The following is a 54,730-nucleotide window of genomic DNA, read 5'->3' on the forward strand; positions in this document are numbered from 1 at the left end:
CCCCCAACCCCTCCCGCCTGCGGGAGGGGAGACTTGTTGGGATGGCCTTCCGGTGGCGGGGTGGGGCGGGGTGCTCGGTTGATAGTGCCCCTCCACCATCCTGCGGATGGTCCCCCTCCCCCGGTGGGGGGAGGAACTTGCGCCGACTCATGGGAGCGCGAGGGTTTTGACCCTCGCACTTTTTGCTTCTGCTTGACCCTTCCCAGTTTTCGCTTTCCTACATTTAACCGTATGGGTTAATTGTGGGGGATGGATGAGAATTTGCGAGATAAGCAGGCGCTGATCGGCGGGTGCCCCTCCACCACCTGCGGTGGTCCCCCTCCCCCGGTGGGGGAGGAACGGCGTCGGACTTCGCGGGTGCGGCGGGTGGATGTGGTGGATGACTCGGCGCTGGCGTTTGTGCCGTTTGTGCATGTGGCGCCGCGGCGGAATTCGATCACGCCGGAGAAGCAGCGGCGGTTCATTGCCACGCTCGCGGCGACGGGGATTGTCAGCCAGGCGGCGCTGCGCATCGGGGCTTCGGTCGAGGCGCTTTACAAGTTGCGGCATCGGGTGGGCGCGGAGGACTTTGCGCGGGCGTGGGATGCGGCGGTGGAGCGGGGCTATTCGCGGCTGGAGGACTGTGCGCTGGAGCGGGCGATTGCCGGCGAGGAGCGGCCGGTGGTCTCGCGCGGGAAGGTCGTCGCCACGTGGACGCATCACAATACCGGGCTGCTGATGTTCCTGCTGCGCGCGCGGCGGCCGGAAAAGTATGGCGCGGTCAGGGTCGGCGACCTGCGCGAGGGGCATCCGGTCTATGAGGCGCTGAAGGTGCGCTGGGAAGCCGAGCGGGCGGCGGCGGATGCGGCGAGTGCACAGGGCGCGCGGGCTTCGCTGCGGGCAAAGCTGCTGGGGATGCGGGAGGCGGTGTTGCGGGAGGGGGTGCCGGGCGGCGCTGGCCCCTCCTCCGCTGGCCCCTCCTTCGCTGGTGATACCCTTCCTCCCCCTGACGGGGAGGAATGAGCGTTCAGTCTTCGGCGGTTGGCGTGAGGATCTTGTCGGCGATGTCCTCCATGCGCTGGCACATCAGGGCGAGCGTGGCGTCCATGGCGGCGAGCCCGGCGGGGCTGAGGTGGACGAAAGTGCGGCGGCCATCGCGGCCATCGTCCTCGCGCTCTACCAGGCCGCGCGCCTCGAGGATGCGCAGCCAGCGCAGCGCGGTCGTCGGCGGGACGTGGGCGCCGATGCAGGCGCTGGTGGTCGGCACGCGGCGGTTCTCGCGCCCGGCGACGTATAGATCGAGCAGGATGTCCCAGGTCGGCTCGCCGAAGAGATCGGCGGGCAGGTGCTTGTGGCGGCGGCGGCGGGCGGCGTAGAACTCGCGCGCGGCGACGGTGTGGCGGGCGATGGTCGCCTCATCAAGCGCCGGGGCGGCGGGCGCGGCGAAGGCGGGCGCGGCCGGAGCGGACGGGGCGCCGACGATGGTGAGACCGGCCCGGCGGCCGACGGAATCGCGCCGGGGGGGCGCACTGCGCATGGAACGTACGGTCATGTCTGTGGCTCCCGTGAAATGGGATGGATGGTAAGGCGGCGATGTCTTGCGGTGTCCGGCGGCGGGCCGGGGTGCCTAGGGCGTCAGGTGAGGCGCCAGGCGTGGTAGCGGCCGATGCGGTCGGTCCGCTGGAGATGCGCGGTGGTGCCGAGGAGAAGCGCGGCGCTCTGGATGGCGATGGGCAGCTGGCTCATCGCGAAGTAGCCGTAGCGGACGAGCGAGAGGTCTATCATCTTGGCGAGGTGGGCGAGGATCAGGATCACTTGCCCCGAACAGGCCCAGAGCGGCCAGGCGCGGTTGGCGCGCAAGGCTACCCACAGCAGCGCGGCCAGGGCCCAGCTGTCGATGACCAGGTGCCCCGGGTCGATCGCGAAGAAGGCGGGACTGCCGAACAGGGCATGGTTGGCGAGATCGAGCAGGATGGTCGCGATAAGGATGGCCGCGACCATGCGCTCCGGCTCCCCGCCCTTGCGCAAGGCAAAGACGAGGATGCCGACAAAGGCGATGCGAGCGGCCCAGATCATGAGCATTGCTTCAACCCCTGCCTGCTGCCGTACCTGTCAGCACTCGGGGCTCAGGCCGCATCGACCAGCGCGACCGGGTGGGCGGCGTCGCCGAGCGAGCCCTTTGGCGGGCAGTCGTCGACCAGGCCAGAGCCCATTTCGCGGCCGACGTCGGCCAGCTTGCCATGGACGCGGGCGAGTTCGCCGCTGGCATCGAGCACCGCCTTCTGGCTGGCGGCGAGGCGGAGCAGCGCTTCCTGGCCGGTGAACGGGCCGACCGGGGCTTCACGCCGGGCACGGACCATGGTGGCGAGCAGGTTGGCCTGGCGGATCAGCGCTTCATCGAGCGCGGCCTCGGCTTCGTGCAGATCGCGGGTGATGCGCAGGCCATGAACGGCCGTGGCATTGCCGGCAGCGGCGGCGCGCCGCTTGTCCTGCCCGCCCTTGGTTTGCCCGAAAGTCATCGCGATCGTGTTGTCAGTAGCTTTCATCTTCACACCCTGTCCCGCCCCATTGCCAGGACGGACCCCTTCATGTGGACGCCGACGCCCCCGCGCCGGAAATCCGGTTCATGGAAGGAGATGGTCGGTGAAGGACCTTGCCCTACCGATCGAGCATGGCGGACAGTTGCATGAACATGCTCAGCCCACCCAGCACGATCAGGATCAGAAACACCGTTATGCCGCCAATATACCCCAGCCGCAGAAGAGTGCCGTTCGGCCCGTCGAACATCTCCGGGAGGACATGATGATAGACCATCCCGTCAGCCTCGGCCGGCGCCTGGCGCCTGCGTTCGACCTGAGCATCGGCCCGACCCTCGATCCCTGGTGCATCTTGCACCGGAAGCCTGGCCTCTGCTCCTGACGGTCCGACATCCGTGTCATCCCGAGAGCTGGTTTCGACCGGAAGCGGCGGAAAACGTATATGGGAATCTTCATATACGGGTTGTTCGTATGTCTCCACCAATCGGCGATAGGCTTGCGCGACCTCACCCCGGGTGGCCACGCCAAGCTTGGCCCGGGCCAGCATGATGCGTTGATCGACGGTATGAGGCGAAATCCCGAGCTGACGCGAGATCTCCTTCGATGTCATATGCTGAATCAACAGATCGAGAACCTCTCTCTGCTTTGCCGTCAGCTCGACCAGCGGATTGTCGCAAAGTTCGCCCGTCACAATCATTGCAGTGATGAATCCCGACTATTCCCGGCCTTCGAAAAAGGTAAACATCCGGTACTGTCAATTCTGCACGAACGCCCCGAATTTGCCAAATATTCTTTCATTCATCGCACCATGAAGGTGATCAGCCAGTTAAAACGCGCTTAACTTGGGGCGGCGCAAACCCGGCGTGTCCAAATCGCTGTTCACGGCGCGTATGGCGTGCAAAAATGATGCGGGGAGTCCGAATCAGGACAGGACGGGTAGGAAATGCGCAGGCGTAACACGGGGCGAGTCGTTGCGACCGGACGGGCCATCCTTGCGCTTGCGTTTCTGCTCGCCCTGGTGCTTGATCCGACCGTACCGGTGCGGGACAGCGCCTTGGGCTACAGCCTGCTTTCGGCATACACGCTGTGGACGGCAGCGCTTATGGTCCTCGCGTGGCGAAGCTGGTGGTTCGATTTTCGGCTTGCTCCAGCCGCGCAGGCCATCGACATCGCAATCTTCATCGCGGCAGTCTATTTCACCGAAAGCCGCTACACCGAGTTCCAGAGCCCGTTCCTCGCACTGGCCGCGTTCCTGCTTGTTGTCGCCATGGTTCGTTGGAACTGGCGCGCCACGGTCGTCACCGCCATCGTTTTGCTGTTCACGAACCTGCTGTTCGGAATGATCCTGTACTCCTGGGGCGTCGACATCGATCCCTACCGCTTCGTACGGCGCACGATCTACATGATCCTGCTTGCCTCGATGCTGATCTGGTTGAGCATGTCACGCTCGACCGGGCGCCTGGCAGTGTTGCCAGAGCCGACGGGGATTCCGGGCAAACGGCGCGACCTCGTGTTCGATGGAGCGCTCAATCTGCTGGTCCAGTCCTTCGGAGCGCGCAACGTCGCCTTCGCCTTCGCCAGCAGCGAGGAACCGTGGATCGATCTGCGCCGCATGGACGATGGGGTTCCGGACAGACAGCGCCTTTCGCCTGAAACATTCGCGGAGGAGCTCCTTGCCCCCCTGCCGACGATGCTCATAGACATGAAGCGAAGCAGGCAACTGATCGAAACCCCTGCCGACGACGCGATCGAAGTCCGCGCCGAGCAGCTGGATTCGCGGCTTGCGACCTACCTCGGTGTCGAGACCGGGATGATCGCTTCGGTGCGCAGCGTGATGGGGTCCGGCCATCTCGTTGTGTGGAATGCCCACGCCCTCAGTTTTGACGATATCGGCCTGATGTCTGCCATCGCCCGGGAGGTCGGACAGGCGCTGGACCGGGAAGAAATGGCCCTGCTTGCCCGAACAGCAGCCGAAACCGGCATCAGGCACGCGGTCGCGCGCGACCTGCACGATAGTGTCGCCCAGTTCCTGGCGGGCACGCTGTTCCGTCTCGAAGCGCTGCGACGCTGGATCCGCGAAGGCAATGACCCGGAAGGCGAGATCGATTCGATCAAGAACGCATTGCGCCGCGAACAGGGGCAGCTGCGCCTGCTGATCGAACGACTGAGGCGGGGACAGGACAGCGACCGCCGGACCGATATTGCCGAGGAGCTGCGCGATCTTCTGGCTGAGGCAGGTGCGCACTGGCACATCTCGACCGAGCTTGTGCTGACAGGTGCGCCCGAGCCGGTGTCCGTGCAGCTTTCCCACGAAATCCGCCAACTGGTGCGCGAAGCAATTGCCAACGCGGCCCGTCACGGCAAGTGCAGCAAGGTGCTTGTCAGCCTGACCGAAGATGTCGGCGAACTGCGCCTGAGCATCACCGATGATGGCGTCGGATTCCCCACCCTCGGCAATGCCGCGCGGCCACGCTCGATTTCGGAACGTGTCGAAGCGCTGGGGGGGAGCTTCAGGCTTGATTCCAGCAGAGGCGGCGCTCGTCTCGAAATTGCCTTACGATCCGGAGAACTTGCATGATTCCAGTCCTAGTGGCCGATGACCACGGCTTCATCCGCGCAGGCGTGGAAGCGGTGTTGCGCGGCACCCGGTTCTCGGTAGTAGCGGCCACCGCAAGTGGCGAGGAAACGCTGGACGCGATCAAGACCCACGATCCGGCCATTGTCCTGCTTGATATCAACATGCCCGGCATGAACGGCGTGCAGACGCTGGAAGTCTTGCGCGATCGTGGCGACAAGCGCCCTGTCGTGCTGCTGACCGCCGAGATCAATGATCGCCAGCTGATTTCGGTGATGCGTGCAGGGGTAGAGGGCATCGTCTCGAAAGACGGGGCGGAGGACGGCCTGGTCGACGTGCTGGAAAAGGTTCACGGCGGCCAGAAGGCCATCGAGCCGATCTTCCTGCAGCGGGCCATCGATCTTTCGCTGCGCCCCGATGCGCAGGGGCCGCTGGCCAAGCTCAACCCGCGCGAGCGCAAGATCGCCGGGCTGGTGGCACGTGGCCTGCGCAACCGCGACATCGGAGCGGAACTGGGCATCGGCGAAGGCACGGTGAAAGTCTATTTGCACACGATGTACCAGAAGCTGGGCATCGATAACCGCACCGAACTAGCGCTGCTGGCGGTGAACGAACAGGACAACTGATCGGTCGTTCGAGCCTGAAAAGCGGGACCCCCGGGTCGAGCCCGGGGTGACGGCAGGGAGGTTGGAGGCGAGTTTGAACGACCCGCAACGGTATCGTCCTGACGGGCTTCTCTTGCCCTCTCAATAACTCCTTGGCAGCCCGAGCACGTGTTCGGCCAGGAACGACAGGATCAGGTTCGTGCTGATCGGCGCAACTTGATAGAGGCGCGTTTCGCGCAGCTTGCGCTCCACGTCGTATTCCTCGGCAAAGCCGAAGCCGCCGTGGGTCTGGACGCAGGCGTTGCCCGCTTCCCATGAGGCATCGGCGGCGAGCATCTTGGCCATGTTGGCCTCTGCCCCCATCGGCAGGCCAGCTTCGTACATTCGCGCCGCCTCGCGCACCATCAGTTCCGCCGCGCGCATCTGCGCATAGGCCTTGGCAATGGGAAAGGCGACACCCTGATTGGCGCCGATCGCCCGCCCGAACACCTGCCGCTCCTTGGCGTACTCCACCGACCGCTGCGTGAACCACTTGGCATCGCCAACGCATTCCGCGGCAATCAGCACCCGCTCGGCGTTCATGCCGGAGAGGATGTAGCGGAAGCCCTTGCCCTCCTCGCCCAGCAGGTTCGCGGCCGGGATGCGCATGTTGTCGAAGAACACCTCAGTGGTGGCATGGTTCATCATCGTGCGGATCGGGCGGATGGTCAGCGATCTGCCCACCACTTCGCGCATGTCGACGATGAACACTGAAAGCCCATCGGTCTTCTTCGCCAGCTCCTCGCGCGGGGTGGTCCGCGCCAGCAACAGCATCAGGTCGGAATGCTCGGCCCGGCTGGTCCAGATCTTCTGGCCGTTGACGACGTATTCGTCGCCCTCGCGACGGGCGAAGGTGCGCAAGCTGGTGGTGTCGGTCCCGCTCGTCGGTTCGGTCACGCCAAAGGCCTGCAGGCGCAACTCGCCGCTGGCGATCTTTGGCAGATACTGGCACTTCTGCTCTTCCGAGCCGTGGCGCAGGATCGTGCCCATGATATACATCTGCGCGTGGCACGCCCCGCCATTGCCGCCCTCGGCCTGGATTGTCTCGAGGATCGCCGCCGCCGCGCCGAGGCCAAGCCCCGATCCGCCGTACTCCTCGGGGATCAGCACCGAAAGCCAGCCCGCTTGCGTCAGCGCGTTGACGAATTCTGTAGGGTACTGGCGCTTCTCGTCCAGCTTGCGCCAGTATTCGCCCGGAAATTGCGCACAGAGCTTGCGCACGCCCTCGCGGATTTCGCCGTGGTCCTCGGAGTCATAAGGCGAGAGGATCATCAGGCGGCCTCGAATACGGCTGCTATGCCTTGCCCGCCGCCGATGCACATCGTCTCAAGCCCATAGCGCCCGCCGCGCCGTTGCAGTTCGCGCGTGAGGTTGGCGAGGATGCGGCCGCCGGTCGCGCCGATGGGGTGGCCGAGGCTGATGCCCGAGCCATTGACGTTGAGCATGTCGTGGCGGCTGTCATCGTCCGACCAGCCCCAGCCCTTGAGGCAGGCGAGGACTTGCGGCGCGAAGGCCTCGTTCAGCTCGATCAGGTCGATGTCGGCCCACGACAGGCCATTGCGGGCAAACAGCCGCTCGGTTGCGGGGACCGGGCCATAGCCCATGCGCGAGGGATCGCAGCCCGCCGCCGCCCACGAATGGAACCAGGCGATCGGCTCCAGCCCAAGCTCTTCCAGCTTGTCCTCGGCCACGACCAGACACGCCGCCGCCGCATCGTTCTGCTGGCTGGCATTGCCTGCGGTGACCACACCCTTTTCAAGCGGCTTGAGCTTGCCGAGCGATTCCATGGTCGCGTCGGCGCGATAGCCCTCGTCGTGTGCGAAGGTCACCGGGTCGCCCTTCCTCTGCGGGATGGTCACCGGCACCAGTTCATCATCAAACAGGCCCTTGGCCCAGGCGGCTGCGGCGCGCTGGTGGCTGCGCACGGCGTAGGCATCGCAGGCTTCGCGGCTGATGCCGAAGTCCTTCGCAAGATTCTCCGCCGTCTCGATCATGCCCGAGATCACGCCATAGCGCTCGATCGGCTGGCTCATCACCCGCCCCCGCGTCAGGCGGTCATGCAGCGTCAGCGAGCCTGCGCGCACGCCCTTGCGCACATCGGTGGTGTAGTGCTCGACGTTGGACATCGATTCCACGCCGCCCGCCACCACGACATCGGACACGCCCGTCTGCACCATCATCGCGGCATTGACGATGGCCTGCAGGCCGGAACCGCAGCGCCGGTCGAGCTGATAGCCCGGCACTTCCTCGGGCAGTCCGGCCAGCAGCCAGGACCAGTGCGAGATGCACGGCGCCTCGCCATTGCCATAGCCTTGCGCGAAGATCACGTCGTCCACCCGGGCGGGATCGATCTTCGTCCGCTCCATCAGCGCGGTGAGGATCGTCGCGCCAAGCTGCCCGGCGGTGAGCGAGGAAATGCTGCCACCAAACTTGCCGACGGCAGTGCGGATCGGGGCGACGATGGCGGCTCTACGAAGGGTCATGGTCATTCCTTGTCTGAAGTGGCGACGACGCCCTTGTCGATCAGTGCGGCGATCTCGCCCGAGGACATGCCCAGCCGATCAGCCAGGACCTCCTCGCTGTGCTGGCCAAGATAGGGCGCGGGCAACGGATTTCCCGCTTCACGGTCGGGGATGTTGGCGAAGCTGCGCGGGGCGGGGTATTCGAAGCCGCTCGGGTTGGCGGGCGATGGGCCGAACAGCGGATTGTGGGTGACGAGGTCCGGATCGCGCGCCATCTCGTGCATCGTTCGATAACGCTCGAACGTAGCCCCGGTCCTGGTCAGCCGCGCGGCGAGATCGGCGTAGCTGAACCGCTCCGCCGCTTCCTGGAACATCGAGAACAGGCGGTGGCGGTGGACGAAGCGGTGATGATCGCTGGCGGCAAAACTCACCCCCAGTTCCGCTTCAACCGCGGCCACATCATCGGTCAGCCCGAACGCCTCGACCGTCGCCTTCCACTGCTTGGGCGTCAGCGCGGCGACCATGAAGCGATGGCCATCGCCACTGCGGAAATCGCGTCCGAACGCGCCCCAGATGGCATTGCCGATGCGTTCGCGGTCGCCTCCGCGATAGAGCATTTCCGCTGCCGCCCCTGCATTGAAGGCCGTGCCGATGGCGACGTCGCCGAGCGGCACGCGCAGTTCGCTGCCTTCGCCGGTGGCGTCGCGATGGCGCAATCCCGCCAGCAGCGCAAAGGCGCAATAGGCCCCGGTGATGAAGTCCCAGGCCGGCAGTATCTGGTTGACCGGCGGCGCGGTGCCTGCGTCCCACTCCTCGGGCCCGGTCATCAGCGGATAGCCCGAGGCGGCGTTGACGGTGAAGTCCATTGCCTGCCGCCCGTCATGCCAGCCCATGATACGCACCGAGACGAGATCGGGCCGCCCTCCCGCAATCCGCTCATGCGCCATGAAGCTTTCCACCGGCAGGTTGGTGATGACCTGCCCCGTCTTGCGCGCCAGCTCCACCGCCAGTTCGCGCCCTTCACCGGTCTGCAGGTCGAGCGCCACGCTCTTCTTCGCGCGGTTGAGGTTCTCCCACGACAACGAGCGCCCCTCGCGCGTCATCATGTAGCGCTTGTAGTCCAGGCCGCCGCGCCGATCGTCGATGCGGATCACCTCTGCCCCCATCTGCGCGCAATAGAGGCCCGCCGTCGGCGAGGCGACGAAGGACGAGACCTCGACGATCGAAAGCCCGGAGAGCAGCTGGTACATGACTTACCAGACGGTCCCTTCGCTGGCGAACTCACGCAACAGGTGCTTGGCAATCTGCAACTGCATGATCTGGCTGGTGCCTTCGTAGATGCGCAGGATGCGCGCATCGCGGAAGAAGCGCTCCGCCGGATATTCGGCAAGGTAGCCGGCACCGCCGAACACCTGCACGCAGCGGTCGACCACGCGCCCGCAGGCCTCGGACGAAAACAGCTTTGCCGCTGCCGCCTTGCGCTGGATGTTCTCGCCGCGGTCGGCGCGGGCGCAGGCATCGGCGACCATGCATTCGGCGGCGTAGAGGTCCGCTTCGCTGTCGGCCAGCATCGCCTGGATCAGCTGGAAATTGGCGATGGGTTCGCCAAAGGCCTTGCGTTCGTTGGCGTAGCGGATCGCGGTATCAAGCGCGCGGCGCCCCATGCCCACCCCCATGCCGGCCACCGAAAGGCGTCCGTTATCAAGGCTCTGCATCGCGATCTGGAAGCCGCGCCCTTCCTCGCCACCGACCAGTGCCGAGCCCGGAATGTGGACGTCCTCCATGATGACATCGGCAATGTGCGCGCCCGATTGCCCCATCTTCTTGTCGGGCTTGCCCACGGTGATGCCGGGTGTGCTCATATCGACGATGAAGGCCGAGACGTGCGCGTTCTTGGGCAGCGCTTCCTTCGACGTACGCGCCATGATCAGGCCGATCCTGGCGCTTGGGCTGTTGGTGATGTAGCGCTTGGTGCCGTTGAGCCGGTAGCCGTTGCCGTCGCGCACGGCGGTGGTCTGCATCGCCGCGCTGTCCGATCCCGATCCCGGCTCGGTCAGGCCGAAGCAGGCAATCTCGCCACTGGCGATACGCGGCAGCCATTCGGCCTTCTGTTCAGGCGTGCCATGGTTCTTGATCGCGCTGCCGGTCATGCCGATGTTGATCGACACGGTGGAACGGTACGCGGGAGAGGCATAGGCCATGTGCATCACCGTGGTGATGTATTGGCTGATGTTCATGCCCGCGCCGCCGTATTCCTCCGGGATGGTGATGCCGAACAGGCCCATCTCGCGCATTTCGTCGAGGATATCATCGGGGATGCGGTCATTGGCAATCACGTCGTCCTCGGCGGGGATCAGCCGCTCGCGCACATAGCGGCGCAGCTGTTCGAGGAACTGTTCGAAGATTTCCGGGTCCATGCCGGGGTTGACGTTGGCCATGTCAGGGTTCCTCAGACGGGGTCGTAGGGAAAGACGTGTGCCGAAACCTCGTCGGCGCGCGCAAAACTCGGGCGGAATGCGGGGATCAGCTCCTCGGCAATGGCCGTGGGCGTCCAGCCCTCCAGCTTGACCATCGAGCGCACCGGGCGTGGCTTGTCGAACAGCAGGATCTCGTTCTTGCGCACCGAGAAGATCTGGTTGGTAACGTCCACGGAAAGGTCCGAAGCGAGATAGGCCACCAGCGGCGCAATCTTGTCCGCACTCATCGTCTGCATCCGCTCCACGCGCAGCTTCTGCTCGGGCGTCTCGGCCGGGATCGAGGCGGTCATGCGGCTCCACGCAAACGGCGCGATGCAGTTCGACCGCACGCCCCAGCGCGCCATGTCGAGCGCGATCGACTGCGACATCGCCACCAGCCCCAGCTTCGCCGCCGAATAGTTGGCCTGTCCGATGTTGCCGATCAGGCCCGAGGTCGAGGTGAAGTGGATGAAGCTGCCGGAAGACTGTTCGCGGAAGTAGGGCGTCGCCGCCTTCGAGACATTGAACGCGCCGGTGAGGTTCACGTCGATGACGCTCGTCCAGTCCTCGTAGGACATCTTGTGCCAGATCGTGTCGCGCAGGATGCCGGCGTTGTTCACCACCGCGTCGATCCGCCCGAACCGCTGCACGGCATCTTCCACGATGCTGGCTGCGCCCGCCGGATCGGCCACGCTGGCAAGATTGGCGTGAGCCTTGCCTCCCGCTGCCACGATATCGTTGACCGTGGTCTGCGCGGGGCCTGCATCTCCACCATCCCCGCCTTGCGCCACGCCCGGATCGTTGACCACCACCGCAGCACCTTCACGGGCGCAGAGCAGCGCGATCTCGCGCCCGATCCCGCGCCCGGCGCCGGTCACGGCAACGACCTTTCCATCCAGCACGCCGGCCATCCGAATCTCCCAACGGTGTCTTGTTGACACTCTTGTTAAGCGACCGATTAAACCATTTCAAGCGCTGCCACCACCACCTTCGGCAGCGCCTTTGGGAGAGGACTTCACAATCACCAAGAATTGTGGTTTGGAAGCTCAACCAATCACCTTGTGATTGAACCAAAGGTGGCTTCCGATGCGCTTCAAGGGCCTCGATCTCAACCTGCTCGTCGTGTTCGACGCGCTGATGGAAACGCGCAGCGTGACCCGCGCGGCAGAGCGGATCGGCCTGACCCAGCCTGCGACAAGCGCGGCCCTGCGCCGGTTACGCGACTACTTCCATGACGAGATCGTCGTCGCCGTAGGCAAGCGCATGCACCCCACGCCGTTCGCCGAGGGGCTCCACCCGCAGATTCAGCTCGCCCTGCGCGGGGTCGAGCGTGCGATCACCACGCCCACCGCGTTCGATCCGACGACCTCGACCCGCCGCTTTCGCATCGTCAGTTCGGACTACATCATGGTTGCCGTACTGGTCCCCCTGATCGAGCGCTTTGCCGTAACGGCGCCGGGCGTGCGCGTGGAGATTATCCAGCCGACCGAACAGGCCGTGTCCGAACTGGAATCGGGCAAGGCCGACCTCCTCGTCACGCCCGAGCCGTTCCTTGCTGCCTGGCATCCCCATGAAATCCTGTTCGAAGAGGAACAGGTCGTGGTCGGCTGGGCAGAAAATCCGGTGCTCAAGCGGGGGCTTACCGAGGAAGACTTCTACGCCGCAGGTCACGTCACCGTCGCCTTCGGGGCCACGCGCACTCCAGCCTTTGCCGATTCCACGCTATCGCGCATGGGGCGCGAACGGCTGGTTGAAGTTACCGTGTCCAGCTTTGCCTCGGCGCCGTGGTTCATCGAGGGCACCGCGCGCCTTGCGGTTCTGCACGAGCGCCTTGTCCGCCAGATCGCCCGCCGCTTCAATCTGGCCTGGGCGCCAATGCCGTTCCCGTTTCCCAAGATGCACGAGATGATGCAATTCCATGAATCGCGCGCCGACGACGCCGGGCTCAACTGGTTGCGCCAGCAGATGCGCGAGGTTGCCGCAGAGGCGGCTTGAGCGAAATTGCGCCGCAAACCTTCCCCCTTGATGGGGGAAGGATACCGTAGCTTGCGGGCTTGCCCGCTAGCGGAGGTTGGATGGGGGTGAAATTGCGCCGAGTTCGCGGGCAATGACAAGCGCAACTCCCCCGCGGTTGCCCAATACCTCGTTGTTCCAGAACCGCAGGACCGGGTATCCCTCTCTTGCCATCATTGCATCGCGACGCGCATCGTCTTTTCCACCGTGCTGACCACCATCGATCTCGATTACCAAACGTGCTTGGTGGCTTGCGAAATCACAGATTGCGCGAGCGAGCGGGACCTGTCGGCGAAAACGCCAACAGCCGAATTGCTCCTTGAGCAGGCGCCACATCACCGCTTCGGCTTCGGTGGGTTCACGCCGCATCTTTCGTGCGCGCTGAATTGCCAGAGGAGGTGGAGGCTTCTTCACGTGCGAATTTCACCCCCATCCAACTCCGCCTAGGCAGCAAGCTGCCAAGCCTTCGTATCCTTCCCCCATCAAGGGGGAAGGGAAAGCGGGTTTGCTACCAATTCTGCAGGACGGTCATTGGCAAATCATAGCCATCATCCGGATGCCGCCACTCGTTGCCAGACATCCAGCCACCACCCCTAGTGCGAGGTGCGTCGCGCCCGCTTGATCGTGCCGGAAAAGCTCAGCACGGCTTCCTCCTGTCCATTCGCGCCGGTGCGCAGGATCGTGCCGCGGGCAAAGACCAGGCTGCCCCCTGCGCGCACGCATTCTCCGCGCGCGGTCAGCATCTCGCCCGCCTGTGCGCCGCTGACGAATTCGCAGTTCATCGTCACGGTCACGCCACTCACTTCGTCGCCGTTCGAGGCCGCGACCATGAACAGCGAGAAGTCGGCGAAGGTCATCAGCGATCCGCCATGAACGATGCCATGGCCATTGAGGTTCTTGGCTTCGGGAATGAACCCGGTGACGATGCCGCGCTCGTCGCGCTTCACGAAGAACGGACCGGTGCCGTCCTCGAACGGGTCCTTGCCGGACCATTTCCACCAGCCGGCCCAGGGACCGTCCTTGACCTGTTCGAAATTGCCCCTGATCGGCGAAGTCTCTGACGTGCTCATGGCCGCCTTCTTAAGCGGACGTTTGAAGGGCTGTCGATAGGGTCAGGCCACTTCCTCGCGTTCGCGGGCCATCATGCGGGTTGCCAGTGTCCTTCCCGATATCCACGCGTTCTCCACGCGCGGGCCCAGCAGCCAGTCACCGCATACGCCGATTTTCGACTGTGCGCTCCACAGCGCGCCAAGGTTGCTGCCGGTCGACATCGCATAGCGCCAGCGATGGGCCGAGGCCGTGACCGGTTCCGGAAGGGTTTCCTCCAGCGCCTCGCTTAAGGCGGCAAGCAGGGCAGCCGTGACCTGCTCCACCGTGTCTTCGATGTGCTGGGTCGACCAGTGGGGGCTGGCCTGCACCACCCATGTTTCCGGGCCTTTCCGGCCCGGCTTGGCACCATTGCGCGCGGCCCAGCTTATCAGGCCCGCCTCGCGTACCGTGTCCTGTCGGCTCGGCAGCCGCTCGGCAAAGGCGAACATGCCGGTCCAGCACGGTTGCGACCGGGCGGCGAGCGCGGTTGCCGCCAGCGAAAGATCGTGCAGCGCCACGATGGCGGATGCCTGCTCGGGCGGGAGGGATACGACAACGGCGTCGAACGGCCCGGCCTGCAGCCGCTCTCCCGCAGCGGTCTCGCCGGTCAGGAACCAGCGATCCTCGCGGCGGACAAGGCCGCGCACGTGCCAGCCGAAGGTCACGTCGTGCTGGTCGGCCATGTCCTTGATGACGGCGTTCATTGTCGGCACGCCGACCCACGCGCCGGTTCCGGCGGCGGGCCATGGCGCAGCGACGCCGCTCGCCGACCAGCGCGCGACTTGCGCCATGAACGCCGGATCGCGGACGGTGAAGTATTGCGCGCCATGGTCGAAATGGGCATCGCCCAGCGGCGTGGCCATGCGGCGCGTCGACATGCGCCCGCCGGGGCCGCGCCCCTTGTCGTAAAGCGCTACGGTGTGGCCCGAGCGAACGAGCTGGGAAGCGCAGGAAAGACCGGACATTCCTGCGCCAACAATGGCAACATGCATCTTCATCGGTGTTTTCGCGGGCTCAACCACGTCCCATCAACGCCAGGACTTCCTTGCGGCTGCTGGCATCGTCGAGGAAGCAACCGAGCATCCGGCTCGTCACCATCCCCACGCCATGCGTCCTGACCCCCCGTCCTGTCATGCAGCCATGCTGCGCCTCGATCACCACCGCGACCCCTTGCGGCTGGAGATTGTCCCAGATGCACTTGGCGACTTCCGCCGTCAGCCGCTCCTGCACCTGCAACCGGCTGGCATAGCCGTGGAGCACGCGCGCCAGCTTGGAAATGCCGACCACGCGGTCCTTGGGCAGGTAGGCAATCGAGGCGGTGCCGATGATCGGCGCCATGTGATGTTCGCAGTGGCTCTGGAACGGGATGTCGCGCAGAAGCACGACTTCGTCGTAGCCGCCCACTTCCTCGAACGTGCGCGAAAGGTGCAGGCCCGGATCCTCGGCATAGCCGCGGCAGTATTCGCGCCAGGCCCGTGCCACGCGCTTGGGCGTATCGAGCAGGCCCTCGCGCTCGGGTTCGTCGCCCGACCAGCGGATCAGCGTGCGGATCGCCTCCTCGACCTCGGCGGGGACGACGATCTTGCCGTCCTCGCCGATCACGTCAGCCATGCCCGATGAGGCGGCGAGGGAGGGTGACAGGACGTTCATCGGCAAAGGCTCCGATCCGGCACGAAAAAAGGTTGCGGAATGATGTCCGGATGCGCCCCGGCCCTGTCAGGAACAACACGGACCAAAGGGCACGGGCTGGAAATGCGCGGAAAGGCGCGTATATCTGTCCGCATGTCCATAGCCGAGATGATCGCCTCCAGCCCGACGGCCGCCGTCATCAGCAATCCGCGTTTGCCGGACAACCCGATCATTGCCTGCAATGACGCGTTCGTCGAACTGACCGGATACCCGCGAGAGGAGATCATCGGCCGCAACTGCCGCTTCCTCCGCGGGCCCACGACGGAGGACGACAAGGCGAGGGTCCTGCGTGAAGGCATTCACCGCAAGCAACCGGTGATGGTCGAGATCATCAACTACAAGAAGGACGGCACCCGCTTCCGCAACGCGGTGATGGTCGCGCCGATCTTCGATGCCGAAGGCGAAGTTGAATACTTCCTTGGCTCCCAGGTCGAACTGCCCGAAGAACAGGGCGCAGCCAACGACGTGCGCCGCAATGGCGCTGCCGAACGCGTCGAACGCCTCAGCCGTCGCCAGAAGGAAATCCTCGTGCTCATGGCGGCCGGAAAGCTCAACAAGCAGATCGCCTACGAACTGGGCCTTAGCGAACGCACCGTGAAGATGCACCGCTCCGCCGTGCTCAAGGGGCTGGACGTGAAGACCAGCGCCGATGCCATCCGCGTGGCGATCGAAGCCGGGTTCTGACGCCCGTCAGCGGTTCAGGAGCTCAGCGCTCTAGCGGCCGCACGCCCTCGATGCGCATTTCGCACCACACGCCAGCCGGATCGAAGTTCAACTCCAGTCCTTCGATCCCCGGCTGCGGCACCAGCAGCCGCGAACCTATGCCCGGGCGCTCGGGGCTGATAACGCGCGGGCCGCCTTTCTCCGCCCACAAGATATAGAGCGTCGAACCCGACGGGCCGATGAACCAGCTCAGCTCCACATGGCCCCGCCCGCCCGACAGTGCGCCGTACTTTACCGCATTGGTGCACAACTCGTGCAAAGCCATGATCAGCGGAATGCAGCTTCCAGCCGGCAGCACGCACGGTTCTCCCGTCATGCGGATGCGGTCGTCGTGTTCGAACGGGGCGACCGTGTCGCGCACGAGTTGCGGCAGCCGTCCTTCCGCCTCTGCGCCGATCTGCAAGAGATCGCTCGCAGCGGCAAGCCCTTCGATCCGCAGGCTGAACTCCTTGTAGAAATCCATCGCCGATGCCGCCTTGGGCCCGCGCGAGGCGAGCGCCTGGATCAGCGTCAGCATGTTGCGCACGCGGTGGCGCAGCTCGCGATTGTAGCGCTCCTGCTCGGCATTGACGACCGCGATCCGCCGCATCGCCCCGCGCAGGATGCTGCCGATCAGGACTGTCAGCCCGCCCGAGAACACGAACAGCATGAAGAGCAGGCTGCGCACGACGCTCATCTGCGAGAACCAGGGTTCGCCCCCGAAAAGCCGCTGTGCCAGCAGGGAAGCAACAACCAGGTAGGTCAGGGCGTAGCGCAGTTCGAGTGCGAGCGATGCAATCAGCAAGGCGGGCCAATAGGTCACGAACGGCCGCCCGAGCGCACCCATGTCGAGCGAGGCGCGCAATATCGTGGGCACGAAAAGCAGCACCGCAATCCACGCCAGCGATTCCGCAGGGGTGCGATCAGGATTGACCAGCGCACGCACGACACGTGCCTGACGTGTCTCGCCATTTGCCAAGCTTGCACCCCCATTTTCGATTGGACCGGCTCTTTTTTCGACGGCTTGGTCCAATTCGGACCATACTAGCGTCGCCGGATTTACAAGTGCAAGAATTTTCGGGTTTTTTATGTACCGCGCGTCACATCAATCCACGGGAGCCAGCGCGGCGAAATCCACCCGCGTCGGCGCCGCTAGGCGCAGCACGTCGGCCATGGCGATAACCTCGGCTATCGCTGTCGCTTCTTGCACCGTCAGGCCCGAGAAATCGGGCAGGAATGCCCGGCAGGTCTGCAGCAGATTGGCAGGCGAACGCTCCAGTTCGGAACGATAGGCTTCCAGAGTCCGGCAACCGTCGATCTCGCTCCACGCAATGCCGCTGGGAGAGGGGCGTTCGTGATAGGCCCAGAGCGCATGGATCGCGCGCTCCACCGCCATCTGCACCTGCTCGACCACCAGCGCGCCCGAGGCGCGAGCCTTAAGGCGTTGGCGGTAGCGGCGCTGACGTTCGGCGTTGGTAAGGGGCATGAACTTGATTTTACACGTGAACCCGCCCCGTTCAAACTCCGTTACGTTACTTATGCCGCTGGCCGAAGTTTGACCTGCATCAAGGCCGAGATTGTATGTGTTGCATATGATCTTGGCAGGCGCCGCATCGAAGGCCTGTTCGATTCGGCGACAAGATCGCTTGGGAGACCAGATGCATGGAACACCATCAGACCCCGTCCGCCGCTGCCCGCGAACAGACCTTGCGCCGTGCCATCCCCCTGTTCGACGGCGCCCCGGCCTCGCGCGGCTATGAACTCAATGCCATGTGCTTTTCGTTCAACGAGAAAGCCAACCGCGATGCCTTCCTTGCCGATGAGGAAGCCTATTGCGCCCGCTTCGACCTGACGCCGCAACAGCGCAAGGCCGTCGCCGAGCGCGACGTGCTGGCCATGCTCGAGGCTGGCGGCAACGTCTATTACCTTGCCAAGCTTGCCGGCATCTTCGGCCTTGGCGTGCAGGACCTCGGCGCCCTCCAGACCGGCATGTCCGTCGACCAGTTCAAGGCCATGCTCGTCGAATGGGCAGCCAAGATCCCCACCAAGGAGAATGCATGATGGCACAAGTCATCGGCGGCTATTTCACCAGCCACGTCCCCGGCATTGGCGGCGCGATCATGCGCGGCGATCAGGACACGCCCTACTGGAAGCCGTTCTTCCAGGGCTTCCCACCGATCCGCGAATGGCTGGCGCAAGCGAAGCCAGACGTCGCCGTGGTCTTCTCCAACGATCATGGCCTGAACTTCTTCCTCGACAAGATGCCGACCTTCGCGGTTGGCGCAGCGCCTTCGTACGACAACGCCGACGAAGGCTGGGGCCTGCCGGTCTACAAGAGCTTCGAGGGCCACCCGGCGCTTTCCTGGCACCTGATCGACAGCCTGGTGCGCGACGAGTTCGACATCACCACCTGCCAGAAGATGCTGGTCGACCACGCCGTGTCGATCCCGTTCGAACTAGCCTATCCCGGTGTCGAGACATGGCCGATCAAGCTTGTGCCGATATCGATCAACACCGTGCAGTATCCGTTGCCTAGCCCGAAGCGGTGTCTGGCGCTGGGCCGTGCGGTCCACCGCGCCCTGCAATCGTGGGGCGGGGACGAGCGCGTGCTGATATGCGGCACAGGGGGCCTGTCGCACCAGCTCGACGGTCCGCGCGCCGGCTTCATGAACCCGGACTACGACCTGTTCTGTCTGGATAACCTGGCGAGCAACCCGGAAGCACTGACCGGCCACACTGCCGAGGAAGTGGCCGAGCTTGCCGGCACCCAAGGTGTCGAGATCCTCAACTGGATCGCTGCACGCGGCGCCATGGGCGAACAGGGGATGAGCGAAGTCAGCCGCAACTACCACATCCCGATCAGCAATACCGCCGCCGCGAGCCTGCTGCTGGAACCGGCTTAAAGCCAGGAGCCCATGGTCGGGAGCCTAGCTCCTGCGGCGGGTCTTGCGCGTCGTCTTCGCCGGAGCCTTGCGCTTCGGCGGAGGCGCGACCTTTGGCTGGATGTCCGGCCAGGCATCGGCAATCGCTGCCTGCACCACCATGCGGCCCTGCAGGGTCTGCGCTTCGTCATGGCTGGCGAGATAGGTTGCCACCACATCGCGCACCTGCCCCGCACTCACGTCGTCCGGCACCTTGGGCGGGCGCTCCATGCTGCGAAACCCGTCGAGCACGCCGATCACGTAGGACAGGCACATGGCCCTGTCGACCGGCGCCTTGGCCGAGCACGCCTCGTTCAGCTGCGCGCCGCTCATCCACTCGGCGCGCGCAGGTGTGGCAAGCAGGGTCAACACGGCAAGAGCGGGAAAACAGCGCAACACGATCAAGGCAACTCCGGGCAATCGACCATCCACAACCCGCGTCAGGCGGTTTTGATCCTCGCTCTTGCCCCGGTGGCGCGACCATCGGCGATAGCGATGGCCGGATTGGCTGCTACTTGCACGCCCGAGTGAAAAGCGGACTTTCCGGATGCGACGCCTAACCAGACTCTGGCTCAATCCCATGATCCCCCATTCGGGGCACGACCCATCCGAGTATCACCGGCACTAAGCTGATCATTAATCCGCCGATGTTGAAAGTTATATGATCCGAAAGACGCCACGTTGGCCCGATGCCGAACTGGAGGATCATCAAAAGCAACCATGCAGTGGATAGGTTCGCATTGCGAAGGCGATGATAAGTCATCATCGTAAGAGTAATCGCGGCAGAAACCCCGACAAGAAAAACAAGCCAAGCGGGGATGCCGATATTTACAGAAGCCAAAGCAACACAAATGATCGCTAAAAGCGTTGCCGATCCAATCCGGTAGCGCGGCCTCTCTGCGTAGCGTTTGATATTCATCTGCATCAATAGCGGCTTAAGATACGAACCATCCGTTTTCCACCCCATTCCTGCTGTTCGGAGCAAAGGTCGACAGCCCCGAAAGCTGCCGTGATCCCCGGTATGAACCAGCGATCACGCCTTCTGTTGCAGGCACTGGACAAGAACGACCCATGGCGCCGGATCAGGTCAGGGGCCATTCGCTTCAGCAGAGCGCGGAAGCGTCAGTTCAGCCTAACCCCTCCACCACCCCCAGGGTCAGGATCAGAACTTGTTGTCCCTCGGAAAGCCGTTGGGTGGCAGGCGGCCTGCAGCGCCGCGGGCGACCTTCCATGGCAGGAGGTCCTTCTCGACGCGGGTGCGGCCGGATTCGCCGCCCATCGTCCATGACAGGCCGTCTTCCAGCTTCAGCGTGATCACGTCCGACATCTCGCCATCCTTGTAGCGCTGCAGGGTCACGCCCTGCCCCTTGGCGAGGAGCGGCACCTCAGACAGGGCGAAGATCACCAGCTTGCGGTTTTCGCCGATCACCGCGACATGATCGTGCTCGGGCGCAATCTCGCGCACCACGGCCAGCTTCACGCCGGGCTTTGTGGAAACGACGCCGCGACCTTTTCGGGTTTCGGCGAGCAGTTCGTCCATCTCGGCGGCGAAGCCCCGGCCGGTGTTGGCGGCGAGCAGAAGCTGCCCCTTGGGCTTGTAGACGGTGACGCTGACGATCTGCGCTTCCGGGTCGATATCGACCATGGTGCGGATCGGTTCGCCGAAGCCGCGCGCGCCGGGGAGCTTGTCGGCCCCCACGGTGTAGAAGCGGCCGTTGTCGACCGCGACGAGCAGCTTGTCGGTGGTCTGGCAGTGGAAGGCGAAGGCGGGGCCATCGCCTTCCTTGAACTTGAAGTCGCCATCTAGCGGAACGTGGCCCTTGGCCGCCCTGATCCAGCCCCTGGCGGAGAGGATCACCGTGACCGGCTCCTTCTCGATCATCGCGTCCATGCTGAATTCGCGCGTCGGCGCGGCTTCGGCGATGGTGGTGCGGCGGCGGCCGAGCGGGGTGTCCTCGGCGTAGTCCTTGCGCAGGGCGCCCAAGTCGCGCTTGAGGCGGGTGCGCTGGCGGGCCGGGCTGTCGAGCAGCTTCTGCAGCTCCTCCTGCTCGGCCAGCAGTTCGTCACGCTCCTTGCGCAGCTCCATTTCCTCGAGCTTGCGGAGCGAGCGAAGGCGCATGTTGAGGATGGCTTCGGCCTGGCGGTCAGTCAGTTCGAACTCGGCCATCATCACCGGCTTGGGCTCATCCTCGGTGCGGATGATCTCGATGATCCGGTCGAGGTTGAGGTAGGCGATGATATAGCCGCCGAGCAGTTCCAGGCGGCTCGCGATCTTGTCCAGGCGGTGCTGCGAGCGGCGCAGCAGGATGTCGATCTGGCTGATCACCCATTCCTGCAGCACCAGCTTCAGGCCCAGAACCCCCGGCGTGCGGTGCGAATCCAGCACGTTGAGGTTGAGGCCGAAGCGGTTTTCGAGATCGGTCAGCTTGTAGAGCGATTCCTTGAGCAACTCTGGATCGACGTTGCGGCTCTTCGGGATCAGGACGAGGCGGATCTGCTCGTCGGATTCGTCGCGGATATCCTCGAGGATCGGCAGCTTCTTGTCGGCAATGAGCTGGGCGATCTGTTCGATCAGCTTGCTCTTCTGCACCATGTAGGGGATTTCGGAGACGACCAGCTGCCACTGCCCGCCGCCCAGTTTTTCGACGCCGGTTTCTTCCCAGTTTCCCGCCTCGTCACGGCCTGTGGAAAAGCGCCCGCGCACGCGGATCGCGCCGCGCCCGGTTTCATAGGCGTGGGAGATGACGGCGGGACTATCGACGATGACGCCGCCGGTCGGCAGGTCCGGGCCGTGGAACACTTCCATCAGCTGGCTGTGTTCGGCGTGGGGATTGTCGATCAGCAGCAATGCGGCGTCGATGATCTCGGCGACATTGTGGCTGGGGATGTTGGTCGCCATGCCCACGGCGATGCCGCTGGAGCCGTTGGCGAGCAGATTGGGGAACAGGCCGGGGAAGATTTCCGGCTCCTCGTCCTCACCGTTGTAGGTGGGGACGAAATTGACGGTGCCTTCGTCGAGCCCGGCCATCAGCTGCATCGCCGTGCGCGTCAGGCGAGCTTCGGTGTAGCGGTAGGCGGCGGCGTTATCGCCATCGACGTTGCCGAAGTTGCCCTGCCCCTCGACCAGCGGATAGCGCAGCGACCAGTCCTGCGCGAGGCGGACCATGGCATCGTAGACCGAGGCATCGCCATGGGGGTGATACTTGCCGATCACATCGCCCACCACGCGCGCCGACTTCTTGAAGGCGTCGGTGGGGTTGAGCTTCAGCTGGCGCATCGCCCAGAGCAGGCGGCGGTGGACCGGCTTCAGTCCATCGCGCAGATCGGGGAGCGAACGCGCGGTGATCGTGGAGAGCGCGTAGACGAGGTAGCGCTCCGACAGTGCGGAATCGAACGGGGCATCGACGATTGCGTCGAAAGGATCGGGCTCGGTCGTGTCTGTCGCCATGGTTGGAACGCCTTAGCAACACGTCCGTCCGTGCGGAAGTCACGGAACAACCGCAGTCCCCGGCAATTCTTGGGGGGAACGGGCAAATGCCGCCCCGAATTCCCCCAAAGGAGATTTTCATGAGCAAGCGCGTGCTGATCGTCGCGACCGACGGATTCGAACAGTCGGAACTCGAAGGCCCCAAGAAGGCGTTGGAAGACGCCGGAATCGAAACCGTGGTTGCCAGCCTCAAGGCAGGTTCGATCACCGGCTGGAAGGACAAGAACTGGGGCGATGCCGTCGCGGTCAACATCACGCTCGATGAAGTGGACGCCAACGAATACGACGCGCTGCTGCTTCCCGGCGGCCAGATGAACCCGGACATCCTGCGCATGGACGACCGCGCGGTCGACATCGTCAATGAGTTCGACGATCTCGACAAGCCGATCGCCGCGATCTGCCACGGCCCTTGGCTTCTCGTGGAGGCTGACATCGTCGACGGCCGCACCGTCACCGGGTGGCCCTCGATCATGACTGACCTTGCCAACGCCGGTGCCGACGTCGTGGACGAGGAAGTCGCCGTGGACGGCAACCTGATCACCAGCCGCAAGCCTGACGACATTCCCGCGTTCTCGAAGGCGCTGATCGAGATGCTGGCTGACGACTGATACCACTTCTGGCGGTTTCCGGGGGTTCACCCCGCCCTCGGGAACCGCTAGGGTCGTATCAGATGAAACAGCTTGATCACACAGAACACAAACTGATCGAGGGGATGGATGCCGCCGCCATGCTGGCGCAGGTGGAGGCATGGTGCACGGTCAATACCGGCACCGGCAACCTTCCGGGGCTCGAAGCGCAGTGGAATCTGCTGGCCGACGCCTTCGCCGCATTGCCCGGAGACATTCGCAAGGTCGAGCCGGCCCCGGTCACCGCGATGGCCGCCGACGGGCACGAGGTGCAGACAGCAAACGGCGCGCATTTCGTGCTGTCGGTCAGGCCGGAGGCGCAGCGGCGCTATCTGCTGACCGGCCACATGGACACGGTGTTCCCCCCTGCCCATCCTTTCCAGACCCTGCGCTGGCTCGACGCGGAAACGCTGAATGGCCCGGGCGTTGCCGACATGAAGGGCGGCATCGCGGTGATCCTCGCTGCGCTCAAGGCATTCGAGCAGAGCCCTGCTGCGGCCGGGGTTGGCTATGAGGTGATGATCAATTCGGACGAGGAGACCGGCAGCCTGTCTTCCGCCCCGCTGATCGCGCAGCTGGCACAAGGCAAGGCGGCGGCGCTGACCTACGAACCGTCCGCCCTGCCAGATGGCACGCTGGCTGGAGAGCGTCCGGGAAGCGGGAACTACAGCGCTGTGATCAAGGGCCGATCGGCCCACGCCGGGCGCAATCCGCAGGACGGACGCAACGCGGTGATCGCGGCGGCCGACATGGCGCTGAAGCTGAAGGGTCTGGAGCGTCCCGGCCTCTCCATCAACCCTGCCAGGATCGATGGCGGGAGCGCCAACAACGTCGTGCCCGACCATGCGATCCTGCGCTTCAATGTCCGGCCTCGGCTGCCGGGAGTTGCCGTGGAGTTCACCGAGAGTCTGCGAGAGTTGGTGCAGAGTCTCGAAGCGTTGCACGAGGTTGCAATCCACCTCCATGGCGGGGTGTCACGGCCACCCAAGCCGCTGACCCAAGAGGCCGAGGCGCTGTTCGGACTGGTGCGCGAGTGCGGCGAATCTCTTGGCCAGACGATCCGTTGGCAGGCCTCGGGCGGGGTCTGCGACGGTAACAACATTGCCGCCTGCGGCGTGCCGGTGGTCGATACCATGGGCGTGCGCGGCGGGGCGATCCATTCCGATCAGGAGTACCTGATCGTGCCATCGCTGGCTGAGCGCGCCGCCTTGTCCGCGCTTGTCCTGCATCGACTGTCCGGGGGACACCAATGACATTTCGCATCCGCGCCGCGCGCGCGAACGATCTCCAACCGCTCTACGAGATGGCAAAGCTGACCGGCGGCGGCTTCACCAACCTGCCACCCGACCGCAAGGCCCTGACGGCGAAGCTGGCGCGGGCGTCGGAGGCCTATGGCAATAGCGAGGAGGGCGATCCGAAAAATCCGAAGGACGAGCTGTTCGTCCTGGTTCTGGAGGATACGACCACCGGCGAAGTGCGCGGCACGGCGCAGATCTTCACCTCGGTGGGGCGCCAATGGCCGTTCTATTCCTATCGCATGGCCACGCTGACCCAGCACTCGAAGGAGCTGAACCGCACCTTCCGCGCCGAGATGCTCAACCTTGTCACCGACCTTGAAGGATCGAGCGAAGTGGGCGGGCTGTTCCTGCATCCTTCCGAACGCGCAGGCGGGCTTGGCATGCTGCTCGCGCGCAGCCGCTATCTGTTCATCGCGATGCACCGGAAGCGCTTTGGCGACAAGATTCTGGCGGAGCTGCGCGGGGTGATCGACGAACGCGGCGGATCGCCGTTCTGGGACGGCGTGGCCGGTCGCTTCTTCGGCATGAGCTTTCAGGAAGCAGACTATTTCAACGCGATCAACGGCAATCAGTTCATTGCCGACCTGATGCCCAAGCACCCGGTCTATATCGCCATGCTGCCCGAGACCGCGCGCTCTGCCATCGGTCTGCCCCACCCTTCGGGCCGCGCCGCGATGCGGATGCTGGAAGAGGAAGGCTTTGCCTACGAAGGCTACGTCGACATCTTCGATGGCGGCCCGACGATGACCGCGCGGACCGACCGCGTGCGCTCGATCTGCGAGGCGAAAGAGGTGCCGGTGGCGCACATCCGCGCGCCCGAGGGTAGCGGCAACGTGACCAAGGCTCTGGTGGCGACGGGCAAGCTGGCCGAATACCGCTGCACTTTCGCCGAGATAGCCGAGGCGGACGATGGCCTGACGCTCGACCCCGTAGCCGCCACCGCTCTCGGCGTAAGCGTGGGTGACATGGTCTGGTTTGTCGGTCGCTAAGGAAAAGACATGCCTCTGGTGGAAATCAACTTCGACGGTCTGGTCGGACCGAGCCACAATTATGCAGGCCTCAGCCTTGGCAACCTGGCCTCGGCCAGCAACGCGGGCGAGGTGTCCTACCCGCGCGCGGCAGCGCTTCAGGGCTTAAGCAAGATGCGGCACAATCTGGGCCTCGGGCTGGCCCAAGGGCTGTTCACGCCCCTGCCCCGCCCCAACCCGGTACTGCTCCGCGCGCTCGGGCTTGAAAGCATCGACGAAAGCGATGCGGCGCAGCGGCGGTTGCGGGCGGCGGCGTGGTCTGCGTCATCAATGTGGACGGCCAATGCGGCGACGGTGAGCCCCGCCCCTGACACCGCGGACGGGCGCTGCCACCTGACTGCGGCGAATCTGGTGACGATGCCCCACCGCTCGCAGGAATGGCCCGATACGGTGCGCCAGTTGCGCCTCGCCTTTGCCGACAGCACCGCCTTTGCCGTGCACGATGCGGTGCCGCCGTGCTTCGGCGACGAGGGCGCGGCAAACCACATGCGCATGTGCGCGAGCCACGATGCGCCGGGGATCGAGATCTTCGTCTACGGGACGACTGGCGGCGCCTTCCCCGCACGCCAGCACGAGCAGGCGAGCCGCGCCGTGGCACGGCTGCATGGCCTCGATCCCGAGCGCTGCCTGTTCGTGGAACAGGCGAGCGAGGCGATTGCGGCAGGCGCGTTCCACAACGACGTGGTGGCCGTGGCCAACGAGCGGGTGCTGTTCACGCACGAACAGGCCTTTGCTGACCCCGAAGCCACTTATGCCGCGATCCGCGAGAAGTTGCCCGAGGCCGAGATCGTGGTGGTGCCGGCCAGCGTGGTGAGCCTTGGCGATGCGATCAGGAGCTACCTGTTCAACGCACAGTTGCTGACGCTTCCAGGGGGCGAGATGGGCCTGGTGATCCCGCTCGAGGCGTGGGAGACGCCATCGGTGCGCGGCTGGCTGGAAGGGCACGTTGCCTCGAACGGCCCGATCCGCAAGGTGCTTCCAGTGGACGTGCGCCAGTCGATGGCCAATGGCGGCGGACCTGCATGCCTGCGCCTGCGGGTTGTCGCCGATCCTGCCACTGTCGACCCGCGCTTTTTGCTGGACGAGGCAAAGATCGCGCGGATCGAGAGGGTGGTGGAGGCGCACTGGCCCGAGCAGATCGATCCTGCTGATCTGGGGGCGGAATCCCTGGGCCGCGCAGTGGTCAGCGCCCGGCAGGCACTGCTCGAATTGCTGGAGGTGCAGGAACTGGCCTGAGCCTTGCGGCGTATCTTCCGAAAGAGCCGCTCCGCAGGTTGTCGCTTCGCTTTACAGTGAAGATTGGATTAACCAGACTATTGCCAGCGTTTCATGATCTGGCACGATGCTTGCGGAGAGACTCGCCGACGAGGGGCGCCTCGTCAAAAGAGGATATTGCTTCGGATGTTTCGCAAGATCGGTCGCCTGTTTGTCATCAAGACCCGCTTCGAAGCGTTCGCGGTGATCTACGCGCTCGCGCTGGGCGCGGTGGAGCGCGGGCACGCCTATCTCGGCCAGTATCCGGGCTTTGCCGGCAAGTTGCTGTTCGTCGCAGCCACCGGCGCGGTGTTCATCGCCGGGGCGAAGATCCTCGACTCCCTGCGGATGGAGCGGCGGCTGCAGGAGCTTGAGGCGAAGGCCGAGGGGTAGTGCCAGCGTCCTTCGACAAGCTCAGGACGAGCGGGACTTGGGACTACCTTTTGAAAGCCGCTCATCCTGAGCTTGTCGAAGGATCGCAGCAAAGCAAGTGGGGCGATTCTGTTGCTAGGCTCGCCCCCAGCCCCCGGTTTCCGATTCTGTTACCCGGTTCGGTCCGAACCGTGCTTTCGCTTTATAACTTCAGGGCGTTAGCCCTTAGAATTATGCGGCGAGAGCAAGTGCTTCGTTGTCGTTGGCACTTGTGAGTTTTGAGCCTTGAACGGGTTACTCAGCCCGGGCAAAAACAGCGCTTTTCAACACACGTCGATCCTAGTTCGGCCCCATCAACACCCTTGCGACAACAAGGCCCGCATCCCGAAAGACACGGTAGTGATGGTGGAGCCGCCGGGTACCGCCCCCGGGTCCGCTGTGCCTATTGCACGCCGCAGTTTATCACCATAGCCGGCCGAAACCGGCAGGGACCCATATAGGGATGCGGGCGCAAATGAAAAGGGGCGGGATTGCGCCCGCCCCTTTGAAGTTGTTCTGGCAAGGCGCTTCAGCCCTTGGCCCTCAGCGCATCGCGGATTTCGGCGAGGAGTTCGACCTCGGTCGGGCCGGCGGGCGCGGCGGGTGCTTCCTCGGCGGGCTTTTCGAAGGCCTTGTTGATCGCCTTGACCAGCAGGAAGATGATGAAGGCGACGATCACGAAATTTACCGCCTGGGTGATGAAATCACCGTAGCCGATCATCGGCACCCCGGCGGCCTTCAATTCGGCATAGCTGGACACATCGCCCTTGAAGTCTGCCGGGACCGGGCCGAGGCGCACGAAATAACGGCTGAAATCGACGCCGCCGGTGATGAAGCCGACGACCGGCATGATCACGCTTTCGGTGAGCGAGGTGACGATCTTGCCGAATGCGCCACCGATGATCACGCCGACCGCCAGATCGAGCACATTGCCCCGGGCGATGAATTTCTTGAACTCTGCGAACATGCCGACCACTTCCCCCTTCACGTCCTGATTAACCATGATCCCTTTTCCGTTGGTTGCCATCGTGCGCGGAACGCCACAAGTGGCAATCGGTTGCAGCATGGGGGATACTTGAACCGTTTCGGCGGACCGCTATCTCTGCTGCATAACTTTAGGGGAACTCACGTCGATGGCCGCTACCCGCTTTACGCAGATCGCTTTTGCCACCGTTGCCGCTGCCAGCCTTTCGGCCTGCGGGATCAACTCGGTCCCCGCGGCCGAGGAAGAAGCCAAGGCGCGCTGGGCGGACGTCGAAAGCTCGTACCAGCGTCGTGCCGACCTGATCCCGAACCTGGTCGCCACGGCCAAGGGCGCGGCGGCTTCGGAAACCCAGATCCTGACCAACGTGACCAACGCGCGCGCCGCGGCCACGTCGATCAACATCACCACCGACGATCTTTCCAATCCGGAAGAATTCGAGAAATTCCAGAACGCGCAGAACCAGTTGACCCAGGCGCTGGGCCAGCTGCGCACGGTGGTGGAGAACTATCCGCAGTTGCAGAGCCAGGCGCGCTTTGCCGACCTGATGGTGCAGCTTGAAGGCACCGAGAACCGCATCAATGTGAGCCGCACCCGCTACAACGAGGCGGTGCAGGCCTATAACACCACGATCCGCACCTTCCCCGACGCGATCGGCGCGAAGCTGATCCATGGGGCCAAGCCGATGGTACCGTTCAAGGCTGCCGCCGGATCGGAAGTGGCGCCAACCGTCAATTTCGACATGAACGCTCCGGCGCCTGCAGCGTCGGGCAAGTGACGTGACCCGCCAGTTGCGGGCTTTCTGGCAGACTGTTGCGCTGCTGTTCCTGCTGATCGCGGGAGCAGCACACGCGGCCATGCCCGCACGGCCTGCGGGACCGGTGCTGGATCAGGCCGGGATCATACCCGATGCCGACGAGGCGGCGCTTGCGCAGAGGCTTTCCGCCTACAACGCGCAGACCGGGCGGGCGGTGATCGTGGCCACGGTCGCCTCGCTCGACGGGCAGGATATCGAGACATATGCCAATACGCTGTTCCGGACCTGGGGCGTGGGCGGGAAGGAGACCGACCAAGGCCTTCTGTTCCTGATTGCGCCCAATGACCGCAAGGTGCGGATCGAGGTGGGCTATGGGCTGGAGGAGTTCCTGCCCGACGTACTCGCTGGCCGGATCATCTCGGGCGCGGTGACGCCGCGCTTCAAGGCGGGCGACTATCCGGGTGGCATAAACGCCGGCATCGACCAGATCCTGACCCAGCTTAACCGCAGTCCCTCAGATGCCAAAGCTGTGGCGGAAGCAGCCAAGGCCGGTGCGCGCGAGGACGTCTCTGGCGGCGGATCGACCATAGGCAGCGCGATATTCTGGGTGGTTCTGATCGTGGTGATGATCGCCGTCTTCGGCCGTCGTCGGAAGGGTTATGTGCAGCGGCGCAGCGGAATCGATCCGGGCATCGTGCTGTGGGGCATCAGCGAAATTGCGCGTGCCGCATCGGATAACCGCCATTCCGGCGGATGGGGCGGCGGCGGCGGGTCCGACTGGGGCGGTGGCTTCGGTGGCTTTGGCGGCGGCGATTCCGGTGGCGGCGGCGCTTCGGGGGACTGGTGATGAGCAGGCTGGTGCAGATGACCGAGGCGGATCACAAGCTGGTCTCCGACGCCGTGGCCGCAGCCGAGGCGCAGAGCGCGGGCGAGATCGTGACGATCGTGACGCCGCGATCCGACAGCTATCGCGACGTGGCGCTGATCTGGAGCGCGCTGGTGGCTTTCGTGGCGCTGGCCGTGGTGGACATGTTTGCCGGGTTCTACCTGCCCGTCGTCGAGCAGGTGCTGGGGTTGTGGGCGTTCGAATGGACTCCGCGCGCCGTACTGGGACTGGCGCTGACGGTTATCACGCTGAAGTTCGGGGCCATGTACCTGCTCATGCGGTTCACGCCGCTAGGCCTGTGGCTGACGCCGCGCCGGGTCCGCAATGCGCGGGTGCGCGAGCGGGCGCTGACGTGTTTCCGGGTCGGGGCAGAAAGCCGGACGACTGGCCACACCGGCGTGCTGATCTATCTGAGCCTTGCCGAGCACCGTGCCGAGATCATCGCCGATGCGGCGATCGCCTCGAAGGTTTCGCCCGAGACCTGGGGGCTGGCGATGAACGCCATGCTTGACCCGCTGCGGCAGGGACGGATGGCGGAAGGCATGGCAGCGGCGGTGGCCGAGGTGGGCAAGGTTCTGACACAGCATTTCCCGCGCTCTGCCGATGACAAAAACGAACTGCCCGACAGGTTGATCGAAGTATGAGTCTTGAAGAAGAGTACCGCGACCATCCCGAGCAGGTGCACTGGCAAGGGCGTTTCATCGTCGCCAAGACGCGCGGACGGTGGGAATATGTCTCGCGCAATCGCAACATCAAGGCGGCGGTAATCCTTGCGATCGAAGACGGGCACGTGCTGCTGGTCGAGCAGTTCCGCGTGCCTCTCGGGCGCCCGTGCATCGAACTGCCCGCCGGGCTGATCGGTGACGAAGCAGGTGCGGAGAACGAGGACCCGGCCGCTGCGGCGGCGCGCGAACTGGAGGAAGAGACCGGCTATCGGCCGGGCCGGATCGAATCGCTGGGCGAGTTCCATTCCTCGCCGGGCATGGTGACCGAGGCCTTCACGCTGTTCCGCGCGCGCGATCTGGAAAAAGTTTCCGAGGGCGGCGGCGTGGAAGGCGAAGGCATTACCGTCCACAGGGTTGCCCTTACGGAAATCGAGCGCTTCCTCAGCCAGAAGCGCGGCCAAGGCTATGCCATCGACGTGCGGATGTTGCTGCTGCTCGCGCCGGGAATCATGGGCTGATCTTGCGCTGACGTTTCCGGGACTTGCGCGATCGGTCCCAACTTGCTTGGTTGACGCAAACGGAAAGCAGGAGAGCGGCACGATGGGCAGGGTTCAGGGCAAGAAGGCACTCGTCACCGGGGCAGCGCAGGGGCTTGGTGCCGCGCATGCGTGGATGCTGGCGCGCGAGGGCGCACGGGTCCTGCTGACCGACATCAACGGCGATGGCGCAGCGGCACAGGCCGAAGCGATCAACGCCGAACTGGGCGCCGGGACGGCCTTTGCCATGCGCCATGACGTGACCAAGGAAAGCGATTGGGACGCAGCGATTGCGCTGGCGGCGGAAAAGCTGGGCGGACTTTCGGTGCTGGTCAATAACGCTGGCGTTGGCGTGCGCGGGAATATCGAAACCTGCACGCTGGAGGAATGGCATCGCGGCTTTGCGATCAATGTCGATTCCGTTTTTCTCGGCTGCCAGAAGGCCCTGCCCCTGCTGCGCGACAACCAGCCTGCCTCGATCGTCAACATCAGCTCGATCGCCGGCCTGATCGCTTCGGACACCATGCCCGGCTACAACGCCAGCAAGGCGGCGGTGTGGATGCTGACCAAATCGGTTGCGCTCTATTGCGCCAAGCGCGGCTGGGACGTGCGCTGCAATTCGGTGCATCCCACGTTCGTGGACACGCCGATCCTTGACGGCATCGCGACGAATGCGAACATCGACAAGGACGTGGTCATGGGCAAGCTCGCCCGCCAGATCCCCTTGGGCCGCGTGGGCGAACCGGACGACATTGCTGCGGGCGTGCTTTACCTCGCCAGCGATGAAAGCCGGTTCATGACCGGGGCAGAGCTGAAGCTCGACGGCGGGATTTCGGCGATGTGAGGCTTGCCGTTCGACGGCCTGTTATTTGCAGGCGACGTCGAATGACTGGAGATCGATCGCGAGTTCGACCGGGCCTGAATAGCTTCGGCTGATGCCTTCGCGCAGTCGGGCCTCGTAATGGGCAAGCGGTGCCGGCGGGATGGCGAAGTGCGTCAGAACCAGCCTCGACACATTTGCCCTTGCGGCGAGGCCGCCAAGATCGACCGGCGTGATGTGATGCGTCGAGAGGTGCTTGCTCATGGACTGAAACAAGGCTTCGGGCATGTCGGGGCGCGTCTTGCGGATGGACGCAAGTATCGGATCGAGATCGATGACTTCGCTGACGAGCAAGTCGGTGCCGGTTGCGAGTTTCTCGAACGCTGTGCTCGGGCCAGTGTCACCGGAATAGGTGATCGATCGCGAGCCGAGCTGAAACCGGTAGCTGAGCGAAATTGCCCGGTCGGGCTTCCCTGAGGCCGATTCATCGTAATGGGAATTCTCGATAGCAGAGATTTTCACGTTGCCCGCCCAGACCTGATCGCCCGACCGCAATTCGACGACTTTTACGGTCTCCGTCGGGGGGGTGCTCTTTTGCCCGAGCCCGAAACCTACGCGCGACTGCGGGCCCATTGTGGTAATGATCCCGTCCACAATCTCGCGCGTGCCGGGCGGGCCATAAATGGTCAACTGGCCAGGCATGTTGTTCATCCAGCGCAGGCCTATGACCGCAGGCAGTCCGCCAGTATGATCCATGTGGTGATGACTGATGAATACGGCATTGATGCGAGTCAGATCAAGGCCGCGACGTGCAAGTTGCACCACCGTACCGTCACCAGCATCCACCAGTGCGGAGAAGTCATCGGCGGTGAGCAGGTTGGCAGGTTCTGATCGGTCAGGGGTCGGCACCGGCCCACCCGCGGTTCCCAGCGTCATCCATCGCAATGGCGGACAGGTTTCAGCCGCAGCAGCCTGTTGTGCACACAGGCAGGCAAGCGCCGCGAGCGCAGCCGAAACACATGCTCTGATGGCCATCACGAAAATCCTCTCACCGATACGTTATCTGGCCGCCTTCATCCCGGGATTGCGGGCGCTTTACAATCCCGGGAGTTCCAGACGCAGCAAACCGGTTTAAAATACCACGACCGAGCGGATCGACTTGCCGGCGTGCATCAGGTCGAATGCGGTGTTGATGTCCTCAAGGCCCATGACGTGGGTGATCATGGGGTCGATCTCGATTTTGCCGGTCATGTACATGTCAACGATCTTGGGCACGTCGGTGCGGCCCTTGGCGCCGCCGAATGCGGTGCCGCGCCAGTTGCGACCAGTGACGAGCTGGAACGGGCGGGTGCTGATTTCCTTGCCGGCTTCGGCCACGCCGATGATGATGGAGGTGCCCCAGCCGCGGTGGCAGGCTTCCAGCGCGGTGCGCATGACTTCGGTGTTGCCGGTTGCGTCGAAGGTATAGTCGGCGCCGCCGTCGGTCATCTGGACGATCTTGGCCACGGTGTCCTCGCGGCTCATGCCCTTCGAGTTGAGGAAGTCGGTCATGCCGAACTTGCGGCCCCATTCCTCGCGATCGGGGTTGATGTCGACGCCGATGATCTTGTTGGCGCCGGCAAGGCGCGCGCCCTGGATCACGTTGAGGCCGATGCCGCCGAGACCGAAGACCACGACGTTGTCACCCACCTGGACCTTGGCAGTGTTGACGACGGCGCCGACGCCCGTCGTCACGCCGCAGCCGATGTAGCAGGCCGACTGGAACGGCGCGTCCTCGCGGATCTTCGCCACCGCGATCTCTGGCAGGACGGTGAAGTTCGAGAAGGTGGAGCAACCCATGTAGTGGAAGATGGTCTGCCCCTTGTAGGAGAAGCGGCTGGTGCCATCGGGCATCAGGCCCTGCCCCTGCGTGGCGCGGATCGCGGTGCACAGGTTGGTCTTGCCCGAGAGGCAGCTTTTGCACTGGCGGCATTCCGGCGTGTAGAGCGGGATCACGTGATCGCCGGGCTTTACCGAGGTGACGCCGGGGCCGACTTCACGCACCACGCCCGCACCTTCATGGCCGAGCACGCTGGGGAAGATGCCTTCGCTGTCGAAGCCATCGAGCGTGTAGGCGTCGGTATGGCAGACGCCGGTGGCCATGATTTCGACCAGAACCTCGCCCGCCTTGGGGCCTTCGAGATCGAGCTCGACGATTTCGAGCGGCTGCTTGGGCGCGAACGCTACGGCGGCGCGGGTCTTCATGGTGTCCGGTCTCCCTTTGGATGTGGCGGCGCGTTAGCATAATTGCTACTGCAGTGTTAAATTGCACAATATGCGAAACACTGTTGCAAGACGAGAATAATGAGCAATCGCTGGGACGGGATAGATGAAGTGGTAGCGGTTGCCGATACCGGCACCTTCGTGGCGGCGGCAAAGCGGCTGGGGACATCGACTTCCCACGTGAGCCGGGCCGTGGCGCGGCTGGAGCAGAGCCTTGGCGCGCAGTTCTTCCACCGCACGACGCGGGCTGTCAGCCTGACCGACACCGGGCGCACGCTGGTCGACCAGTTTCGCCGCCTGATTGCCGAGCGCGACGAGGCGATTGCCATGCTCGACTTGCAGGGCGAACCGCAGGGCCACTTGCGCATCACCTGCCCGACCGCGCTGGGCGAGCGCTTCGTTGCGCCGATCGTGCGCGCCTATGTGCAGGATTATCCGAAGCTTTCGGTGGACCTTGACCTCTCGAACCGCGTGGTTGAGCTGGTCTCGGAAGGGTACGATCTGGCCATTCGCACCGGCACCCTGCCGGACAGCCGCCTGATCCGCACGCAGATCGCCACGCGCGGGATCGTCACTTGCGCTTCGCCGGCGTACCTGGCCGCGCATGGCACGCCCGAGACGGTGGACGACCTCGAGGCGCATGACTGCATCCCCGCGACGCTCGACATGTGGCGCTATCTGGTGGACGGCGAAGTGCGCACGGTGCGACCACGGGGGCGCTGGCGGTGCAGCAACGGGACAGCGGTCTTCGATGCGGCGATGGCGGGGTTGGGCCTGTGCCAGTTGCCCGAATTCTACGTGAGCAGGGCGATTGCCGAAGGCGCGCTGGTCGAAGTCCTGTCGCAGTTCAGGCCCGAGGTCGATCCGATCTGGGCGGTCTACCCGCAGCGGCGGCACTTGCTGCCCAAGGTTCAACGGATCATCGAAAAACTGCGGCGCGAACTGGCCCCGGCAATGGCGGCGGGTTGAAATGGCGCGCGTTCTGTGAGAACGTTCACAGGAATAGCTATGCAACAAGCATGACAAGGCTGTCAGCGGTGGCTAGAACGCGCGATACGCCAAATATGGCTGGGTGAGGAGAGATACGTGGCAGGCAGCAATGCACATTCAGGTTCGCAGAGGGCCGCGTTCATCGCGGTTACCGTGCTGTTCTTTGCCTGGGGTTTCATCACCTCGCTGATCGATCCGCTCGTCGCCGCAGTGAAGGGCATCTTCACGCTGACCACGCTGGAAGCACAGCTTTCGGCCTTTGCCTTCTTTATCGCCTATGGCGTGATGAGCTTCCCGGCGGCAGCGATCATCGGACGCCTGCGAGCCGTTCCGGCGATCCTGCTGGCGCTGGCAACGATGGTCGTGGCCTGCCTTGTGATGCTTGCTGCGGCCAACATCGCGTCATACCCGCTGGTGCTGACCGGACTGTTCATGCTCGCTGCGGGCATCACGGTGCTGCAGGTTGCCGCGAACCCGCTGGCCGCAGCGCTCGGCAAGCCCGAAGGCAGCCATTTCCGACTCACGCTTTCGCAGACGTTCAATTCGTTCGGCACCTTCCTTGGCCCGGCCCTTGGCGCATCGCTGTTTCTCAAGGGCGTGGAGGTTTCCGAAGGCACCGCGTTGACGCCTGAAGTGCGCGAGGCGGCGCTGGCCGGGATCGACCGCGCCTACTTCTGGATCTGCGGACTGCTGATCGTGCTGCTGGGGTTCTTCTTCGTGAACCGCGCGCGCATTTCGGCGGCGGCCCCTCCAGCGCAGCCGACCGGCGGCATCGGCGCTCTGCTCGGCCAGGCGTTCTCGTCGCGCTGGGCGGTGCTGGGTGCGGCTGCGATCTTCATCTACGTGGGCGCGGAAGTGACCATCGGCACGCAGATGGCGTTCTACCTCAACAACCCGGGCATCTGGAATGTAAGCCTCGAACAGGCGGGCAAGGCCGTTTCGTTCTACTGGGGTGGCGCCATGGTTGGCCGCGCGATCGGCACGGTGCTGCTCGCCCGCTTCCCGGCGGCACGGCTGATGACCCTGTTTGCTGCGATTGCCGCGGCCATGTGCGCCTATCTGTTCCTCGTCGGCGGCGTTTCGGCGGGATACGTGGCGCTGGCGATCGGGCTGTTCAATTCGATCATGTTCCCGGTGATCTTCACGCTGACGCTGGAGCGTTCCTCGGCCAGCGAAGAGGCGACCTCGGGGCTGCTGTGCACCGGCATCATCGGGGGCGCGCTGATCCCGGCGCTGGCCGGTGGAGTGACGGATGCGGCTGGCATCTTCGCTTCGTTCCTTGTGCCGCTGGTTTGCTACGTGCTGCTGGTCGTGTTTGCCGCGAGCGCGGCAAAGGCGCCGATCCTGCGCCGCGCAAGTGGCGAAAGCATGCACTGATCCGCATTACCTGACGACACGAGAACACGTCGGCCCCGGTCCTTGCGCCGGGGCCGAATTTTTTTGGCCGCCCGAGGCCGTGCGTGCCGTAGCGTAAGGGCCTCGTTCCGGCTCGGACCGGGCGCCCACCCCCTTTCCCTTTACGTAAACTTCCACTAGCTCTTGGGTCACAGAGTCGTTCCAGCGACAGGCGACCGGGAGAGAGCATTGGAAGCTGCAATCGGCATGGACGCACAAGCGATCGGCACAATCGCGAAAGGGCTGGCGGGAGCCGGTCCCGACTTTTCCGTGCGCGGCGTTGACGGCTGGCTGCAGGGGCGCACGATGTATGGCGGGGCATCCTCGTTCCTCGCCTATGCCGCGGCCCGCAAGGCGCGGCCCGACCTGCCGCCGTTGCGCGGGGGCCAGATCAGCTTCCTCGCCCCGGTGGGGTCCGACCTGGACATCACCGTAGCAAGCCTGCGCGAAGGCAAGAGCGTGGCCAACATCCAGACCGACATGACAAGCGGGGGCACGCTGGCGCATCGTGCCGCGTGGGTATTCGGCAGTGCGCGGCCATCGAACGGATCGGTCACGCCGCAGCGCGCGGAAAACTTCATATCCCATACCGAGATGGAGGAACTGGGTTCGCCCGAGGGGCTGCACTTCATCCAGAAATTCGAACTGCGCCGCGGCGAGGCAAAGGAAGATCGGCGTCCGGGCGTTGTGCGGCGCTGGGTGCGTCTGCGCGACCGTACCGAACTGGATCCCATCGGAGAGCTGGTGCTGATCGGCGATACTCTGCCGCCCGGATCGATGCGCGCGATGGAGCGCAGAGGCCCGATCAGCTCGATCAACTGGGCGTTCACCCTGCTGGGAGACTCCCCGCAAACGCGCGACGGCTGGTGGCTGCTCGAGACAGCTTCGAACCACATGGCCGAGGGCTTCAGCAGCGAGAGCTTGCGCATGTGGAACGCCGACGGTGTGCAGGTGATGCACGGCCTGCAGAGCGTGGCAATCTTTGGCTGAGGGGAAGGACATGGAACTGGCCGACGCGCAATCGCTGGGGTTCGAGCCTGACCGGCTGGACCGGATCGGAGCCTATCTCGACGAGCACTATATCGCCAGCGGGCGCTTGCCGGGGCTCGACGTGCTGGTCGCGCGCGATGGCGAGGCGGTCTATCGCCATACCGCGGGCCGCGCGCGCGAAGACGGTACGCCGATGGCTGCCGACACGATCTGCCGCATCGCCTCAATGACCAAGCCGCTGACGTCGGTGGCATTCATGATGCTGGTCGAGGAAGGCAAGGTTGCGCTCGACGATCCGGTGACGAAAGTGATCCCGGAGTTTGCCAGCCTTGGCGTCTATGCCGGAGGCGGCGGCGAGGTGGATTTCATGCCCGTCCGCCCCGCCCCGGTGATGCGCATGGTCGACCTGATCACGCACCAATCGGGGTTGACCTACGGCATCCAGAACCGCACCAACGTGGACGCCGCCTATCGCAAGGCGCGGCTGGACGGGCACGCCAGCCTGCCCGGCAACGACCATTTCGTCGAGCAACTGGCCAAGTTGCCGCTGGAGTTCGAGCCGGGACAGGCGTGGAACTATTCGGTGGGCACCGACGTGCTGGGCGTGGTGGTGGCGCGGCTTTCGGGGATGAACCTTGGCGAGTTCCTGCGCACACGCATCTTCCATCCGCTGGGCATGGTCGACACCGGGTTCCATTGCCCCGACGACAAGGCGCATCGGCTTGCCGATGCCTGGGCCTACCAGGCCGGGCAGCCGCCGCAGTTGTTCGATCCCGCCGAGAAATCGGGCACGCGCCGGGTGCCACGCTTCGAAAGCGGAGGCGGTGGGTTGCTTTCCACGACCGCCGATTACCACCGCTTCTGCCGCATGCTCGTGAACGGCGGCGCGGCAGACGGGGTGCGTATCCTCAGCCCCAAGACGCTCCAGTTGATGACCGCCAACCACCTGCCCGGCGGCGCGGATCTGACGCAGGTGTCCAAGGCACTGTTCAGCGAGGCCTACAACGCGGGCGCTGGATTCGGCCTTGGCTTCGGCATGACCATCGACCCGGCGAAGGCGCTGGTGCCGGGGTCAGCCGGCGAGTTCTACTGGGGCGGCATCTTTTCGACCGCGTTCTTCGTGGACCCGGTGGAGAAGGTCCACGCGGTCTTCATGACCCAGCTCTACCCTTCGTTCATCTATCCCATCCGGCGTCAGTTGAAGACGCTGATCTACAGCGCGCTGGCCACCAGCCGCGCCTGATCCAGCTTTAGGAGAGAACCACGATGTCCGACCCCATCCCCGGTGCCAAGGAGCACATCGACGCCGCTCGGAAGCTGGCAGCGACCATCGACGATATCCCGGCTGACACGCAGCTGCTTCCCATCAACCGCGTCGGCGTGATCGGCGCTGGCACGATGGGCGGCGGCATCACCATGAACTTCCTGACGGCGGGCATTCCGGTGATTATCGTGGAAATGACGCAGGAAGCGCTCGATCGCGGCGTTGCCACCATGCGCAAGAACTACGAGAACACCGTCAAGCGCGGAAAGATGGAGGCCGCAGACGCCGAGGCCGCGATGGGCCGGCTGACGCCGACGCTGGACTTCGGGGCGCTGGCCGAGGCCGATCTGGTGATCGAGGCGGTCTATGAAAGCATGGACGTGAAGAAGGACGTGTTCGGCCGGCTCGACAAGGTGGCCAAGCCGGGCGCGATCCTCGCCTCCAACACCAGCTATCTCGACATCGACGAGATCGCCAGTGTCACCTCGCGCCCGGAAGCGGTGCTGGGCATGCACTTCTTCTCGCCCGCCAACGTGATGAAGCTGCTTGAAGTCGTGCGCGGCAAGGCGACGGGCAAGGCGCAGCTGGCAACGGTGATGGCGCTTTCGGTGAAGATCGGGAAGGTGCCGGTGGTCTCGGGCGTGTGCCATGGCTTCATCGGCAACCGCATGCTCTCACCCCGTCAGGCGCAGGCCCATGCGCTGATCATGGAAGGCGCGAACTATTGGGACGTGGACGAGGCGCTGCTCGAATTCGGTTTCCCGATGGGGCCGTGGCAGATGGCCGATCTTGCCGGTGTGGACATCGGCTGGCACCGCGATCCCAATCGGATCGAGACATTGCGCGATGCGCTCTGCGCGGTCGGCCGCTGGGGGCAGAAGACGAAGAAGGGCTTCTACGACTACGACGACAACCGCCAGCGTTCGCCTTCGGACGAAGTGAAGGCGATCATCGCCGATTTCGCCCAGAAGGAAGGCAAGCCACAGCGCTCGATTGACAAGGACGAGATCCGCGAACGCCTGCTCTACCCCATGATCAGCGAAGGCGCACTGATCCTCGAGGAAGGCATTTCGCAGCGGGCGAGCGATATCGATACCGTCTGGCTCAACGGCTATGGCTGGCCTGCATGGACCGGCGGGCCGATGTTCTGGGCCGATCATATCGGGCTCGATACCGTGGTCGCGGGCCTGAAGAAGCACGGCCTTCCCGTCGCACCCCTGCTGGAGCGCAAGGCGGCTGCAGGCGAGAAGTTCAACGGCTGACCGGAGAACTGCGATGCGGATCGAGGGTATCGTCGAGAGCGAGTTCACGCCGCTGAGCGACATTCTGCGCGCCCATGCCGCAAGGCGGGGTGATGCGGTGGCGCTGGCGGACGAGAACCGCACTGTCGGCTGGGCCGAGATGGACGCCCTGCTCGACCGCATCGCCACTGCCCTGCAGCGCGAGGGCGTGCAAAGGCACGAGCCTGTGGCCATCGCGGCAATGAACGCGGTGACCACGGGCCTCGCTTTCCTCGGCGCGATCCGGGCAGGCGCGGTGGCAGCGCCGCTGACATCCACTGCGACGCCGGAAACGATCATCGCCATGCTTGAGGACAGCGGGAGCCGCGTTCTGCTGCTGGACAGGGAGATTTCGGACCGTCTCGCGCGGCTGGACCTGCCCGCCGGGGTCAAGCGCATCGCACTGGACGATAGCGACGCCGGCGAACCGTTCAGCGCATGGATGGCCGAGGAAGGCGCGATGCCGGAAGAGCGCCCCCCCGCCCCCGGCGATCCGTTCAACATCATCTATTCCTCAGGCACCACCGGTGCACCAAAGGGCATCGTGCAGAGCCACAAGATGCGCCACGAATATGCCCGGCGCACCATCCCCGCAGGTTATGGCGACGATACGGCGGTGATCTGTTCGACCCCGCTCTATTCCAACACCACGCTGGTCAGCTTCCTTCCTGCCCTTACCGCAGGCGGCAAGGTTGTGCTGATGCGCAAGTTCGATGCGCGCACGTTCCTTGACCTGTCGGAGCGCGAGCGGGTGACGCACGCCATGCTCGTGCCGGTGCAGTACCGGCGGATCATGGAAGTGCCCGACTTCGACCGCTTCGACCTGTCATCCTACAAGCTCAAGTCCTGCACCTCTGCGCCCTTCCCCGCATGGCTCAAGGCCGATGTGCTCAAGCGCTGGCCGGGTGGCCTTACCGATGGCTATGGCATGACCGAGGGCGGCGCGACGGCGATCCTGCTGGCGCACCTGCACCCGGACAAGTTGCACACCGTCGGCCAGCCCTCCCCCGGCCATATCATCAAGATCATCGACGAGGACGGCAACGAGCTGCCGCAAGGCGAAGTGGGCGAGATCGTCGGCCATTCGCCGATCATGATGAACGGCTATCACAACAAGGCCGACAAGACCCGCGAGGTCGAGTGGTACGATGCCGAGGGACGCCGCTACATCCGCCACGGCGATGTCGGCAAGTTCGACGAGGACGGCTTCCTGATCCTGATGGACCGCGCCAAGGACATGATCATCTCGGGCGGGTTCAACATCTACCCGAGCGACCTTGAAGCCGAGCTGACCCGGCAGAGCGCGGTGAAGGAAGCCGCTGTGGTGGGCGTGGCTTCGGATGCCTGGGGCGAAACGCCATTGGCGGTAGTCGTTCTGGCTGATCCTTCGGCCGACCCCCAGGCCGTCCTGGCAGAAGCCAACAGACACTTGGGCAAGACGCAGCGCATTTCCGCGATCGAAGTGGTGGATGAACTTCCCCGCAGCCCGATCGGCAAGGTGCTCAAGCGCGAATTGCGCGACAGGTTCGGCGGCAATCCCATCCTCGCCGCCACATCGCTTGAAAAAACATCCCCAGCAGGAGCTTGAACCATGCGTGACGCCGTAATCGTATCGACCGCCCGCACGCCCATCGGGCGCGCCTACAAGGGCGCCTTCAACGCCACGCCGGGCGCAACGCTCGGCGCACTTTCCTTGCAGGCCGCCGTTGCCCGCGCCGGGATCGATCCGGCCGAAGTTGACGACGTGCTGTGGGGTGCAGCGCTGCAGCAGGGCGCGCAGGCGGGCAACATCGCGCGCCAGGTCGCGCTGCGTGCGGGCCTGCCGATCACCACATCGGGCATGAGCATGGACCGTCAGTGCTCGTCGGGCCTGATGACCATTGCCACCGCCGCCAAGCAGGTGATCATCGACCGCATGGACGTGGTTGCCGCAGGCGGCCAGGAATCGATCAGCCTGGTCCAGACCAAGGACATGCGCGTCGCCCCGGACAAGAGCCTGATGGCGATGCACAAGGCGATCTACATGCCGATGCTGCAGACCGCCGAGATCGTCGGCCAGCGCTATGGCATCAGCCGCGAGGCCTGCGACGAGTACGCCCTGCAATCGCAGCAGCGCACCGCCGCCGCGCAGGCCGCCGGCAAGTTCGATGACGAGATCGTCGCGGTCGACACCTCGATGGGCGTCCAGAACAAGGAAACCGGTGAGATCACCTTCCAGGACGTCCACCTGACCAAGGACGAAGGCAATCGCCCCTCGACCACCATCGAGAACCTGCAGGCATTGAAGCCGGTGATCGAAGGCGGCATCGTGACCGCGGGCAACGCCAGCCAGCTTTCCGACGGATCGTCGGCCGTGATCGTGATGGAAGCAGACCTCGCCGCCAAGCGCGGGCTCACGCCTCTGGGCCGTTATGTCGGCATGGCGGTGGCGGGCACGGAGCCTGACGAAATGGGCATCGGCCCGGTCTTCGCCATCCCCAAGCTGCTGCAGCGCTTCGGCCTGAAAATGGACGACATCGGCCTGTGGGAACTGAACGAGGCCTTCGCCGTGCAGGTCCTCTATTGCCGCGACAAGCTGGGCATTCCCAATGACCTGCTCAACGTCAACGGCGGCTCGATCTCGATCGGGCACCCCTATGGCATGACTGGCGCCCGCTGCACCGGCCACGCCCTGATCGAGGGCAAGCGTCGTGGCGCGAAGTATGTCGTTGTGACGATGTGCGTCGGCGGTGGCATGGGCGCTGCGGGGCTGTTCGAGGTTCTTTGACTCTCGCGGCGCGGTGCTTGCCCATGGGCGGCACCGCGCCTACCCTCACCCCATGACCGACAACGATAAAGATCGCCCATGGCCGCAGGCCGGGCGCGAGAGGCTGATCTATCCCTCGCCGGTGGGCTGGAAAGGCACCGACTTCGTCGACAACGAAGCCGAGCTGCTCAAGCTGCTGAACCCCAAGACGGTGTTCATGATGGGCGACAACCCTGCCCTCCCCAGGATGCCCGAGCGGCCGCGCCTGCTCGAGTTCTTCCGCCACCGCTTCGGCGACATCACGGTGCGCCACCTGCTGGTCAGCGCCAAGCGCGCGCTGGACGATGGCCTGCCCGAAAAGGTCGTGCTCGCCTGCCTGCTGCACGACATCTCCAACGGCTGCCTGATCCGCGCCGACCACGGCTACTGGAGCGCGCAGCTGATCGCACCCTATGTCGATCCGGAAGTGGCCTTCGCGGTGAAGTACCATCAGGCTCTGCGCTATGTGGCCGACGAAAGCGTCGGCTATGCCTATCCCGACAGCTACCACAAGTTCTTCGGGGCCGACTATCAGGTGCCCGAATACCTGCTGCGCGACGCCGAATACGCGCGCGGCCACGAATGGTACATGACCGCGAGGGCTGTGACCCTCTACGACACCTACTTCTTCGACGACTTCCCGGTAGTGGAGCCCGAGGAACTGGAAGGCGTCATCGCAAGGAACTTCCGCGAGCCGGAGGAAGGTCTGGGGTTTGATGGGTCGCCAACGGCGCACATGTGGCGGACGATGATCTGGCCGAATAACTTCTTGTGAGGGTCCGTTAAGTGGCGAATACTGGCGCAGTTGGAGGCAAGTAATGAAGCTACAGGCTACAGGTTTCATGGTTGCGCTTGCGATCCTCACAATGGTGCATTCCACGGAGGCTCAAGCCAATCCTTGCAGCTTTCCTAATGGAGATCAGACAACAACCGCTGAACTGATTGCGAATATCGTAGTGAACAATGCTTCTTGCGCGTTGCCGTGGCGGGCTCTGAAGCGCGAAGTCTCCGACGGCCGGAAGCGACGATCTATCGAACGCGCTTTAGAGGAAGTCGCCAAGCGAGATCCAAAGAGATCAAAAGCGGTGAGGAGTCAGAAGGCCACTGTCGCCGCCGCTGCAGGCTATCCACAAGAAATGCTGGCCATCGCTGATGCAAACGTTCTGGCCTCGCCCGAAGACAAATCCCTGCCAAACATGTCTTGCTTCGTACGGGGCCGATATGGCTTCGACGTCGATCACGCGATGCCCTTTTGTAACGCGGCGGTAGCAGCGGGTCGCCCGCTCTGGGCATTGGTGAATCGAGGCCGTGTGGAACTGGCATTGGGCTTGTTCAAGGAGGCATTGGCCGACTTTGACGAAGCGCTTGCCAAGGAAGGTTCCTCTGGTCATTCCATGGTGGTTGACGCGAGGTTTGGTCGCGGGGTTGCACGATTAAAGCTTGGCGACTCCGGCGGAAATGAAGATTTGACAGCTGCACTGAAGGCTAGGCCAACAGTTGCTGCAGACTTCGCGGACGCCGATATAAGGCCATGAATCACGTGTGCTACCTCTAAGGCCCCTATTTGCAGTAGAAATCGAAACTCAAACCACCCCCGCCTCAACCTTTCCCGCATATCCCGCGAAGCCATGCATCCCCAGCCACCACTGCAGCGCGATCACGCCGCCCTTGGCGGGCTGGAGCAGGCCGACGAGTAGCACCAGCGCCAGGGCAGCGACGATCAGCATCATCGTCCAGCCCGGCAGGCCGGTGTGGAGGCCCATTTCGATGATCACCGGGGCCATGATGTGGCCCGTCAGCAGGATCGAGATATAGGGCGGGAAGTCGTCAGCCGCGTGGAGCGTCCAGTTCTGGCCGCAGAGGCGGCAGCGCTCGACCGGCTTGAGAAAGCGCGCGAACAGGTGGGTGCCTCCGCAGCGCGGGCACTTGCCGCGCACGCCACGCCACAGCGCCGCGCCAAGTCCTTGCGGGAGCGAGGTGCGGTCGAGAGGCAGGGCTTCGGTGGGCATGACGCCTACTTCGCAAACGGGTTCTTGGGGCTGCGCAGGGTCAGGCGGATCGGCACGGCGTCGAAGCCGAGTTCGCGGCGGATGCCGTTGACCAGATAGCGGCGATAGCTTTCGGGGAGCTGATCAAGCCGGGTGCCGAACAGGACGAAGCCGGGCGGGCGCGTCTTGGCCTGGGTGATGTAGCGCAGCTTGATGCGGCGGCCGCCGGGGGCCGGGGGCGGGTTGGCGGCGAGCGCATCGTCGAACCAGCGGTTCAAGGCAGCGGTTGGCACGCGCTTGGACCAGGCGGCGCGGATTTCGAATGCGGCCTTGAGCAGATCGTCCAGCCCCTTTCCGGTACGGCCCGAGATGGCGAGCAAGGGAACGCCGCGGACCTGCGCGAGGCCATCATCGAGCGCCTTGCGAATGCCCTGGAACAGGCCGGAAGGGTCTTCGGCCACGTCCCACTTGTTGATCGCGATCATCAGCGCGCGGCCCTCTTCGAGCACCATCGAGGCAATCTTGAGGTCCTGATGTTCAAGCCCGCGCGTGGCATCAAGCGTGAGCACGACGACCTCGGCGAAGTCGATGGCGTGGCGGGCATCGGCGACCGAGAGCTTTTCGAGCTTGTCGGTGACCTGCGCCTTCTTGCGCATGCCCGCCGTGTCGATCAGGCGGACCGGGCGATAGCCTTCACGCTCGGGATCGAACCACTGCCAGTCAATCGCGATGGAATCGCGGGTAATGCCCGCTTCCGGCCCGGTGAGCAGGCGGTTTTCGCCCAGCAGCTTGTTGATCAGCGTGGACTTGCCCGCATTGGGGCGGCCGACGATGGCGAGCTTGAGGACGGATTCGGGATCGAATTCCTCCTCGTCACCTTCAACCTCGGCGTCTTCGTCCTCTTCGACCTGCTTGGGTTCGAGATGCGGGCGCAGCGCCTCGAACAGGTCGGCGAGGCCCTGCCCGTGTTCGGCGGAGAAGGCGACCGGTTCGCCAAAGCCCAGCGCGAAGGCATCGTAGATGCCGGGATCACCCTGGCGGCCTTCGGCCTTGTTGGCCATGAGCACGATCGGCACGCGGCTCTGGCGCAGGTAGCGGGCGATTTCCTCGTCGAGCGGGGTGACGCCGGCGCGTGCGTCGATCACGAACAGGGCGACATCGGCACCGACCAGCGAGGCTTCGGTCTGCTGACGCATGCGGCCGGGCAGCGTATCAGGATCGAGATCCTCCCAGCCGGCGGTATCAACGATGGTAAACTCAAGCCCGAGCAGTGTCGCATCGCCGAAGCGGCGGTCGCGCGTCACGCCGGGCTGATCGTCCACCAGGGCCAGCTTCTTGCCGACGAGGCGGTTGAACAGCGTCGATTTACCGACGTTCGGGCGTCCGATAATGATGACTTGGGGGCGCATGGGCCTGCCGTGGCTGTTTAAGCGCATGAACGCAAGAGTGCGTTTAAGTGAGGGCAATTGATTATTGCGCCATTAACCATGGGTATAAGGTCCGCCATAACCTAACCTGCAGATATCTGCAGGAATGAGGGAAAAGATCTGCCGTTTCGGATTGCTCGGTGCGCTGATCCTGCTGGGAACAGGTGCAAATGCCGCAGAATTCCGCGACTCTTCACGCCTTGGGACCGGGGACTACGATCAGGCCGAAGCCCTGCCCTATCTGCAATGCGTGCCCTATGCCCGCGAGGTCAGCGGCATCAAGATCTATGGCGATGCGCTGACGTGGTGGGATCAGGCCGAGGGTCGCTATGCCCGCGGTCACCGGCCAAAAGTGGGCGCGGTGATGAGCTTTGCACCTCATGGCCGGATGGAACTTGGCCACGTTGCCGCCGTCAGCCGGGTGATCGATTCGCGCACCGTGCTGCTGCGCCATGCCAACTGGTCGCCCATTGACGGACGGCGCGGGCAGATCGAGAACGACGTGCGCGCGGTGGACGTATCCGAGGCGAACGACTGGTCGGAAGTGCGCGTGTGGTATGCCCCCATCGGCAACCTTGGCACCACCGCATGGCCGGTGAACGGGTTCATCTATCCGAACAAGGCAGGCACGAAGGAGCGGCTGACGCTGCTTTCCAGCGCCAGCAAGGCGAGGGCGACAGAATCCCCGCGCGCGACCATCGGGGCGGATTTCCTCAAGGGCATCAAACCCGAAGTGGCGGTGAGGACATCGCCTGTACGGCGCGAGCTGGCCTATCGGTATGAGGCGCCCAAGACGGCGGTTGCAAGGCCCGTGGCCAAAGCTTCGGGTGGGCTGGCGAACGATCCGATCGGGCGGATCATTGCCGCGAAAACGCGCTGACGTTCCGTAACAATGCCGAGGCCCCCGCCTGCGCGGGGGCGCCAGCTTGTTCGATCAGAGCGACTTGATGATGGCCGAGAAATCGAGGCCGGCGTTGCCCGCATCGGCGAAGGCCGAATAGAGCTCTTCGGCGCGCTGGCCCATCGGCACATCGGCCCCGGCATCCTTGGCAGCGGCCATGGCCAGCTTCAGATCCTTGAGCATCAGTGCGGTGGCAAAGCCGCCCTGATAGCCGTTGTCCGCCGGGCTTTGCGGGCCGACGCCGGGGACCGGGCAATACGAGGTCATCGACCAGCACTGACCCGAGGCCTTGGACGAGATGTCGTAGAAGGTCTGGAGATCAAGCCCGAGCTTCTCGGCCATGGCGAAGGTTTCGCACGTGGCGACCATCGAGGCGCCGAGCAGCATATTGTTGCAGATCTTGGCCGCCTGCCCTGCGCCGCTGGCACCGGCATGGATCACGGCCTTGCCCATGGCGGCGAGGATCGGCTCGGCGCGGGCGAAGGCTTCGTCGCTGCCGCCGACCATGAAGGTGAGCGTGCCGCCATTGGCAGCCGCGATGCCGCCGGAGACGGGGGCGTCGACCATGACATAGCCCGCAGCATCGGCTGCCGTGGCAACTTCGCGGGCAGTGGCGACGTCGATGGTCGAGCAGTCGAGCAGCAGGGCCGAGGTCGGCGCGTGGCCGATCACGTCGGCGCTGTAGACCGACTTCACGATGGCGCCGTTGGGCAGCATCGAGACGACGGCATCGGCACCCTGCACTGCTTCCTTGACAGAGGTGTAGGTGGTGCAGCCGTTTTCCCTGGCGCGGGTCAGCGCCGCTTCGGCAAGGTCGAAGGCGTGGACGTCGTGCCCCGCATTGACGAGATTAGCGGCCATGCCGCCGCCCATGTTGCCGAGGCCGATGAATGCGATTTTCATGGTATGATTCCCAATTGATCAACCATCATTGCAATGCCCAGAAACAGCAGGAACGGGCCGAAGATGGACGCCATGATGATGTGGAATGTCTGAAGGATGCGATCCAAGCGTGTAAGCGGGAGAGGTTCTGTCCCCGCTACCTTAAGAATCGCAGCCTCCAGCAAGTTGATCTTCTCTTCGCGGCGGTGCCGCCAGTTCAGTATCGCTGTGAAGGTCAGAAAGCCTCCGAAAACGATAAAGAACAGCGAGGCTGTCACCGTCCCTTCCATACGCCGGGGCGCTTTTCGATGAAGGCCGTCATGCCCTCGGCCTTGTCCTCGCTGGCGGTGAGGATCTGGAAGACGCGGCGTTCGAACAGCAGGCCCTGGTCGAGCGTGGTCTCGAACGCGGCGTTGACCATTTCCTTGTTGGCGACGGCGGCCATCGGCGGCATCGCGGCAATGGTCTCGGCGGTCTTGAGCGCGTCGGCGAGCAGGTCGGCCAGCGGCACCACGCGGGTTACAAGGCCCGAGCGCTCCGCCTCGGCGGCGTCCATCATGCGGCCGGTCAGGCACATGTCCATCGCCTTGGCCTTGCCCACGGCGCGGGTGAGGCGCTGCGATCCGCCCATGCCGGGGGCCACGCCGAGCTTGATCTCGGGCTGGCCAAACCTGGCGTTGTCCGAAGCAATGATGAAATCGGCCATCATCGCGAGTTCGCAACCGCCGCCGAGCGCGAAGCCGTTGACCGCCGCGATCCACGGCTTGCGCGTGGTCTTGACGAGGTGGCTGGTCCACTTCGAAAAGAAGTCCTCGTTGTAGAAATCGGCGGCGGGCTTTTCCGACATTTCCTTGATGTCGGCCCCGGCGGCAAAGGCCTTCTCGCCCGCGCCGGTGAGCACGGCGCAGCGCTGCGAGGCGTCGGCCTCGTAGGCAGCAAAGGCCTCGATCAGCTCAGCCAGAACCTGCGAGTTGAGCGCGTTCAGCGCCTGCGGGCGGTTGAGCGTGATGAGGGTGACAGCACCCTTCTGTTCGACGAGGATGGTTTCGTAAGTCATAGCGGTTTCCATTCGTCAGCAGCGCCCAGCGGCGCGAAAATCTGGTCGAGAAGATCGTCGGTGACGCCCTCTGCCGTGGCAGGCGACCACTTCGGGGCGTGGTCCTTATCGACGATCACGGCGCGCACGCCTTCGGCAAAATCCGGCAAAGTCAGCACGCGGGCACCGATGCGGTATTCCATCGCCATGTTGGCGGCGAAGTCGGGCAGGGTCAGGCTGGTGGCGAGCTGGCGCAGGGCGACCTTGCAGGTCTGCGGGCTCTTGGTGTGCAGCGTCTTTAGCGTTTCGGCCGCGAAGTCCGAACCGTCGGCTTCGAGCGCGGCGAGGATGTCCTCGTAGCGGTCCGAAGCAAACAGGCGGGCGATATCATCGGCATGAGCAGCGATCTTCGGCTCGGGCGGGACCGACGACAGTTCGCGCAGGATGGCCGGGATATTGTCGGGCTCTGCCGCGATGCGGGCCTTGGCCTGCGCAAGGTTGGCCGAGGGCAGATAATGCGTGGCAAGTCCTGCCCAGAGGCATTCCGCACCATCAAGGCGCGCGCCTGTCAGCGCAAGGTACTGGCCGAGACGGCCCTTGAGCCGCGACAGGAACCAACCGCCGCCCACGTCCGGGAACAGGCCGATACCGGTTTCGGGCATGGCCAGCTTGGTGTTCTCGGTAGCCACGCGATACGTGGCCGGGCCGGAAATCCCCACGCCGCCGCCCATGGTGATGCCGTCCATGAAGGCGACCACGGGCTTGCCATAGGTCATCAGCAGGTGGTTGAGCTGATACTCGTCATGGAAGAACTTGCGGCCCGACGTGCCGCCGTCGTTCAGCGCCGAATTGCGCAGGAAGGCAATATCGCCGCCTGCGCAGAAGCCCCGCGACAGCTTGGGATCGCCATCGGCGGGAAGCTGATGGTCGATCATCACGACCGCCAAGCCATCGTCACCGCGCCAATCGAGGAGCGATGCAGTCATGGCGTGGACCATGTCGAGCGTCAGCGCATGGATCGCGCGCGGACGGTTGAGCGAGAGCACGCCAGCCGCGCCGCTGCGGGTGGCAAGAACTTCGTCGGTCACTTCAGCAGGTCCCTTCCCACGATCATGCGCATGACTTCGTTGGTGCCTTCGAGGATGCGGTGGACGCGAAGGTCTCGCCAGAACCGCTCGATCGGGTAATCGCGCAAGTAGCCGTAGCCGCCGAACATCTGCAGCGCGCGGTCGACGATCGACGAGCCGTTGTCGGTCGCCAGCTTCTTGGCCATGGCCGAGAAGCGCGTCTTGTCGGGTGCGCCGGAGGTCACCTTGGCGGCAGCCATGTAGAGCAGCGCGCGGGCGGATTCGAGGTCGGTCGCCATGTCGGCCAGCACGAACTGGGTGTTCTGGAATTCGGCGATGGCCTTGCCGAACTGCTTGCGATCCTTGACGTATCCGATTGCCTCATCAAGGCAGCGTTGTGCGCCGCCCAGCGAGCAGGCCCCGATGTTGAGGCGGCCACCATCCAGCCCGGCCATCGCGAACTTGAAGCCATCGCCTTCGGCGCCGACGCGGTTGGCGACCGGCACGCGCACGTTGTCGAAGATCACCTGCGCGGTGGGCGAGGCATTCCAGCCGAGCTTGCGTTCGGGCGCACCGAAGCTGACGCCTTCCATGTCCTTGTCGATGACGAGGCAGGAGATGCCACGGGCGCCATCGTCGCCGGTGCGAACCATGGTGACGTAGATGTCGTTGACGCCGCCACCCGAGATGAACTGCTTGGTGCCGTTGACAATGTAGTGGTCGCCATCGAGGCGGGCGGTGGTCTTGAGCGCGGCTGCATCCGATCCCGAACCGGGCTCGGTCAGGCAGTAGCTCGCCATCTTGTCCATGGTGACAAGATCGGGAAGGTAGCGCCCCTTGATCTCTTCACCGCCGAAGGTGTCGATCATCCATGCGGCCATGTTGTGGATCGAGATGAAGGCGCTGGTCGCGGGGCAGCCATAAGCCATGGCTTCCATGATCAGCGCAGCTTCAAGGCGGCCAAGGCCGATGCCGCCGGATTCCTCGCTGACGTAGATTGCGGCAAAGCCGAGTTCGGCGGCGGCCTTGATGGTTTCGCGCGGGAAGGTGTGGTCCTCGTCCCATTGCGCGGCGAACGGCGTTATGGCGTCGGCAGTGAAGCGGCGGGCCATGTCCTGGATGGCAATCTGATCTTCGGTCAGTGAGAACTGGTCGGTCATCTTCTTCCCGTCTTACCCTTTTGGCCGTCACGCAGAGTTAACCGCGCCCTTAAATTTGTCATGGGCGGCGGATATGGCCCACCACCCATGCTGTCCAGACCTATCCGCAGGAAATGCGGACGATCGTGTAGTTGTCGTCGTAGGAGACCGTCAGCCGGTCGGCGCGGTAGTCCATTGTCACGGCTGAACGCGGCGGCACCCAGCGCAGGGTACGTGCGCCGCTGAGACGCATCAGCTCGGCACCGCTGGCAGCAGTGGCCTTGTGGCCGATGTGCGACTGGACTGCGTCGGCATTGCAGGTGCCTTCGGGCATGGCGGGAAGGTCCTCCGGTGGCGGCGTGCCTTGCGTGCAGGCCGAAAGACCGGCCAGAGCAGCGATGGCAATGATAGCAGGCTTCATCACGGCTCTCCTCACTTGCAACGGCTGTGGCGACGCGGGCCTTGCGGAGCGTCATCGCCGAACTCGGTCAAGACCAGCGTCTTGCCGCCGTCCTCCAGCTTGTAACTGGCATCGCGCTGCCACTTCATGCCTTCGCCCTCGTAATCGAACACCGCGCGCAAGGTATTGCGATCGACATCCTTTACCGAAGCGATCTCTCCAACGGATTCATAGAATTTGACCGACCTCTCGCCGACAGTGATCGCCCCCTTGTCGTCACCGCGCGCAGGGTTGCAATCCGCCGCGTTGACGCCCCACTTGCCGCGCATTGCGACCGGGAAGACGCCGTCCGCTGCCGGTGCCGATGCCGCGGGCGAAACCGGTGGAACCATGGCCTCGCTCTCGCTGACTGTGGGCGCGAGGCTGGGCGTGGCCGACGCGCCCGGCTCGGGCGATGGGTCCGAGCAGGCGGCAAGCGCCAACGGTGCGGCAAGGAGAAGAAGAGCGGATTGCTTCATCGGGAATGCTCCGGTGTGGTTGATGGCATAACCAACGCACACCGAAGCGATCCTTTCCATGAGCGGGCCTTTCCGCCTCAGCCCATCGTCGGAATGACGAAGGCGTTTCCACCATCGGGCGAGCCATCCGGCCAGCGCTGGGTGATGGTCTTGACCTTGGTCCAGAACTTCACGCCTTCCATGCCGTGCTGGTTGGTGTCGCCAAAGGCCGAACGCTTCCAGCCGCCGAAGGTGTGGTAGGCAACCGGCACCGGGATCGGCACGTTGATGCCGACCATGCCGACGTTGACACGGGCGGCAAATTCGCGCGCCGCGTGGCCGTTGCGGGTAAATATGGCGACGCCGTTGCCGTACTGGTGCTTCGAAGGCAGCGCGAGCGCTTCCTCGAAGTCCTTGGCTCGGACGATCTGCAGGACGGGGCCAAAGATCTCGTTGTGGTAGCTGTCCATGTCGGGCGTGACATGGTCGATCAGCGTCGGGCCGACGAAGAAGCCTTCCTCATGACCCTGCAGCGTGAAGCCGCGGCCGTCGACGACCAGTTCGCCACCTTCCTCGATGCACTTGCCGATCCAGCCTTCGACCTTTTCCTTGTGCGCCTGGGTCACGACAGGACCGTAGTGCGCTTCGGGATCAGTGGAGACGCCGACGCGCAGGGCCTCGATCGCGGGGATCAGCTTGGCGCGGAGCTTGTTGGCGGTTTCCTCGCCCACGGGCACCACGACGGGCAGCGCCATGCAGCGCTCGCCAGCCGAACCGAAGGCCGCGCCGCACAGGTCGTTGACGACCTGATCGAGGTCGGCGTCGGGCATGACGATGCCGTGGTTCTTGGCACCACCCATGGCCTGCACGCGCTTACCAGCGGCGACGCCACGGTTGTAGACGTAGTGGGCGATGTCCGACGAGCCGACGAAGCTGACCGCGCCGATGGCCGGGTGATCGAGGATCGCGTCGACCATTTCCTTGTCGCCATGGACGACCTGGCAGATGCCTTCGGGCAGGCCCGCTTCGATGAACAGTTCGGCAAGGCGAACCGGAACCGAGGGGTCACGCTCTGAAGGCTTGATGATGAAGGCGTTGCCCGTGGCAATGGCGATGGCCGACATCCACAGCGGGATCATGCCGGGGAAGTTGAACGGGGTGATGCCTGCGCCAATGCCGATCGGCTGGCGCATCGAATAGACGTCGATGCCGGGCCCGGCACCTTGCGTATATTCGCCCTTGAGAACGTGCGGGATGCCGCAGGCGAATTCGACCACTTCGAGACCGCGCTGGATATCGCCCTTCGAGTCGGCGATGACCTTGCCGTGCTCGGAGGAGAGCATGTGGGCGAGGCTGTCCATGTTCGCCTCGACCAGTTCCTTGAAGCGGAACATCACGCGGGCGCGGCGCTGCGGGTTGGTGGCGGCCCAGGCGGGCTGCGCCTTCAGGGCGGCCTGAACGGCGCGCTCGAGCGTTTCGGCGGTGCCGAGCGCGACTTCGGCCTGCACGCCGCCGTTGTTCGGATCGAAGATCGGGCTCTTGCGGGCGGGCGCGCCGCCGGGGCCGCCGACGATGAAGTGGTCTACGAGACGCATCAGGAATCCTCTTTCATCAAAACTTGCTGGCGTGATGCGCCGATGACTGATTGCAGGCAACAAGCGATTATGCGAGGTCTACCTGCAGATTTGCAGGTGACCGGATGCAGTCCAGCGACTGGAACGACTTTCAGGCCTTTCTCGCGGTAGCGCGTGCCGGACAGCTCGCGCGGGCGGCGGCAAACATGGGGGTGGACGCCACCACGATCGGGCGGCGATTGCGGCGGCTGGAAACGCGAGTCGGCGCCACGCTGTTCGAGCAGACGCGCGAGGGGCAGGTCCTGACCGAGGCGGGCGAGGCTATGCTGGCCGAGGTCGAGGCGATGGACCAGGCCGCCAGTCGCATCGCCGAACACGCCGCCAGTGGCGGGGGCGTTGCCGGAACCCTGCGGGTGAGCCTGTCCGAAGGGTTTGGCAGCTGGATTGTCGCTCCTGCCCTGCGCGGCTTTGTCGAGGCTAATCCGCGACTGATGGTGGATCTCGTCGCCTCGTCCGGATTTCTCAGCCCGTCCAAGCGCGAAGCGGACCTTGCCGTCACGCTGTCACGCCCCCGCGCAGGGCCGGTGATCGCGGGCAAGCTGTCGGACTACAGCCTGCGGCTCTATGCCACGCGGGGGTATCTTTCGCAAAAGGGGCTGCCTGAAAAGCCTGCCGAGCTGGCGCAGGGGCACCGGCTGGTCGGCTACATTCCCGACCTGCTCTATGCACCGGAGCTGCGCTACCTGGCCGAGATCGAGCCGGACCTGACCGCCAACTTGCGCTCGTCCTCGATCATCGCGCAGCACCGCATGATCGCGGCGGGGGCGGGCATCGGCGTGCTGCCGTGCTTCATTGGCGATTCGGACAAGTGGCTGGTGCCGGTGCTGCCCGCCGCCCGCGTGACGCGATCGTTCTGGCTGGTGACGCACAAGGACACGCACAACCTGGCGCGCGTGCGGGCGTTCAAGGACTGGCTGACCGCGCTGGTGACGCGCGAACGCGGGCGGTTGCTACCGCGGTAGTGGTGCGGGCGTCC

58 protein-coding genes, 1 other RNA gene and 1 pseudogene are annotated in these 54,730 nt (G+C 64.5%); 28 read left to right on the plus strand and 32 right to left on the minus strand.

Going from position 1 to position 54,730, the window contains the following annotated elements; translation table 11 throughout:
- Positions 1 to 249: 249 nt before the first annotated feature.
- Positions 250 to 1,002 carry a hypothetical protein gene (locus NJ75_RS20025; RefSeq protein ID WP_156135889.1) on the plus strand — a complete coding sequence of 251 codons (753 nt, stop codon included), beginning with the start codon at positions 250 to 252 and terminating at the stop codon, positions 1,000 to 1,002.
- A 4-nt stretch (positions 1,003 to 1,006) separates the two neighbouring features.
- On the opposite strand, the gene NJ75_RS20030 is transcribed toward NJ75_RS20025, so the two are convergent.
- The 4 genes from NJ75_RS20030 to NJ75_RS20045 form a co-directional block, all read right to left on the minus strand.
- A complete protein-coding gene (locus NJ75_RS20030; protein ID WP_062780380.1) occupies positions 1,007 to 1,531 on the minus strand; it encodes a helix-turn-helix domain-containing protein in 525 nt (174 codons plus the stop codon).
- 83 nt (positions 1,532 to 1,614) lie between these two features.
- A complete protein-coding gene (locus NJ75_RS20035) occupies positions 1,615 to 2,061 on the minus strand; it encodes a hypothetical protein (RefSeq protein ID WP_039337686.1) in 447 nt (148 codons plus the stop codon).
- A gap of 44 nt (positions 2,062 to 2,105) precedes the next feature.
- Entirely contained in the window at positions 2,106 to 2,525 is a 420-nt protein-coding gene (locus tag NJ75_RS25215) for a hypothetical protein (RefSeq protein WP_052242691.1), read from the minus strand.
- 112 nt (positions 2,526 to 2,637) lie between these two features.
- Positions 2,638 to 3,213, minus strand: a complete 576-nt coding sequence (locus NJ75_RS20045; protein WP_039337687.1) for a helix-turn-helix domain-containing protein — start codon at positions 3,211 to 3,213, stop codon at positions 2,638 to 2,640.
- A gap of 246 nt (positions 3,214 to 3,459) precedes the next feature.
- On the opposite strand from NJ75_RS20045, the gene NJ75_RS20050 reads away from it, so the two are divergent.
- Positions 3,460 to 5,094 carry a sensor histidine kinase gene (locus NJ75_RS20050; protein WP_039337689.1) on the plus strand — a complete coding sequence of 545 codons (1,635 nt, stop codon included), beginning with the start codon at positions 3,460 to 3,462 and terminating at the stop codon, positions 5,092 to 5,094.
- Positions 5,091 to 5,717, plus strand: a complete 627-nt coding sequence (locus tag NJ75_RS20055) for a response regulator (RefSeq protein WP_039337690.1) — start codon at positions 5,091 to 5,093, stop codon at positions 5,715 to 5,717. The genes NJ75_RS20050 and NJ75_RS20055 overlap by 4 nt, the downstream gene beginning before the upstream one ends.
- A gap of 120 nt (positions 5,718 to 5,837) precedes the next feature.
- On the opposite strand, the gene NJ75_RS20060 is transcribed toward NJ75_RS20055, so the two are convergent.
- From NJ75_RS20060 to NJ75_RS20080, 5 genes are read right to left on the minus strand one after another with little or no spacing between them, the layout of a single operon-like run.
- Entirely contained in the window at positions 5,838 to 7,007 is a 1,170-nt protein-coding gene (locus NJ75_RS20060) for an acyl-CoA dehydrogenase family protein (RefSeq protein WP_039337691.1), read from the minus strand.
- A complete protein-coding gene (locus NJ75_RS20065) occupies positions 7,007 to 8,218 on the minus strand; it encodes an acetyl-CoA C-acetyltransferase (protein ID WP_039337692.1) in 1,212 nt (403 codons plus the stop codon). The genes NJ75_RS20060 and NJ75_RS20065 overlap by 1 nt, the downstream gene beginning before the upstream one ends.
- A gap of 2 nt (positions 8,219 to 8,220) precedes the next feature.
- Complete coding sequence (locus tag NJ75_RS20070; protein WP_039337693.1) at positions 8,221 to 9,447, minus strand: CoA transferase; 1,227 nt, start codon at positions 9,445 to 9,447, stop codon at positions 8,221 to 8,223.
- A 3-nt stretch (positions 9,448 to 9,450) separates the two neighbouring features.
- Positions 9,451 to 10,635: an acyl-CoA dehydrogenase family protein gene (locus NJ75_RS20075; protein WP_039337694.1), complete on the minus strand. Its 1,185-nt coding sequence runs from the start codon at positions 10,633 to 10,635 to the stop codon at positions 9,451 to 9,453.
- 11 nt (positions 10,636 to 10,646) lie between these two features.
- Positions 10,647 to 11,564: an SDR family NAD(P)-dependent oxidoreductase gene (locus tag NJ75_RS20080; protein ID WP_039337695.1), complete on the minus strand. Its 918-nt coding sequence runs from the start codon at positions 11,562 to 11,564 to the stop codon at positions 10,647 to 10,649.
- Between the two features lie 175 nt (positions 11,565 to 11,739).
- On the opposite strand from NJ75_RS20080, the gene NJ75_RS20085 reads away from it, so the two are divergent.
- A complete protein-coding gene (locus NJ75_RS20085) occupies positions 11,740 to 12,648 on the plus strand; it encodes a LysR family transcriptional regulator (protein WP_039337696.1) in 909 nt (302 codons plus the stop codon).
- 66 nt (positions 12,649 to 12,714) lie between these two features.
- Here the strand turns inward: NJ75_RS20085 and NJ75_RS20090 are convergent, their stop codons facing one another.
- The 4 genes from NJ75_RS20090 to folE all read right to left on the minus strand — a co-directional run bounded on the left by NJ75_RS20090 (position 12,715) and on the right by folE (position 15,366).
- Complete coding sequence (locus NJ75_RS20090; RefSeq protein WP_156135890.1) at positions 12,715 to 13,080, minus strand: endonuclease domain-containing protein; 366 nt, start codon at positions 13,078 to 13,080, stop codon at positions 12,715 to 12,717.
- A 179-nt stretch (positions 13,081 to 13,259) separates the two neighbouring features.
- Positions 13,260 to 13,736: a PaaI family thioesterase gene (locus NJ75_RS20095; protein ID WP_052242692.1), complete on the minus strand. Its 477-nt coding sequence runs from the start codon at positions 13,734 to 13,736 to the stop codon at positions 13,260 to 13,262.
- 42 nt (positions 13,737 to 13,778) lie between these two features.
- Positions 13,779 to 14,753: an NAD(P)/FAD-dependent oxidoreductase gene (locus tag NJ75_RS20100; protein WP_082013496.1), complete on the minus strand. Its 975-nt coding sequence runs from the start codon at positions 14,751 to 14,753 to the stop codon at positions 13,779 to 13,781.
- Between the two features lie 16 nt (positions 14,754 to 14,769).
- Positions 14,770 to 15,366 (minus strand): GTP cyclohydrolase I FolE, encoded by a 597-nt coding sequence (gene folE / locus NJ75_RS20105; protein WP_039337745.1) that lies wholly within the window; start codon positions 15,364 to 15,366, stop codon positions 14,770 to 14,772.
- Positions 15,367 to 15,537: 171 nt separating this feature from the next.
- On the opposite strand from folE, the gene NJ75_RS20110 reads away from it, so the two are divergent.
- Positions 15,538 to 16,128 carry a PAS domain-containing protein gene (locus NJ75_RS20110; RefSeq protein ID WP_039337698.1) on the plus strand — a complete coding sequence of 197 codons (591 nt, stop codon included), beginning with the start codon at positions 15,538 to 15,540 and terminating at the stop codon, positions 16,126 to 16,128.
- A 22-nt stretch (positions 16,129 to 16,150) separates the two neighbouring features.
- Here the strand turns inward: NJ75_RS20110 and NJ75_RS20115 are convergent, their stop codons facing one another.
- Positions 16,151 to 17,125 (minus strand): sensor histidine kinase, encoded by a 975-nt coding sequence (locus tag NJ75_RS20115; protein WP_039337699.1) that lies wholly within the window; start codon positions 17,123 to 17,125, stop codon positions 16,151 to 16,153.
- A gap of 126 nt (positions 17,126 to 17,251) precedes the next feature.
- Positions 17,252 to 17,632, minus strand: a complete 381-nt coding sequence (locus NJ75_RS20120) for a hypothetical protein (RefSeq protein WP_039337700.1) — start codon at positions 17,630 to 17,632, stop codon at positions 17,252 to 17,254.
- A 176-nt stretch (positions 17,633 to 17,808) separates the two neighbouring features.
- On the opposite strand from NJ75_RS20120, the gene NJ75_RS20125 reads away from it, so the two are divergent.
- Positions 17,809 to 18,207 (plus strand): protocatechuate 4,5-dioxygenase subunit alpha, encoded by a 399-nt coding sequence (locus tag NJ75_RS20125; RefSeq protein WP_052242693.1) that lies wholly within the window; start codon positions 17,809 to 17,811, stop codon positions 18,205 to 18,207.
- Positions 18,207 to 19,049 carry a class III extradiol dioxygenase family protein gene (locus NJ75_RS20130; RefSeq protein ID WP_039337701.1) on the plus strand — a complete coding sequence of 281 codons (843 nt, stop codon included), beginning with the start codon at positions 18,207 to 18,209 and terminating at the stop codon, positions 19,047 to 19,049. The genes NJ75_RS20125 and NJ75_RS20130 overlap by 1 nt, the downstream gene beginning before the upstream one ends.
- Positions 19,050 to 19,073: 24 nt before the next feature.
- On the opposite strand, the gene NJ75_RS20135 is transcribed toward NJ75_RS20130, so the two are convergent.
- The 3 genes from NJ75_RS20135 to parC form a co-directional block, all read right to left on the minus strand.
- Positions 19,074 to 19,439 (minus strand): Rap1a/Tai family immunity protein, encoded by a 366-nt coding sequence (locus tag NJ75_RS20135; protein ID WP_156135891.1) that lies wholly within the window; start codon positions 19,437 to 19,439, stop codon positions 19,074 to 19,076.
- Between the two features lie 184 nt (positions 19,440 to 19,623).
- Positions 19,624 to 19,992, minus strand: coding sequence for a hypothetical protein (locus tag NJ75_RS20140; protein ID WP_156135892.1), 369 nt, complete (start codon positions 19,990 to 19,992; stop codon positions 19,624 to 19,626).
- A gap of 237 nt (positions 19,993 to 20,229) precedes the next feature.
- Positions 20,230 to 22,515, minus strand: coding sequence for a DNA topoisomerase IV subunit A (gene parC / locus NJ75_RS20145; protein WP_039337704.1), 2,286 nt, complete (start codon positions 22,513 to 22,515; stop codon positions 20,230 to 20,232).
- A 119-nt stretch (positions 22,516 to 22,634) separates the two neighbouring features.
- Here parC and NJ75_RS20150 point away from each other — a divergent pair, with 119 nt between their 5' ends.
- From NJ75_RS20150 to NJ75_RS20170, 5 genes are all read left to right on the plus strand, one after another.
- The gene (locus NJ75_RS20150) at positions 22,635 to 23,162 is read left to right on the plus strand and encodes a type 1 glutamine amidotransferase domain-containing protein (RefSeq protein WP_039337706.1); all 528 of its coding nucleotides are present in this window, start codon (positions 22,635 to 22,637) and stop codon (positions 23,160 to 23,162) included.
- Between the two features lie 62 nt (positions 23,163 to 23,224).
- Positions 23,225 to 24,433 carry a hydrolase gene (locus NJ75_RS20155; protein ID WP_039337707.1) on the plus strand — a complete coding sequence of 403 codons (1,209 nt, stop codon included), beginning with the start codon at positions 23,225 to 23,227 and terminating at the stop codon, positions 24,431 to 24,433.
- On the plus strand, positions 24,430 to 25,467 hold the full coding sequence (locus NJ75_RS20160) for an arginine N-succinyltransferase (protein ID WP_039337708.1): 1,038 nt from the start codon (positions 24,430 to 24,432) through the stop codon (positions 25,465 to 25,467). The genes NJ75_RS20155 and NJ75_RS20160 overlap by 4 nt, the downstream gene beginning before the upstream one ends.
- A gap of 9 nt (positions 25,468 to 25,476) precedes the next feature.
- The gene (locus NJ75_RS20165; RefSeq protein ID WP_039337709.1) at positions 25,477 to 26,742 is read left to right on the plus strand and encodes an N-succinylarginine dihydrolase; all 1,266 of its coding nucleotides are present in this window, start codon (positions 25,477 to 25,479) and stop codon (positions 26,740 to 26,742) included.
- A gap of 165 nt (positions 26,743 to 26,907) precedes the next feature.
- Positions 26,908 to 27,153, plus strand: a complete 246-nt coding sequence (locus NJ75_RS20170; protein WP_039337710.1) for a hypothetical protein — start codon at positions 26,908 to 26,910, stop codon at positions 27,151 to 27,153.
- Positions 27,154 to 27,288: 135 nt separating this feature from the next.
- On the opposite strand, the gene ssrA is transcribed toward NJ75_RS20170, so the two are convergent.
- Together ssrA and mscL are read right to left on the minus strand one after the other, a co-directional pair.
- Positions 27,289 to 27,657: a transfer-messenger RNA gene (ssrA, locus tag NJ75_RS23950) on the minus strand.
- A gap of 43 nt (positions 27,658 to 27,700) precedes the next feature.
- Positions 27,701 to 28,138: a large conductance mechanosensitive channel protein MscL gene (gene mscL / locus NJ75_RS20175; RefSeq protein ID WP_039337747.1), complete on the minus strand. Its 438-nt coding sequence runs from the start codon at positions 28,136 to 28,138 to the stop codon at positions 27,701 to 27,703.
- Between the two features lie 166 nt (positions 28,139 to 28,304).
- Between mscL and NJ75_RS20180 the strand changes: the two genes are divergently transcribed.
- From NJ75_RS20180 to NJ75_RS20200, 5 genes are all read left to right on the plus strand, one after another.
- Positions 28,305 to 28,931, plus strand: coding sequence for a LemA family protein (locus tag NJ75_RS20180; RefSeq protein ID WP_039337711.1), 627 nt, complete (start codon positions 28,305 to 28,307; stop codon positions 28,929 to 28,931).
- Position 28,932: 1 nt separating this feature from the next.
- Entirely contained in the window at positions 28,933 to 29,757 is an 825-nt protein-coding gene (locus tag NJ75_RS20185; RefSeq protein WP_052242694.1) for a TPM domain-containing protein, read from the plus strand.
- Complete coding sequence (locus NJ75_RS20190; protein WP_039337712.1) at positions 29,757 to 30,440, plus strand: TPM domain-containing protein; 684 nt, start codon at positions 29,757 to 29,759, stop codon at positions 30,438 to 30,440. Before NJ75_RS20185 ends, NJ75_RS20190 begins: the two co-directional genes overlap by 1 nt.
- Positions 30,437 to 30,979, plus strand: a complete 543-nt coding sequence (locus tag NJ75_RS20195) for an NUDIX hydrolase (RefSeq protein ID WP_039337713.1) — start codon at positions 30,437 to 30,439, stop codon at positions 30,977 to 30,979. The genes NJ75_RS20190 and NJ75_RS20195 overlap by 4 nt, the downstream gene beginning before the upstream one ends.
- A gap of 82 nt (positions 30,980 to 31,061) precedes the next feature.
- Positions 31,062 to 31,841: an SDR family oxidoreductase gene (locus NJ75_RS20200; protein WP_039337751.1), complete on the plus strand. Its 780-nt coding sequence runs from the start codon at positions 31,062 to 31,064 to the stop codon at positions 31,839 to 31,841.
- Positions 31,842 to 31,862: 21 nt separating this feature from the next.
- Here NJ75_RS20200 and NJ75_RS20205 read toward each other — a convergent pair whose 3' ends face one another.
- Both NJ75_RS20205 and NJ75_RS20210 read right to left on the minus strand, forming a co-directional pair.
- A complete protein-coding gene (locus NJ75_RS20205; protein ID WP_082013497.1) occupies positions 31,863 to 32,852 on the minus strand; it encodes an MBL fold metallo-hydrolase in 990 nt (329 codons plus the stop codon).
- 96 nt (positions 32,853 to 32,948) lie between these two features.
- Complete coding sequence (locus NJ75_RS20210; RefSeq protein WP_039337714.1) at positions 32,949 to 34,061, minus strand: S-(hydroxymethyl)glutathione dehydrogenase/class III alcohol dehydrogenase; 1,113 nt, start codon at positions 34,059 to 34,061, stop codon at positions 32,949 to 32,951.
- Between the two features lie 99 nt (positions 34,062 to 34,160).
- Between NJ75_RS20210 and NJ75_RS20215 the strand changes: the two genes are divergently transcribed.
- The 9 genes and pseudogenes from NJ75_RS20215 to NJ75_RS24515 all read left to right on the plus strand — a co-directional run bounded on the left by NJ75_RS20215 (position 34,161) and on the right by NJ75_RS24515 (position 44,318).
- Positions 34,161 to 35,048 (plus strand): LysR family transcriptional regulator, encoded by an 888-nt coding sequence (locus NJ75_RS20215; protein ID WP_039337715.1) that lies wholly within the window; start codon positions 34,161 to 34,163, stop codon positions 35,046 to 35,048.
- Positions 35,049 to 35,165: 117 nt separating this feature from the next.
- The gene (locus NJ75_RS20220) at positions 35,166 to 36,446 is read left to right on the plus strand and encodes an MFS transporter (protein WP_039337716.1); all 1,281 of its coding nucleotides are present in this window, start codon (positions 35,166 to 35,168) and stop codon (positions 36,444 to 36,446) included.
- 207 nt (positions 36,447 to 36,653) lie between these two features.
- Positions 36,654 to 37,454 (plus strand): thioesterase family protein, encoded by an 801-nt coding sequence (locus NJ75_RS20225; protein ID WP_230487691.1) that lies wholly within the window; start codon positions 36,654 to 36,656, stop codon positions 37,452 to 37,454.
- A gap of 10 nt (positions 37,455 to 37,464) precedes the next feature.
- Positions 37,465 to 38,697, plus strand: coding sequence for a serine hydrolase domain-containing protein (locus NJ75_RS20230; protein WP_039337717.1), 1,233 nt, complete (start codon positions 37,465 to 37,467; stop codon positions 38,695 to 38,697).
- Between the two features lie 44 nt (positions 38,698 to 38,741).
- A pseudogene (locus NJ75_RS20235) lies at positions 38,742 to 39,980 on the plus strand (3-hydroxyacyl-CoA dehydrogenase); the annotation flags it as partial.
- A gap of 13 nt (positions 39,981 to 39,993) precedes the next feature.
- A complete protein-coding gene (locus NJ75_RS20240) occupies positions 39,994 to 41,586 on the plus strand; it encodes a class I adenylate-forming enzyme family protein (protein WP_039337719.1) in 1,593 nt (530 codons plus the stop codon).
- Between the two features lie 3 nt (positions 41,587 to 41,589).
- Positions 41,590 to 42,765, plus strand: coding sequence for an acetyl-CoA C-acyltransferase (locus tag NJ75_RS20245; RefSeq protein WP_039337720.1), 1,176 nt, complete (start codon positions 41,590 to 41,592; stop codon positions 42,763 to 42,765).
- 52 nt (positions 42,766 to 42,817) lie between these two features.
- Positions 42,818 to 43,558: a hypothetical protein gene (locus NJ75_RS20250; protein WP_039337721.1), complete on the plus strand. Its 741-nt coding sequence runs from the start codon at positions 42,818 to 42,820 to the stop codon at positions 43,556 to 43,558.
- A 43-nt stretch (positions 43,559 to 43,601) separates the two neighbouring features.
- Positions 43,602 to 44,318 (plus strand): tetratricopeptide repeat protein, encoded by a 717-nt coding sequence (locus NJ75_RS24515; RefSeq protein WP_156135893.1) that lies wholly within the window; start codon positions 43,602 to 43,604, stop codon positions 44,316 to 44,318.
- 48 nt (positions 44,319 to 44,366) lie between these two features.
- On the opposite strand, the gene NJ75_RS20260 is transcribed toward NJ75_RS24515, so the two are convergent.
- Together NJ75_RS20260 and der are read right to left on the minus strand one after the other, a co-directional pair.
- The gene (locus tag NJ75_RS20260) at positions 44,367 to 44,792 is read right to left on the minus strand and encodes a DUF983 domain-containing protein (RefSeq protein WP_052242697.1); all 426 of its coding nucleotides are present in this window, start codon (positions 44,790 to 44,792) and stop codon (positions 44,367 to 44,369) included.
- Between the two features lie 5 nt (positions 44,793 to 44,797).
- Positions 44,798 to 46,180 carry a ribosome biogenesis GTPase Der gene (der, locus tag NJ75_RS20265; protein WP_039337723.1) on the minus strand — a complete coding sequence of 461 codons (1,383 nt, stop codon included), beginning with the start codon at positions 46,178 to 46,180 and terminating at the stop codon, positions 44,798 to 44,800.
- Positions 46,181 to 46,304: 124 nt separating this feature from the next.
- On the opposite strand from der, the gene NJ75_RS20270 reads away from it, so the two are divergent.
- Complete coding sequence (locus tag NJ75_RS20270) at positions 46,305 to 47,078, plus strand: CHAP domain-containing protein (protein WP_039337724.1); 774 nt, start codon at positions 46,305 to 46,307, stop codon at positions 47,076 to 47,078.
- A gap of 54 nt (positions 47,079 to 47,132) precedes the next feature.
- Here the strand turns inward: NJ75_RS20270 and mmsB are convergent, their stop codons facing one another.
- The 8 genes from mmsB to NJ75_RS20310 form a co-directional block, all read right to left on the minus strand.
- Complete coding sequence (gene mmsB / locus NJ75_RS20275; protein ID WP_039337725.1) at positions 47,133 to 48,002, minus strand: 3-hydroxyisobutyrate dehydrogenase; 870 nt, start codon at positions 48,000 to 48,002, stop codon at positions 47,133 to 47,135.
- Entirely contained in the window at positions 47,999 to 48,259 is a 261-nt protein-coding gene (locus tag NJ75_RS20280) for a hypothetical protein (protein WP_156135894.1), read from the minus strand. The genes mmsB and NJ75_RS20280 overlap by 4 nt, the downstream gene beginning before the upstream one ends.
- Positions 48,256 to 49,038: an enoyl-CoA hydratase-related protein gene (locus tag NJ75_RS20285; RefSeq protein ID WP_039337727.1), complete on the minus strand. Its 783-nt coding sequence runs from the start codon at positions 49,036 to 49,038 to the stop codon at positions 48,256 to 48,258. Before NJ75_RS20285 ends, NJ75_RS20280 begins: the two co-directional genes overlap by 4 nt.
- Entirely contained in the window at positions 49,035 to 50,105 is a 1,071-nt protein-coding gene (locus NJ75_RS20290; RefSeq protein ID WP_039337728.1) for an enoyl-CoA hydratase/isomerase family protein, read from the minus strand. Before NJ75_RS20290 ends, NJ75_RS20285 begins: the two co-directional genes overlap by 4 nt.
- A complete protein-coding gene (locus tag NJ75_RS20295; RefSeq protein WP_039337729.1) occupies positions 50,102 to 51,244 on the minus strand; it encodes an acyl-CoA dehydrogenase family protein in 1,143 nt (380 codons plus the stop codon). Before NJ75_RS20295 ends, NJ75_RS20290 begins: the two co-directional genes overlap by 4 nt.
- Positions 51,245 to 51,344: 100 nt before the next feature.
- On the minus strand, positions 51,345 to 51,644 hold the full coding sequence (locus NJ75_RS20300; RefSeq protein ID WP_039337730.1) for an I78 family peptidase inhibitor: 300 nt from the start codon (positions 51,642 to 51,644) through the stop codon (positions 51,345 to 51,347).
- Positions 51,645 to 51,655: 11 nt separating this feature from the next.
- Positions 51,656 to 52,201: a hypothetical protein gene (locus tag NJ75_RS20305; RefSeq protein WP_039337731.1), complete on the minus strand. Its 546-nt coding sequence runs from the start codon at positions 52,199 to 52,201 to the stop codon at positions 51,656 to 51,658.
- 17 nt (positions 52,202 to 52,218) lie between these two features.
- Entirely contained in the window at positions 52,219 to 53,715 is a 1,497-nt protein-coding gene (locus tag NJ75_RS20310) for a CoA-acylating methylmalonate-semialdehyde dehydrogenase (protein ID WP_039337732.1), read from the minus strand.
- Positions 53,716 to 53,819: 104 nt separating this feature from the next.
- Between NJ75_RS20310 and NJ75_RS20315 the strand changes: the two genes are divergently transcribed.
- Positions 53,820 to 54,716 carry a LysR family transcriptional regulator gene (locus tag NJ75_RS20315; protein WP_039337733.1) on the plus strand — a complete coding sequence of 299 codons (897 nt, stop codon included), beginning with the start codon at positions 53,820 to 53,822 and terminating at the stop codon, positions 54,714 to 54,716.
- The last annotated feature ends 14 nt before the right edge of the window (positions 54,717 to 54,730 follow it).

It is taken from the genome of Novosphingobium subterraneum (genome assembly GCF_000807925.1).
In the GTDB taxonomy this organism is placed as follows: Bacteria; Pseudomonadota; Alphaproteobacteria; order Sphingomonadales; family Sphingomonadaceae; genus Novosphingobium; species Novosphingobium subterraneum.

Bases quoted from the DNA above. Each gene is read 5' to 3' on its own strand.
- NJ75_RS20025 (WP_156135889.1), top strand. From the start codon at position 250: ATGGATGAGAATTTGCGAGATAAGCAGGCGCTGATCGGCGGGTGCCCC.
- NJ75_RS20030 (WP_062780380.1), bottom strand. From the start codon at position 1,531: ATGACCGTACGTTCCATGCGCAGTGCGCCCCCCCGGCGCGATTCCGTC.
- NJ75_RS20035 (WP_039337686.1), bottom strand. From the start codon at position 2,061: ATGCTCATGATCTGGGCCGCTCGCATCGCCTTTGTCGGCATCCTCGTC.
- NJ75_RS25215 (WP_052242691.1), bottom strand. From the start codon at position 2,525: ATGAAAGCTACTGACAACACGATCGCGATGACTTTCGGGCAAACCAAG.
- NJ75_RS20045 (WP_039337687.1), bottom strand. From the start codon at position 3,213: ATGATTGTGACGGGCGAACTTTGCGACAATCCGCTGGTCGAGCTGACG.
- NJ75_RS20050 (WP_039337689.1), top strand. From the start codon at position 3,460: ATGCGCAGGCGTAACACGGGGCGAGTCGTTGCGACCGGACGGGCCATC.
- NJ75_RS20055 (WP_039337690.1), top strand. From the start codon at position 5,091: ATGATTCCAGTCCTAGTGGCCGATGACCACGGCTTCATCCGCGCAGGC.
- NJ75_RS20060 (WP_039337691.1), bottom strand. From the start codon at position 7,007: ATGATCCTCTCGCCTTATGACTCCGAGGACCACGGCGAAATCCGCGAG.
- NJ75_RS20065 (WP_039337692.1), bottom strand. From the start codon at position 8,218: ATGACCCTTCGTAGAGCCGCCATCGTCGCCCCGATCCGCACTGCCGTC.
- NJ75_RS20070 (WP_039337693.1), bottom strand. From the start codon at position 9,447: ATGTACCAGCTGCTCTCCGGGCTTTCGATCGTCGAGGTCTCGTCCTTC.
- NJ75_RS20075 (WP_039337694.1), bottom strand. From the start codon at position 10,635: ATGGCCAACGTCAACCCCGGCATGGACCCGGAAATCTTCGAACAGTTC.
- NJ75_RS20080 (WP_039337695.1), bottom strand. From the start codon at position 11,564: ATGGCCGGCGTGCTGGATGGAAAGGTCGTTGCCGTGACCGGCGCCGGG.
- NJ75_RS20085 (WP_039337696.1), top strand. From the start codon at position 11,740: ATGCGCTTCAAGGGCCTCGATCTCAACCTGCTCGTCGTGTTCGACGCG.
- NJ75_RS20095 (WP_052242692.1), bottom strand. From the start codon at position 13,736: ATGAGCACGTCAGAGACTTCGCCGATCAGGGGCAATTTCGAACAGGTC.
- NJ75_RS20100 (WP_082013496.1), bottom strand. From the start codon at position 14,753: ATGAAGATGCATGTTGCCATTGTTGGCGCAGGAATGTCCGGTCTTTCC.
- folE (WP_039337745.1), bottom strand. From the start codon at position 15,366: ATGGCTGACGTGATCGGCGAGGACGGCAAGATCGTCGTCCCCGCCGAG.
- NJ75_RS20110 (WP_039337698.1), top strand. From the start codon at position 15,538: ATGTCCATAGCCGAGATGATCGCCTCCAGCCCGACGGCCGCCGTCATC.
- NJ75_RS20120 (WP_039337700.1), bottom strand. From the start codon at position 17,632: ATGCCCCTTACCAACGCCGAACGTCAGCGCCGCTACCGCCAACGCCTT.
- NJ75_RS20125 (WP_052242693.1), top strand. From the start codon at position 17,809: ATGGAACACCATCAGACCCCGTCCGCCGCTGCCCGCGAACAGACCTTG.
- NJ75_RS20130 (WP_039337701.1), top strand. From the start codon at position 18,207: ATGGCACAAGTCATCGGCGGCTATTTCACCAGCCACGTCCCCGGCATT.
- NJ75_RS20140 (WP_156135892.1), bottom strand. From the start codon at position 19,992: ATGCAGATGAATATCAAACGCTACGCAGAGAGGCCGCGCTACCGGATT.
- parC (WP_039337704.1), bottom strand. From the start codon at position 22,515: ATGGCGACAGACACGACCGAGCCCGATCCTTTCGACGCAATCGTCGAT.
- NJ75_RS20150 (WP_039337706.1), top strand. From the start codon at position 22,635: ATGAGCAAGCGCGTGCTGATCGTCGCGACCGACGGATTCGAACAGTCG.
- NJ75_RS20155 (WP_039337707.1), top strand. From the start codon at position 23,225: ATGAAACAGCTTGATCACACAGAACACAAACTGATCGAGGGGATGGAT.
- NJ75_RS20160 (WP_039337708.1), top strand. From the start codon at position 24,430: ATGACATTTCGCATCCGCGCCGCGCGCGCGAACGATCTCCAACCGCTC.
- NJ75_RS20165 (WP_039337709.1), top strand. From the start codon at position 25,477: ATGCCTCTGGTGGAAATCAACTTCGACGGTCTGGTCGGACCGAGCCAC.
- NJ75_RS20170 (WP_039337710.1), top strand. From the start codon at position 26,908: ATGTTTCGCAAGATCGGTCGCCTGTTTGTCATCAAGACCCGCTTCGAA.
- mscL (WP_039337747.1), bottom strand. From the start codon at position 28,138: ATGTTCGCAGAGTTCAAGAAATTCATCGCCCGGGGCAATGTGCTCGAT.
- NJ75_RS20180 (WP_039337711.1), top strand. From the start codon at position 28,305: ATGGCCGCTACCCGCTTTACGCAGATCGCTTTTGCCACCGTTGCCGCT.
- NJ75_RS20190 (WP_039337712.1), top strand. From the start codon at position 29,757: ATGAGCAGGCTGGTGCAGATGACCGAGGCGGATCACAAGCTGGTCTCC.
- NJ75_RS20195 (WP_039337713.1), top strand. From the start codon at position 30,437: ATGAGTCTTGAAGAAGAGTACCGCGACCATCCCGAGCAGGTGCACTGG.
- NJ75_RS20200 (WP_039337751.1), top strand. From the start codon at position 31,062: ATGGGCAGGGTTCAGGGCAAGAAGGCACTCGTCACCGGGGCAGCGCAG.
- NJ75_RS20205 (WP_082013497.1), bottom strand. From the start codon at position 32,852: ATGGCCATCAGAGCATGTGTTTCGGCTGCGCTCGCGGCGCTTGCCTGC.
- NJ75_RS20210 (WP_039337714.1), bottom strand. From the start codon at position 34,061: ATGAAGACCCGCGCCGCCGTAGCGTTCGCGCCCAAGCAGCCGCTCGAA.
- NJ75_RS20215 (WP_039337715.1), top strand. From the start codon at position 34,161: ATGAGCAATCGCTGGGACGGGATAGATGAAGTGGTAGCGGTTGCCGAT.
- NJ75_RS20230 (WP_039337717.1), top strand. From the start codon at position 37,465: ATGGAACTGGCCGACGCGCAATCGCTGGGGTTCGAGCCTGACCGGCTG.
- NJ75_RS20240 (WP_039337719.1), top strand. From the start codon at position 39,994: ATGCGGATCGAGGGTATCGTCGAGAGCGAGTTCACGCCGCTGAGCGAC.
- NJ75_RS20245 (WP_039337720.1), top strand. From the start codon at position 41,590: ATGCGTGACGCCGTAATCGTATCGACCGCCCGCACGCCCATCGGGCGC.
- NJ75_RS20250 (WP_039337721.1), top strand. From the start codon at position 42,818: ATGACCGACAACGATAAAGATCGCCCATGGCCGCAGGCCGGGCGCGAG.
- NJ75_RS24515 (WP_156135893.1), top strand. From the start codon at position 43,602: ATGAAGCTACAGGCTACAGGTTTCATGGTTGCGCTTGCGATCCTCACA.
- NJ75_RS20260 (WP_052242697.1), bottom strand. From the start codon at position 44,792: ATGCCCACCGAAGCCCTGCCTCTCGACCGCACCTCGCTCCCGCAAGGA.
- der (WP_039337723.1), bottom strand. From the start codon at position 46,180: ATGCGCCCCCAAGTCATCATTATCGGACGCCCGAACGTCGGTAAATCG.
- NJ75_RS20270 (WP_039337724.1), top strand. From the start codon at position 46,305: ATGAGGGAAAAGATCTGCCGTTTCGGATTGCTCGGTGCGCTGATCCTG.
- mmsB (WP_039337725.1), bottom strand. From the start codon at position 48,002: ATGAAAATCGCATTCATCGGCCTCGGCAACATGGGCGGCGGCATGGCC.
- NJ75_RS20285 (WP_039337727.1), bottom strand. From the start codon at position 49,038: ATGACTTACGAAACCATCCTCGTCGAACAGAAGGGTGCTGTCACCCTC.
- NJ75_RS20295 (WP_039337729.1), bottom strand. From the start codon at position 51,244: ATGACCGACCAGTTCTCACTGACCGAAGATCAGATTGCCATCCAGGAC.
- NJ75_RS20300 (WP_039337730.1), bottom strand. From the start codon at position 51,644: ATGAAGCCTGCTATCATTGCCATCGCTGCTCTGGCCGGTCTTTCGGCC.
- NJ75_RS20305 (WP_039337731.1), bottom strand. From the start codon at position 52,201: ATGGAAAGGATCGCTTCGGTGTGCGTTGGTTATGCCATCAACCACACC.
- NJ75_RS20310 (WP_039337732.1), bottom strand. From the start codon at position 53,715: ATGCGTCTCGTAGACCACTTCATCGTCGGCGGCCCCGGCGGCGCGCCC.
- NJ75_RS20315 (WP_039337733.1), top strand. From the start codon at position 53,820: ATGCAGTCCAGCGACTGGAACGACTTTCAGGCCTTTCTCGCGGTAGCG.